The organism is Celeribacter persicus, assembly GCF_003050785.1.
In the GTDB taxonomy this organism is placed as follows: Bacteria; Pseudomonadota; Alphaproteobacteria; order Rhodobacterales; family Rhodobacteraceae; genus Celeribacter; species Celeribacter persicus.
On record NZ_QAOH01000004.1, the window covers coordinates 57672 to 113018 of the forward strand.

General features: G+C 60.0%; 61 protein-coding genes, 2 pseudogenes and 1 riboswitch (2 of these 64 running past the window's edge). Of the genes and pseudogenes, 23 read left to right on the forward strand and 40 right to left on the reverse strand.

Annotated features, from left to right (window positions below; translation table 11 throughout):
- The 4 genes from trpA to C8N42_RS06555 all read left to right on the forward strand — a co-directional run.
- A protein-coding gene (gene trpA, locus C8N42_RS06540) for a tryptophan synthase subunit alpha (protein ID WP_107815750.1) crosses the window boundary here: on the forward strand, positions 1 to 228 show its 3' end. It extends 564 nt beyond the left edge of the window; the window shows 228 of its 792 coding nt (coding positions 565-792); its start codon lies beyond the left edge, outside the window; it ends in the stop codon at positions 226 to 228.
- A gap of 133 nt (positions 229 to 361) precedes the next feature.
- Entirely contained in the window at positions 362 to 1456 is a 1095-nt protein-coding gene (gene nspC / locus C8N42_RS06545) for a carboxynorspermidine decarboxylase (protein ID WP_107815751.1), read from the forward strand.
- Between the two features lie 46 nt (positions 1457 to 1502).
- Positions 1503 to 2747: a saccharopine dehydrogenase family protein gene (locus C8N42_RS06550; RefSeq protein ID WP_107815752.1), complete on the forward strand. Its 1245-nt coding sequence runs from the start codon at positions 1503 to 1505 to the stop codon at positions 2745 to 2747.
- A gap of 107 nt (positions 2748 to 2854) precedes the next feature.
- A complete protein-coding gene (locus C8N42_RS06555; protein ID WP_107815753.1) occupies positions 2855 to 3748 on the forward strand; it encodes a hypothetical protein in 894 nt (297 codons plus the stop codon).
- Between the two features lie 37 nt (positions 3749 to 3785).
- Here the strand turns inward: C8N42_RS06555 and C8N42_RS06560 are convergent, their stop codons facing one another.
- Complete coding sequence (locus C8N42_RS06560; protein ID WP_245889984.1) at positions 3786 to 4559, reverse strand: ZIP family metal transporter; 774 nt, start codon at positions 4557 to 4559, stop codon at positions 3786 to 3788.
- Between the two features lie 145 nt (positions 4560 to 4704).
- Here C8N42_RS06560 and C8N42_RS06565 point away from each other — a divergent pair, with 145 nt between their 5' ends.
- On the forward strand, positions 4705 to 5868 hold the full coding sequence (locus tag C8N42_RS06565) for an alpha-hydroxy acid oxidase (RefSeq protein ID WP_107815754.1): 1164 nt from the start codon (positions 4705 to 4707) through the stop codon (positions 5866 to 5868).
- Between the two features lie 13 nt (positions 5869 to 5881).
- Here C8N42_RS06565 and C8N42_RS06570 read toward each other — a convergent pair whose 3' ends face one another.
- Complete coding sequence (locus C8N42_RS06570) at positions 5882 to 7042, reverse strand: MFS transporter (protein ID WP_107815755.1); 1161 nt, start codon at positions 7040 to 7042, stop codon at positions 5882 to 5884.
- A 391-nt stretch (positions 7043 to 7433) separates the two neighbouring features.
- Between C8N42_RS06570 and C8N42_RS06575 the strand changes: the two genes are divergently transcribed.
- Positions 7434 to 8054 carry a 50S ribosomal protein L25/general stress protein Ctc gene (locus C8N42_RS06575; protein ID WP_107815756.1) on the forward strand — a complete coding sequence of 207 codons (621 nt, stop codon included), beginning with the start codon at positions 7434 to 7436 and terminating at the stop codon, positions 8052 to 8054.
- Positions 8055 to 8182: 128 nt separating this feature from the next.
- On the opposite strand, the gene hmuQ is transcribed toward C8N42_RS06575, so the two are convergent.
- Positions 8183 to 8500: a heme-degrading protein HmuQ gene (gene hmuQ / locus C8N42_RS06580; protein ID WP_107815757.1), complete on the reverse strand. Its 318-nt coding sequence runs from the start codon at positions 8498 to 8500 to the stop codon at positions 8183 to 8185.
- A 121-nt stretch (positions 8501 to 8621) separates the two neighbouring features.
- On the opposite strand from hmuQ, the gene pth reads away from it, so the two are divergent.
- From pth to C8N42_RS06595, 3 genes are read left to right on the forward strand one after another with little or no spacing between them, the layout of a single operon-like run.
- Positions 8622 to 9305 (forward strand): aminoacyl-tRNA hydrolase, encoded by a 684-nt coding sequence (gene pth / locus C8N42_RS06585; protein ID WP_107815758.1) that lies wholly within the window; start codon positions 8622 to 8624, stop codon positions 9303 to 9305.
- On the forward strand, positions 9302 to 10342 hold the full coding sequence (locus tag C8N42_RS06590; RefSeq protein ID WP_107815759.1) for a DUF2332 domain-containing protein: 1041 nt from the start codon (positions 9302 to 9304) through the stop codon (positions 10340 to 10342). Before pth ends, C8N42_RS06590 begins: the two co-directional genes overlap by 4 nt.
- 11 nt (positions 10343 to 10353) lie before the next feature.
- Complete coding sequence (locus tag C8N42_RS06595; RefSeq protein ID WP_107815760.1) at positions 10354 to 10728, forward strand: DUF2237 family protein; 375 nt, start codon at positions 10354 to 10356, stop codon at positions 10726 to 10728.
- A gap of 19 nt (positions 10729 to 10747) precedes the next feature.
- Here C8N42_RS06595 and C8N42_RS06600 read toward each other — a convergent pair whose 3' ends face one another.
- The 26 genes from C8N42_RS06600 to miaB all read right to left on the reverse strand — a co-directional run bounded on the left by C8N42_RS06600 (position 10748) and on the right by miaB (position 33627).
- Positions 10748 to 11263, reverse strand: a complete 516-nt coding sequence (locus tag C8N42_RS06600) for a helix-turn-helix transcriptional regulator (RefSeq protein ID WP_107815761.1) — start codon at positions 11261 to 11263, stop codon at positions 10748 to 10750.
- Between the two features lie 12 nt (positions 11264 to 11275).
- Positions 11276 to 11698 carry a hypothetical protein gene (locus C8N42_RS21565; protein WP_170109232.1) on the reverse strand — a complete coding sequence of 141 codons (423 nt, stop codon included), beginning with the start codon at positions 11696 to 11698 and terminating at the stop codon, positions 11276 to 11278.
- An 88-nt stretch (positions 11699 to 11786) separates the two neighbouring features.
- Positions 11787 to 12245: a PepSY domain-containing protein gene (locus tag C8N42_RS06610; RefSeq protein WP_107815762.1), complete on the reverse strand. Its 459-nt coding sequence runs from the start codon at positions 12243 to 12245 to the stop codon at positions 11787 to 11789.
- A 231-nt stretch (positions 12246 to 12476) separates the two neighbouring features.
- Positions 12477 to 13727 (reverse strand): tryptophan synthase subunit beta, encoded by a 1251-nt coding sequence (gene trpB, locus C8N42_RS06615; RefSeq protein ID WP_107815763.1) that lies wholly within the window; start codon positions 13725 to 13727, stop codon positions 12477 to 12479.
- A gap of 100 nt (positions 13728 to 13827) precedes the next feature.
- Positions 13828 to 14469 (reverse strand): phosphoribosylanthranilate isomerase, encoded by a 642-nt coding sequence (locus C8N42_RS06620; RefSeq protein ID WP_107815764.1) that lies wholly within the window; start codon positions 14467 to 14469, stop codon positions 13828 to 13830.
- Between the two features lie 15 nt (positions 14470 to 14484).
- Positions 14485 to 14832: a LapA family protein gene (locus tag C8N42_RS06625; protein WP_107815765.1), complete on the reverse strand. Its 348-nt coding sequence runs from the start codon at positions 14830 to 14832 to the stop codon at positions 14485 to 14487.
- Between the two features lie 12 nt (positions 14833 to 14844).
- On the reverse strand, positions 14845 to 15126 hold the full coding sequence (ihfB, locus tag C8N42_RS06630; protein ID WP_066706248.1) for an integration host factor subunit beta: 282 nt from the start codon (positions 15124 to 15126) through the stop codon (positions 14845 to 14847).
- Between the two features lie 365 nt (positions 15127 to 15491).
- The gene (gene rpsA / locus C8N42_RS06635) at positions 15492 to 17171 is read right to left on the reverse strand and encodes a 30S ribosomal protein S1 (protein ID WP_081423869.1); all 1680 of its coding nucleotides are present in this window, start codon (positions 17169 to 17171) and stop codon (positions 15492 to 15494) included.
- Positions 17172 to 17402: 231 nt separating this feature from the next.
- Complete coding sequence (locus C8N42_RS06640; RefSeq protein WP_107815766.1) at positions 17403 to 18791, reverse strand: KAP family P-loop NTPase fold protein; 1389 nt, start codon at positions 18789 to 18791, stop codon at positions 17403 to 17405.
- Positions 18792 to 18835: 44 nt separating this feature from the next.
- Positions 18836 to 19333 (reverse strand): BLUF domain-containing protein, encoded by a 498-nt coding sequence (locus C8N42_RS06645; RefSeq protein ID WP_170109233.1) that lies wholly within the window; start codon positions 19331 to 19333, stop codon positions 18836 to 18838.
- 184 nt (positions 19334 to 19517) lie between these two features.
- Positions 19518 to 20150 (reverse strand): NAD(P)H-dependent oxidoreductase, encoded by a 633-nt coding sequence (locus C8N42_RS06650; protein ID WP_107815768.1) that lies wholly within the window; start codon positions 20148 to 20150, stop codon positions 19518 to 19520.
- A 207-nt stretch (positions 20151 to 20357) separates the two neighbouring features.
- Positions 20358 to 21323: a hypothetical protein gene (locus C8N42_RS06655; RefSeq protein WP_107815769.1), complete on the reverse strand. Its 966-nt coding sequence runs from the start codon at positions 21321 to 21323 to the stop codon at positions 20358 to 20360.
- Positions 21320 to 21928, reverse strand: a complete 609-nt coding sequence (locus tag C8N42_RS06660; protein WP_107815770.1) for a (d)CMP kinase — start codon at positions 21926 to 21928, stop codon at positions 21320 to 21322. Before C8N42_RS06660 ends, C8N42_RS06655 begins: the two co-directional genes overlap by 4 nt.
- Before the next feature lie 59 nt (positions 21929 to 21987).
- A complete protein-coding gene (gene aroA, locus C8N42_RS06665) occupies positions 21988 to 23337 on the reverse strand; it encodes a 3-phosphoshikimate 1-carboxyvinyltransferase (RefSeq protein ID WP_107815771.1) in 1350 nt (449 codons plus the stop codon).
- Between the two features lie 85 nt (positions 23338 to 23422).
- Positions 23423 to 24142: a tRNA (guanosine(46)-N7)-methyltransferase TrmB gene (trmB, locus tag C8N42_RS06670; protein ID WP_107815772.1), complete on the reverse strand. Its 720-nt coding sequence runs from the start codon at positions 24140 to 24142 to the stop codon at positions 23423 to 23425.
- Between the two features lie 59 nt (positions 24143 to 24201).
- A complete protein-coding gene (locus C8N42_RS06675; protein WP_107815773.1) occupies positions 24202 to 24648 on the reverse strand; it encodes a DMT family transporter in 447 nt (148 codons plus the stop codon).
- Between the two features lie 36 nt (positions 24649 to 24684).
- On the reverse strand, positions 24685 to 25149 hold the full coding sequence (gene queF, locus C8N42_RS06680; RefSeq protein WP_107815774.1) for a preQ(1) synthase: 465 nt from the start codon (positions 25147 to 25149) through the stop codon (positions 24685 to 24687).
- Between the two features lies 1 nt (position 25150).
- Entirely contained in the window at positions 25151 to 25651 is a 501-nt protein-coding gene (locus C8N42_RS06685) for an O-acetyl-ADP-ribose deacetylase (RefSeq protein ID WP_107815775.1), read from the reverse strand.
- The gene (gene metK, locus C8N42_RS06690) at positions 25651 to 26844 is read right to left on the reverse strand and encodes a methionine adenosyltransferase (protein WP_107815776.1); all 1194 of its coding nucleotides are present in this window, start codon (positions 26842 to 26844) and stop codon (positions 25651 to 25653) included. The genes C8N42_RS06685 and metK overlap by 1 nt, the downstream gene beginning before the upstream one ends.
- Before the next feature lie 8 nt (positions 26845 to 26852).
- A riboswitch (SAM-SAH riboswitch) is annotated at positions 26853 to 26903 on the reverse strand.
- A 36-nt stretch (positions 26904 to 26939) separates the two neighbouring features.
- Positions 26940 to 28442 carry an apolipoprotein N-acyltransferase gene (gene lnt / locus C8N42_RS06695; RefSeq protein ID WP_107815777.1) on the reverse strand — a complete coding sequence of 501 codons (1503 nt, stop codon included), beginning with the start codon at positions 28440 to 28442 and terminating at the stop codon, positions 26940 to 26942.
- A 3-nt stretch (positions 28443 to 28445) separates the two neighbouring features.
- Positions 28446 to 29378 (reverse strand): hemolysin family protein, encoded by a 933-nt coding sequence (locus C8N42_RS06700; protein ID WP_107815778.1) that lies wholly within the window; start codon positions 29376 to 29378, stop codon positions 28446 to 28448.
- A gap of 41 nt (positions 29379 to 29419) precedes the next feature.
- Positions 29420 to 29908 carry an rRNA maturation RNase YbeY gene (gene ybeY / locus C8N42_RS06705; protein WP_107815779.1) on the reverse strand — a complete coding sequence of 163 codons (489 nt, stop codon included), beginning with the start codon at positions 29906 to 29908 and terminating at the stop codon, positions 29420 to 29422.
- Between the two features lie 19 nt (positions 29909 to 29927).
- Entirely contained in the window at positions 29928 to 30938 is a 1011-nt protein-coding gene (locus C8N42_RS06710) for a PhoH family protein (RefSeq protein WP_107815780.1), read from the reverse strand.
- A gap of 198 nt (positions 30939 to 31136) precedes the next feature.
- Positions 31137 to 31451: a hypothetical protein gene (locus C8N42_RS06715; RefSeq protein ID WP_107815781.1), complete on the reverse strand. Its 315-nt coding sequence runs from the start codon at positions 31449 to 31451 to the stop codon at positions 31137 to 31139.
- A gap of 10 nt (positions 31452 to 31461) precedes the next feature.
- Complete coding sequence (locus C8N42_RS06720) at positions 31462 to 32034, reverse strand: OmpA family protein (protein WP_245889985.1); 573 nt, start codon at positions 32032 to 32034, stop codon at positions 31462 to 31464.
- A gap of 255 nt (positions 32035 to 32289) precedes the next feature.
- Complete coding sequence (gene miaB, locus C8N42_RS06725) at positions 32290 to 33627, reverse strand: tRNA (N6-isopentenyl adenosine(37)-C2)-methylthiotransferase MiaB (protein ID WP_107816010.1); 1338 nt, start codon at positions 33625 to 33627, stop codon at positions 32290 to 32292.
- A gap of 201 nt (positions 33628 to 33828) precedes the next feature.
- Between miaB and C8N42_RS06730 the strand changes: the two genes are divergently transcribed.
- From C8N42_RS06730 to C8N42_RS06740, 3 genes are all read left to right on the forward strand, one after another.
- Complete coding sequence (locus C8N42_RS06730) at positions 33829 to 34692, forward strand: hypothetical protein (RefSeq protein WP_107815782.1); 864 nt, start codon at positions 33829 to 33831, stop codon at positions 34690 to 34692.
- Between the two features lie 161 nt (positions 34693 to 34853).
- Positions 34854 to 35282: an FKBP-type peptidyl-prolyl cis-trans isomerase gene (locus tag C8N42_RS06735; protein ID WP_107815783.1), complete on the forward strand. Its 429-nt coding sequence runs from the start codon at positions 34854 to 34856 to the stop codon at positions 35280 to 35282.
- A 70-nt stretch (positions 35283 to 35352) separates the two neighbouring features.
- A complete protein-coding gene (locus C8N42_RS06740) occupies positions 35353 to 35862 on the forward strand; it encodes a hypothetical protein (RefSeq protein ID WP_245889986.1) in 510 nt (169 codons plus the stop codon).
- A 9-nt stretch (positions 35863 to 35871) separates the two neighbouring features.
- On the opposite strand, the gene C8N42_RS06745 is transcribed toward C8N42_RS06740, so the two are convergent.
- From C8N42_RS06745 to irrA, 3 genes are all read right to left on the reverse strand, one after another.
- Entirely contained in the window at positions 35872 to 36543 is a 672-nt protein-coding gene (locus C8N42_RS06745) for an FAD-binding oxidoreductase (RefSeq protein ID WP_107815785.1), read from the reverse strand.
- 71 nt (positions 36544 to 36614) lie between these two features.
- The gene (locus C8N42_RS06750) at positions 36615 to 37220 is read right to left on the reverse strand and encodes a DNA-3-methyladenine glycosylase I (protein WP_107815786.1); all 606 of its coding nucleotides are present in this window, start codon (positions 37218 to 37220) and stop codon (positions 36615 to 36617) included.
- Between the two features lie 69 nt (positions 37221 to 37289).
- Positions 37290 to 37724, reverse strand: a complete 435-nt coding sequence (gene irrA / locus C8N42_RS06755) for an iron response transcriptional regulator IrrA (protein ID WP_211309152.1) — start codon at positions 37722 to 37724, stop codon at positions 37290 to 37292.
- A gap of 206 nt (positions 37725 to 37930) precedes the next feature.
- On the opposite strand from irrA, the gene fabA reads away from it, so the two are divergent.
- The 4 genes from fabA (at position 37931) to C8N42_RS06775 (ending at position 42277) form a co-directional block, all read left to right on the forward strand.
- On the forward strand, positions 37931 to 38440 hold the full coding sequence (gene fabA / locus C8N42_RS06760; protein ID WP_066706315.1) for a bifunctional 3-hydroxydecanoyl-ACP dehydratase/trans-2-decenoyl-ACP isomerase: 510 nt from the start codon (positions 37931 to 37933) through the stop codon (positions 38438 to 38440).
- A 57-nt stretch (positions 38441 to 38497) separates the two neighbouring features.
- Positions 38498 to 39727 carry a beta-ketoacyl-ACP synthase I gene (fabB, locus tag C8N42_RS06765; protein WP_107815787.1) on the forward strand — a complete coding sequence of 410 codons (1230 nt, stop codon included), beginning with the start codon at positions 38498 to 38500 and terminating at the stop codon, positions 39725 to 39727.
- Between the two features lie 20 nt (positions 39728 to 39747).
- Entirely contained in the window at positions 39748 to 40536 is a 789-nt protein-coding gene (locus C8N42_RS06770; RefSeq protein WP_107815788.1) for an enoyl-ACP reductase FabI, read from the forward strand.
- A 151-nt stretch (positions 40537 to 40687) separates the two neighbouring features.
- Positions 40688 to 42277, forward strand: a complete 1590-nt coding sequence (locus tag C8N42_RS06775) for a GMC family oxidoreductase (protein WP_107815789.1) — start codon at positions 40688 to 40690, stop codon at positions 42275 to 42277.
- 13 nt (positions 42278 to 42290) lie between these two features.
- Here the strand turns inward: C8N42_RS06775 and C8N42_RS06780 are convergent, their stop codons facing one another.
- Positions 42291 to 42911 (reverse strand): hypothetical protein, encoded by a 621-nt coding sequence (locus tag C8N42_RS06780; protein WP_107815790.1) that lies wholly within the window; start codon positions 42909 to 42911, stop codon positions 42291 to 42293.
- 297 nt (positions 42912 to 43208) lie between these two features.
- Between C8N42_RS06780 and tnpB the strand changes: the two genes are divergently transcribed.
- The 3 genes and pseudogenes from tnpB to C8N42_RS06795 form a co-directional block, all read left to right on the forward strand.
- A complete protein-coding gene (gene tnpB, locus C8N42_RS06785; protein WP_107816012.1) occupies positions 43209 to 43604 on the forward strand; it encodes an IS66 family insertion sequence element accessory protein TnpB in 396 nt (131 codons plus the stop codon).
- A gap of 71 nt (positions 43605 to 43675) precedes the next feature.
- Positions 43676 to 44095 (forward strand): hypothetical protein, encoded by a 420-nt coding sequence (locus C8N42_RS06790; protein WP_107815791.1) that lies wholly within the window; start codon positions 43676 to 43678, stop codon positions 44093 to 44095.
- A 282-nt stretch (positions 44096 to 44377) separates the two neighbouring features.
- A pseudogene (locus C8N42_RS06795) lies at positions 44378 to 44791 on the forward strand (IS3 family transposase); the annotation flags it as partial.
- Positions 44792 to 44872: 81 nt separating this feature from the next.
- On the opposite strand, the pseudogene C8N42_RS06800 reads toward C8N42_RS06795, so the two are convergent.
- Together C8N42_RS06800 and C8N42_RS06805 are read right to left on the reverse strand one after the other, a co-directional pair.
- A pseudogene (locus tag C8N42_RS06800) lies at positions 44873 to 45874 on the reverse strand (IS630 family transposase).
- A gap of 339 nt (positions 45875 to 46213) precedes the next feature.
- Positions 46214 to 47617: a divergent polysaccharide deacetylase family protein gene (locus C8N42_RS06805; protein ID WP_170109234.1), complete on the reverse strand. Its 1404-nt coding sequence runs from the start codon at positions 47615 to 47617 to the stop codon at positions 46214 to 46216.
- A gap of 217 nt (positions 47618 to 47834) precedes the next feature.
- Here C8N42_RS06805 and C8N42_RS06810 point away from each other — a divergent pair, with 217 nt between their 5' ends.
- Together C8N42_RS06810 and trpD are read left to right on the forward strand one after the other, a co-directional pair.
- A complete protein-coding gene (locus C8N42_RS06810; RefSeq protein WP_107815794.1) occupies positions 47835 to 48422 on the forward strand; it encodes an anthranilate synthase component II in 588 nt (195 codons plus the stop codon).
- Positions 48419 to 49435 (forward strand): anthranilate phosphoribosyltransferase, encoded by a 1017-nt coding sequence (gene trpD, locus C8N42_RS06815; RefSeq protein WP_107815795.1) that lies wholly within the window; start codon positions 48419 to 48421, stop codon positions 49433 to 49435. Before C8N42_RS06810 ends, trpD begins: the two co-directional genes overlap by 4 nt.
- 61 nt (positions 49436 to 49496) lie before the next feature.
- Here the strand turns inward: trpD and C8N42_RS06820 are convergent, their stop codons facing one another.
- The 4 genes from C8N42_RS06820 to C8N42_RS06835 all read right to left on the reverse strand — a co-directional run bounded on the left by C8N42_RS06820 (position 49497) and on the right by C8N42_RS06835 (position 53703).
- Entirely contained in the window at positions 49497 to 50357 is an 861-nt protein-coding gene (locus C8N42_RS06820) for a hypothetical protein (RefSeq protein ID WP_107815796.1), read from the reverse strand.
- 127 nt (positions 50358 to 50484) lie between these two features.
- Positions 50485 to 51879: a TRAP transporter large permease gene (locus C8N42_RS06825; protein ID WP_107815797.1), complete on the reverse strand. Its 1395-nt coding sequence runs from the start codon at positions 51877 to 51879 to the stop codon at positions 50485 to 50487.
- A 5-nt stretch (positions 51880 to 51884) separates the two neighbouring features.
- Positions 51885 to 52574 carry a TRAP transporter small permease gene (locus C8N42_RS06830; protein ID WP_107815798.1) on the reverse strand — a complete coding sequence of 230 codons (690 nt, stop codon included), beginning with the start codon at positions 52572 to 52574 and terminating at the stop codon, positions 51885 to 51887.
- 121 nt (positions 52575 to 52695) lie between these two features.
- Complete coding sequence (locus tag C8N42_RS06835; RefSeq protein ID WP_107815799.1) at positions 52696 to 53703, reverse strand: TRAP transporter substrate-binding protein; 1008 nt, start codon at positions 53701 to 53703, stop codon at positions 52696 to 52698.
- 408 nt (positions 53704 to 54111) lie between these two features.
- On the opposite strand from C8N42_RS06835, the gene C8N42_RS06840 reads away from it, so the two are divergent.
- Complete coding sequence (locus tag C8N42_RS06840) at positions 54112 to 54498, forward strand: hypothetical protein (RefSeq protein WP_107815800.1); 387 nt, start codon at positions 54112 to 54114, stop codon at positions 54496 to 54498.
- Complete coding sequence (locus C8N42_RS06845) at positions 54495 to 54698, forward strand: helix-turn-helix transcriptional regulator (protein WP_107815801.1); 204 nt, start codon at positions 54495 to 54497, stop codon at positions 54696 to 54698. Before C8N42_RS06840 ends, C8N42_RS06845 begins: the two co-directional genes overlap by 4 nt.
- Before the next feature lie 73 nt (positions 54699 to 54771).
- Here C8N42_RS06845 and C8N42_RS06850 read toward each other — a convergent pair whose 3' ends face one another.
- Positions 54772 to 55347, reverse strand: the 3' portion of a protein-coding gene (locus tag C8N42_RS06850; RefSeq protein ID WP_107815802.1) for a DctP family TRAP transporter solute-binding subunit. Its footprint extends 426 nt past the window's final position; the window shows 576 of its 1002 coding nt (coding positions 427-1002); the start codon falls outside the window, past its right edge; its stop codon occupies positions 54772 to 54774.

Sequence of the window (55347 nt, forward strand, 5' to 3'; positions counted from 1 at the left end):
TCCGGCGCGGATGTCGCCCCGGAAGTGGCGCGGATCAAAGCCAAGACCGAACTGCCCGTAATCGTGGGCTTTGGCGTGCGCACGCCCGAGAAAGCCGAAGAGATCGCGGCTGTCGCGGACGGCACCGTGGTCGGCTCCGCCATCGTGGGCGAGATCGCCCAAGGCAAATCGGTCGAAGAGGTCGCTACCTATGTGAAATCTCTGGCCGACGGTGCGCACCGGGCCTGAGCACCGGAAGAAACGTATATACAAAAAGCAGGGGAAACCGTGCTTTTTTCTTGCCCCTTTCCCTGAATCGCCCTAAGTGCAGCCCCCTAACGCCGTTCCTTTTTGACCTTTGGGGGCCCACCGGGGGAATGAGATGATCCAGACGCCTTACTACCTGATCGACAAGGCGCGCCTGCTTCCGAACATGGAGAAAATCGCCCGGCTGCGTGAGGCCTCCGGGGCGAAGGCTTTGCTTGCGCTCAAATGCTTCTCCACATGGCCCGTGTTCGATTTCATGCGCGACTACATGGATGGGACCACCTCGTCCTCGCTCTATGAACTGCGTCTGGGGGCCGAGAAATTCGGCAAGGAAACCCACGCCTATTCCGTGGGCTGGGCCGATCACGAGATCGACGAGGCGGTCTCTTATGCCGACAAGATCATCTTCAACTCTCTGGGCCAGCTTGACCGCTTCGGCGACAAGGCCAAGGGCATCGCCACGGGCCTGCGCCTCAACCCGCGGTTTTCGACCTCCGGGTTTGACCTCGCCGATCCAGCGCGGCCGTTTTCGCGGCTGGGCGAATGGGACATGGCGCGGCTTGAAATGGCCTCTGATCGCATCAATGGCGTCATGATCCACTACAATTGCGAGAATGACGACTTTGTCCTCTTCTCCGAACAATTGAGCCGCATCGAGCGTGATTTTGGTTCGTTTTTGAAAACTCTTAATTGGGTGTCCCTTGGCGGCGGCATCCATTTCACGGGCGAAGGCTACCCGCTCGACAAGTTGGCGGATCGGCTCAAAGCCTTCTCGGACGCAATGGGGGTTCAGGTCTATCTGGAACCCGGCGAAGCCTCGATCACCAAATCCACGTCGCTCGAAGTCTCGGTTCTTGACATTATTGATAACGGGAAAAAAGTCGCCATCGTCGACAGCTCCATCGAAGCGCATATGCTCGATCTCCTGATCTATCGCGAAACAGCCAAACTGCCGCAAAACGGCACGCATGAGTACCAGATCGCGGGCAAGACCTGCCTTGCGGGCGACATTTTCGGCGATGCCAAATTCGACAAGGAACTGAAAATTGGCGACCGCATCTCCATCGACGATGCCGCCGGTTACACAATGGTTAAAAAGAACTGGTTTAACGGGGTGAAAATGCCGGGGATCGCCATTCGCGAGCTCGACGGCACCGTCAAACTGGTGCGTGACTTCGGTTACGAGGATTTCGTCGCGGCGCTTGGATAAGCGCTGCAAAACCCACCCACGGACAACGATTAGGGGGTCCCTACAGTTGAAACAGAACGTACTCATCATCGGCGCCGGTGGCGTCGCTCAGGTCGTCGCGCATAAATGCGCCCAAAACAACGATGTGCTCGGCGACATTCATATCGCCAGCCGGACGCTTTCGAAATGCGAAGCGATCCTTGAGTCGGTCCGTGAGAAGGCCGCGATGAAACGGGAGGGCGTTCTTGAGGCCCATCAGGTCGATGCGATGGACAGCAAGGCCGTCGCCGCCCTGATCGGGAAAACCGGCGCTCAGATCGTGATCAACGTCGGCTCGGCCTTCGTCAACATGACCGTTCTGGACGCCTGTATCGAAACCGGTGCCGCCTATATCGACACGGCGATCCACGAAGACCCAACCAAGATCTGCGAAACCCCGCCGTGGTACGGCAACTACGAGTGGAAGAAACGCGATCTCTGCGCGGAAAAGGGCGTCACCGCCATCCTCGGCGCGGGCTTCGATCCGGGCGTGGTGAACGCCTATGCGCGTTTTGCCATCGACATGATGGATGAGGTGAAATCGATCGACATCGTCGACATCAATGCGGGCTCCCACGGCAAATATTTCGCCACGAATTTCGATCCGGAGATCAACTTCCGCGAATTCACCGGCACCGTCTACTATTGGGAAGACGGCCAGTGGAAAGAGAAGAAGATGTTCGAGAGCGGTCGCGATTGGGACCTGCCGGTCGTGGGCACCTGTCGCGCCTATCAATCCGGCCATGACGAAGTGCATTCGCTTGCGACCAACTACCCTGAGGCCGACGTGCGGTTTTGGATGGGCTTTGGCGAGCATTACATCAATGTCTTCACCGTGCTGCAAAATCTCGGCCTATTGTCCGAGCAGCCGGTGAAAACCGCCGAAGGGCTTGAGGTCGTGCCACTCAAAGTGGTCAAGGCCGTGTTGCCAGACCCCTCCTCTCTTGCGCCGAATTACGAGGGCAAAACCTGCATCGGCGATCTGGTCAAAGGCACCAAGGACGGCAAGGATTTCGAGGTCTTCGTCTACAATGTCGCAGATCACAAAGAGGCCTATGAAGAGGTCGGATCGCAGGGCATTTCCTACACTGCGGGCGTGCCGCCGGTGGCCGCCGCGATGCTCATTGCCTCCGGCGAATGGGACGCGAAGACCATGAAGAACGTCGAGGAAATGGACCCGAAACCGTTCTTTTCCATCCTCGACAGGATCGGCCTTCCGACCCGCGTGCAAATCGGCGGACTTGGCGGTGAAGACAAGGCTTGGGACGCCTGATCCCGAAAATTCGGAAAAGGCCCGCATTTCGCGGGTCTCTTCATTCGGTTTAAGAGAATGGAAAGACGAATCGCCGAACCTGCCCCTGAATCAGATCAGAGGCAGATATGCGCGCTTTGCTCCCATTTTTATTGTCCCTTCTCCTCAGCCTGCCCCTTTTGCCGGGCGCAGGACTGGCCGACAGCGACAGCGCAACCGGTTACGATCGCCAAATTCAGTTGATCGGTCGCCAGAGCAGCCTCGGTCATCGCCTCGTGCGCAGCATGTGCTTCGCACAGGCCGGAATCGACACCCCCCGCAATCTCAGGGTCATCGAAGAAAGTCGGACGGAGATTCAGGCAGCCCTCCAAACGCTGCTCGAAGGCGATCCATCCCAAAACATCACCCCGATCCAGAACAACAATATCCGCACCCAGCTCGGCTCTCTCGAACTGGTCTGGAAGGCACTCGACCAAAAGGCGGTGGCTTTTCTCAACGGCACGGCAATGAGTGACGAAGAGGTCATGAAACTGACCCTCAAGGCGGATTCCCTTGAGAAACTCTGGCGTAATGTCAGCCAGTCCCTCGAACTGAAAACCTCCGTCGACAGCACGCCAGAGAACCTCGCCCGTGCCCGCATCATCGTCACGTCCACCGATCAGAACCGCCTGTTGCAACAGGCGGGCAAGGAAGCCTGCCTGATCCATCTGTCCGGGGGCGGCGTCCAGACCGAGCGCCACGTGCAATCGCTCAACACGGCACTCGCAACCTTCGATCACAACATTTTCGATCTGACTTTCGTACGCTCCGCCGCCGTGGATGCCCCACCGCAACCCGAGGCGATGGAACAGGCGCTCTTCGACACATGGCAGACATGGGTGGGGCTCAAATCCCTGTTTCAGGGCGTGACACATCCCATGGATGCGGTGTCTCTCGACATGTTACTGCCGGAGATTTCCTTCACCATCGAATACCTCGATCAGGACTTGCAGAACACGCTCGACGTTTTCCTGAGCCTGTGACTACGGAACGGCCCGTTTCCGACATCGGCCCGGCGTCTTACCCAAGCGCCACATCGAGCACCATCATCAGGATCAGCCCGGTCAGAAGACCGGCAGTCGCATAGTTCTGATAGCCGTTACGATGGGTTTCCGGAATGATCTCGTGACTGATGATGTAAAGCATCGCTCCCGCCGCAAAGCTCAGCCCCCAAGGCAGCACATGCACAGAGACATGCACCAACCCGACGCCCAGCGCGCCGCCCACCGGCTCGACCAGCCCGGTCAGAAGCGCCAGCGCGAAACTTCTGAGCCGACCGTACCCCTGCCCGCGCAGCGCCACCGCGACCGCCAGCCCTTCGGGCGCGTTCTGCAACCCGATGCCGGTGGCCAATGACATACCATTGGTCACATTGCCGCCACCGAAACCGATGCCGACGGCCATGCCCTCGGGAAAATTGTGAATGGTGATGGCGATAACGAAAAGCCAGATTTTCGACAGGGCACCGGGGTCGGCCCCCTCCGGACCTGTCACGAAATGCTCATGCGGCAGGGTCTCGTTCAGAACCGCCACCAGCCCCGCGCCCAGCGCCACTCCGCCCGCGGCGATGAACGCCGACAGCCATCTGGAGCCATAAAGCGTTTCTGACGCGTCAAGCCCCGGCATCAGGAGCGAAAAGAACGATGCGGAAATCATCACCCCGGCGGCAAAGCCCAGAAGCATGTCATAGGTGCGCTTCGACATAGACTTGTCGAACAGCACCGGAATGGCCCCCGCCCCGGTCATCAGCCCGGCCCCGAGCGAGGCCAGTATTCCGATCCAGATCACACTCATGACACCCTCTCTGTTCGCGCTCACATTGTTCGCTTTCATGACAAGACACCAGTGGGAACCGGATTGCGCCTTGGCTCCGCCCGGAATATGTGCGAATTGGTCCGACAAGCAAACCAATTCTCCACAATGACCCCGGGAGAGCATCATGCCCGTCATCACCAATATCAACGACCTGAAACGGCTGCACAAAAGGCGTACGCCGAAGATTTTCTATGACTATTGCGAAAGCGGCTCCTGGACCGAGCAGACCTTTCGCGAGAACACCTCGGATTTCGATAAGATCCGCCTGCGCCAGCGCGTCGCCGTCGATATGGAGGGCCGCTCCACCGCCACCAAGATGATCGGCCAGGATGTCGCCATGCCGGTCGCACTCGCGCCCGTCGGTCTCACCGGCATGCAGCGCGCCGATGGCGAGATCAAGGCGGCGAAAGCGGCGGAAAAATTCGGCGTGCCCTTCACGCTGTCGACCATGTCGATCTGTTCCATCGAGGACGTCGCCGCGAATACCACGAAACCCTTCTGGTTCCAGCTCTACGTGATGCGCGATCAGGACTTTCTCAAAAACATCATTCAACGCGCCAAGGATGCCGGCGTCTCCGCCCTCGTGCTCACCCTCGATCTGCAAATCCTCGGCCAGCGTCACAAGGACCTGAAAAACGGTCTCTCTGCCCCGCCGAAACTGACCCCCGCCGTGCTTGCCGATCTGGCGACCAAATGGACCTGGGGGCTGGAAATGCTCCAAACCAAACGCCGCGGTTTCGGCAACATCATCGGTCACGCCAAGAACGTGGACGATCCCTCCTCGTTATTCAAATGGACCGCCGAACAATTCGACCCACGCCTCGACTGGGGCAAGATCGAAGCGATCAAGGAGATGTGGGGCGGGCCGCTCATTCTCAAGGGCGTGATGGAACCCGAAGACGCCGTCATAGCCGCGAAAACCGGCTGCGACGCCATCGTCGTATCAAACCACGGCGGGCGGCAGCTCGATGGCGCGCTCTCCTCGATCCGCGCCTTGCCACCGATCCTCGACGCGGTCGGCGACAGCGTCGAGGTGCATCTCGACAGCGGCATCCGCTCCGGTCAGGACGTGCTCAAGGCCATCGCCATGGGCGCCAAAGGCACTTATATCGGCCGCGCTTTCATCCACGGCCTCGGCGCCATGGGAGAGGAAGGTGTGACCAGAGCGCTTGAGGTGATCCACAAGGAAATGGACATCTCCATGGCGCTCTGCGGACGCAAACACATTGAGGATGTGGACCGCGATATCCTCCGCGTGCCGGAAGATTTCGCCGGACGCTGGGCCTGATCCCGCGCTCCGATCAACCGGGCTGCGTCTTGCCGGCAGGCAGACGCAGCACTGCCGGAACGATCAGGGCAATCAGCCCCGCGACGGCAAGAAAAGCCACCCGCAATCCGAACTGTTCGGACAGGAAACCGATTGTCGAGGGACCGGCGAAAAAGCCGACAAACCCCAACATCCAAGCCCGCGAGATCGCCAGATCGCGCTGACCGGGCGACACGAGATGGCCCAGAAGCGAGGTCGCCGTCGGCACGATCACCGACATGCCGACGGCCATGAGTGCGATGCCAATGAGCGCCACAGCCTGTGTCGGAGCCTGCGACAGCACAAGCGCACCCAGCATACCGATCACCCCGGACCAAAGAATGACCCGTCGTTCTCCAAGCGCCTGTGTGGTGAATTGTCCCGCGAGACGGAAGGCCGCCATGGTCAGTCCCAGCATCGCCGGGCCGAACCCGCCATGGCCGGGAGCAGCACCCAGTTCGCGCTCAAGAAACAGCGCCGACCAGCTCTCCACAGTGTTCTCCCCCACGAAGGACACGAACATCATTACCGCAATCAACAGGACTGTCCCCCAAGGCAGGCCCTGCGCCACGACGTTCGCTTCGTCTCCTTCCGGTGTAAACGCCCGACGCTCAAGGGTCACCGCCCCCATCAGAGCCACCACAAATCCCATCAGCGGAAAGATCTGCCCGGGGCCCAGCCCGGTGTGGCGCAACCCGGCAACGACAAGCGAGGCAATCCCGAAACTCAGGGAAAACATCGCATGGTTGAGATTCATGAGATGCAAGCCGTGCCGCGTTTCAAGTGCCGAAATTCTCAGGTTGGCGCTAATATCGAAACTCGCCACGGCCACACCAAGCCCGAGCATGACCGGCAAAATCGCCCCCGGCGTCTGCGCCAGAAGCGGCAGTTGCAAGGCCAGAACCGACAGCGCCGCCAACACCGGCAAGGCAATGCGCCCAAGCCACCGGTTGAACCGTGGCGCCAGATACATCGCCAGCATCCCCCCTGCCGCCGAGCCCAGAAGCCCGGTGCCGAACAGCGCGTCAGAAGCCCCCGACTGTTGCTTGATCACCGGCACCATGGCGGCGAATGTGCCCCAGATCACGCCCGTGCCGCCCAACGCCATGAACGGCGCACGCGACACAGACATGGCACGAAGAAGAGACTCAGCCATGAATGCCTCCGGAATTTAACGAAAAGCCGCTCTGCTCTCAAAAACCAAAGCGCTTTGGAATATTACGCCCGGCACCGTCATGCGTACAAGAGCAAATTACGCAAAGACCTGTGCCCTTGCGCAGGCCCGACTTGCAATTCAGTCGCCCTGAAAGTCAGGGTGTTACGCTAGCGTCCCCGTCCCTCAAGGGGAGCGTCGAACGCTGCGCGGTGCCGCCCTGCATCCACAGATACAACGCGTCAACGCCCGCCAAGCCTGACCTCAAAACCACGCAGCGCAAAGATCCCAGGGAGAAATAGACCTTTCCATTTCGCCGATTCCCGTGTAAGGCCACGGCTTCACGCGGGACTACAGCCTTGGAGGAGTCCCGCCTCAACCTAGGAGAATTAAAATGGCTGGTGAGATTCCTGATCTTATTGCCGTGGAACGTGCGGGGACGGGCAAGGGCGCCGCTCGCAAAGCTCGTCGTGAGGGCTACGTTCCGGGGATCGTGTATGGCGACGACAAAGAGCCGCTGCCGATCAACATCAAGTTCAACGAACTGCTGAAGCGCCTGAAACAGGGCCGTTTCCTGTCCACCCTCTTCAACCTCAAAGTTGAAGGTCAGGACGACGTTCGTGTGATCTGCCGTGGCGTGCAACGCGACGTGGTGAAAGACCTTCCGACCCACGTCGATTTCATGCGCCTGCACCGCAACTCCCGCATCAACCTCTTCATCCCCGTCGAGATCGTCGGTGAAGAAGCGGCTCCGGGCATCAAGCGCGGCGGTGTCGTGACCCACGTCCGTTCCGACGTCGAACTGATCGTGACCGCGTCCGACATTCCGGACCACATCACGCTGGACATCACCGGCGGCAAAATCGGCGATGTGTACCACATCTCCGACGTCAAACTTCCGGAAGGCGTGAAGCCGGTCATCGAACGTGACTTCGTGATCGCCAACATCGCGGCCCCGGCTGGTCTCGGTGGCGGTGCCGACGACGAAGAAGAAGAGGCAGCAGCGGAAGAATAATCCGCCGCCTTTCTACGAACGAATTAAAACGCGGGTTCCTCAGAACCCGCGTTTTTTCATGTCCCACGACGGTCACGATCCCGGTGTTGCGTACCCCACAAAGCCCGGCGTACGACCGACAGGTCAAATCAGTTCTCGATCAGAATCGTCTCGAACCCTTCGAACTGCGGCGGTCCGGCAAAAATCGAACGATCCCGGTTCCCGGTATTCTTATGGCTGTCCCTGAATTGTTCCGAAGTGGTCCAGTTTTCGAAATCCGCCTTGCTCTGCCAAAGCGTAAAGCTCGAATAAAGCGCATGATCATCGCCCACGGGCCCTTTCAGCATCCGGAATTCGACAAACCCCGGCAATTCCTTCAGGCGGCTCTCACGGTTGCGCCAGATGTCCTCGAACTCCGCCTCTCGCCCAAGCGCGATCCGAAAGCGGTTCATTGCGATATAGCTCATGTCAGTCTCCTCATGGATGGTCTGGCGGGCATTTCGCTGGCTGTTCCGGGCAATAGATTGCAAGCGCCTGCCCCCGTCAATATGGTGCCTGTAACATGTCATAACAGAAGGGGAGCTCTCCATGCGGCTCTTCGTCGGTCTCGGCAATCCGGGCGCGAAATATGCGGGAAACCGCCACAACATCGGCTTCATGGTGCTGGACCGGATCGCCTCCGATCACGGGTTTTCGCCTTGGCGCGCAAAATTTCAGGGGCAGACGTGTGAGGGACGTCTGGGGCGTGACAAGGTCATCCTGCTCAAGCCGGAAACCTTCATGAACCTCTCCGGGCAATCGGTTGGCGAAGCCATGCGATTTTACAAGCTCGACCCTGCCGATGTCGTTGTTTTTCATGACGAACTGGACCTCGCCCCCGGCAAGGTCCGGGTCAAGACGGGTGGAGGCCATGCCGGTCACAACGGGCTACGCTCGATCCATCAGCACATCGGCGCCGATTACGACCGGGTACGTCTCGGCATCGGCCACCCCGGCCACAAGGACCGGGTCGCGCCCTATGTCCTCTCCGATTTCGCCAAGGCGGATCAGGACTGGCTCGACGATGTGCTTCGGGGCTGTTCCGACGGGGCGCCAGCGCTTGCCGATGGTGAGGCAGCGAAGTTTTCCAACGCGGTCGCGCTCCGCACCGCCCCGCCGCGCAGTTCGACGGGCACGCAAACACCCAAGGCCAAGGCTTCCACCAAGACCGAGGAACCGCCCGCAGAAGACACCCGCTCCCCGCTCGAAAAGCTACGGGACAAGTTTCTATGAGCTGGCAAACGGCCTTCACGGCGCAGGCCCGGTCCTGCCGCGATCTCGGCTCGCCCTTCACGGCGATGCTGCTCGACAGTTTCGTCGCCTTTGGCCTGCCTGAAGGTCTGATCGGCACCCGCATTGGCACATGGCCCGGCGACATTTCCAGCAACGGCGCTTCCGTGCCGTTGCGCCTTGCAGGCGCGCTGCACGGGATGGTGCTCGAAGGTTTGGATACGGACCTGATGGCGCTCTACCCGCCGCGGGGTACACCCACAGAGGCACAGCTTCACAAAACCGCCTGCGCCGCCATCGCCCGGCACGAAGCCTATGTCGATCAACGCCTGAACGATGCGCCGCAGACCAACGAGGTGGCCCGTGCCAGCGCGCTGATCCTCGCCGCCGATGCGCTTGCCGCTCATACCGGCCTGCCGCTCGTCCTGTCGGAACTGGGCGCGAGCGCGGGGCTCAACCTGAATTTCGACCGGTTCCGGCTTCCCTCTCCCGAAGGCGATTTCGGCCCGTCGAACAGCCCGGTGGTCCTGACACCCGACTGGCGCAGCCCCACGCCCACACCGCACGGCTTCACCGTCACCGAGCGACAAGGCGTCGATCTCAGCCCCCGCGATCCGGTGGCGGAGCGTCTGCGGCTTTTGTCCTTCATCTGGCCCGACCAGATCGCTCGTTTTGAGCGGATCAAAGCCGCGCTCGATCTCGCCACGAACCATCCGCCCAAGGTCGCCAAAGCCGACGCCATCGACTGGCTCGCAGAGCGCCTGTCGCAAAACCATCCGGGCCAGTTGCATCTCGTTTATCACACCGTCGCGTGGCAATATTTTCCGAAAGAGGTACAGGCACGCGGCGAAAGGCTTCTGGCGGAAGCCGGAGCACGGGCGAGTGAGGTGGCGCCTCTTGCACGTCTCGCCATGGAAGCGGACGGCCAAGCGCCCGGTGCGAAGCTCACGCTCACGCTGTGGCCCGACGGAACAGAGCACGATCTCGGACGATTTGATTTTCACGGGCGGTGGATCGACTGGCTCCCGCCGCAGTTCTGACGGAGGACAGGATGGAAAAGGCCCCTTCTCTCAACGTTATGGGCGGTGTGCTCACACCCTGCTCCCACGATCCCCTGACCGGATATTTTCGCGATGGGGCCTGCAATACCTGCGCCGAGGATCACGGCAGCCATACGGTTTGCGCCGTGATGACGGCGGAATTTTTGGCCTATTCGAAATATGTCGGCAACGATCTCTCGACGCCCCGCCCCGAATACGGTTTCGCGGGGCTCAAACCCGGCGACCGGTGGTGCCTCTGTGCCAGTCGTTTTCTTCAGGCGCATGACGAGGGCTGTGCGCCGAAAGTGTCGCTGAGTTCCACCCATCTGAGCGCGCTCGACATTGTACCGCTTGCCGTGCTCAAACAGCACGCGCTCGGTCAGTAAATGTTCGGTCAGTAAGTCCTCAGGCCACTTGTTCCGGCGTCTTCTCCGGAAGGAAGCGATCCTCCATCAGATCGTCGAGGAACAGACTCAAAAGCTGTGAAGCGCCATTGACGCCCGCCTTGCGATAAACCGCGTTGGTTTGCGCCTTGACCGTCCCCTCTGAGGTTTCACGCAGCCGGGCGATTTCCGCGATGGGAAAGCCCTTGATCAGGAAAAGCGCAACTTCGCGCTCGGCCGGTGTCAGACCCCATTCGGAGAACCGCTCCTCCATCACATCGGCAAAGGCCGAAGCAGCACGACGCAGTTTGTTTTCCGCCAGACTGCGCCGGATCATGGAGCGCCGAAGCGCCAGCCCTCCAACGATCACCCCGAGGATCAGGCCAAGGGCCGCACCCAGTTCGATCACTTCGCGAATTTGCCAAGAGATAGGGCGGGCGCGCAGACCGAGGACGGATGCCACGATGTCGAACACGAAGAAAACGGCGCAGAAGCTCTGCACCACAAGGATGATGGCAAGGACGGCACTGTCTTTCACGAAATCCGGGCCTCAATCATCATCGTCATCGTCGCCGCCATCATCCTCGTCATCATCATCGTCGTTGTCATCGTCGTCGCCGCTGTCATTGTCGCGATCATCATCCCGACCGTCGTCACGGCTGGTGCTCCTGCGGTCACGATCTTCGCTGTCAGCATTACGGTCGTCATCACGGTCATCGTCGTCATCGACTTCCCAATAATCCCGGAGGATTTCTCCCGTCGCCGGGTTGATGATGATCTCCCGGCGCATCGTATCGTTCTCGGCCACGATCCGCGTCCGCCCCAGAAGGGTGCGCCCCATGGTAATCCTGCTGTAGCCCTGCGCCTTGAGCTGGGCGATGACCTGATCGACCACGCTCGCGCTCTGCGCGAGGGCGGGGGCCGTGATCAAGAAGCTCACGGCAAGGCCGGTGATGAAGAGCCTGCGCTGCATGATGTCCTTTCCTGTCCTCTCCCCAACTTAACATAACGTCGACCTGCCCCACCATGGGACAGGCCGCTGATGTCATGAAAACAACCGATCAGTCGTCATCATCATCGTCATCATCGTCATGGTCGTCGTCATCATCGTTGTCATCACGATCATCATCATCGTCGTGATCATCATCGTCGTCGTCATCGCGATCGTCATACCGATCATCGTCGCGATCGTCATCGTAACGGTCATCGTCATCGGTTTCGACCTCGACACCGCCGACATTGTTCGTACGGTCGTCGTCATAGGCTTCGTCGCGCCATTCCTTCTGGCTCAAGACACGCTCGCGCTCCCGCACAACCTCGCCACTGGTATTGTCGATCCGCAGATCGACCTCCTTGCCGTCGATATAGACTTCAACCTCGGTATAGCGAAATCCACGGTCGATTTCGATCCGGGTCGCCCCCGGGTACATCGAGACGATTTCTTCCGTCGTCGGTTGTGCCACGGCCACCGTCGCCCCAAGCCCGGTGACGAGTGCTGAAATCATGAGAACCTTATGCATCTGAGTGTCCTTTCCTGTACTGTTGAACAAATTGGATGGTCGGGCCGTCTTGGCCTCGGTCTCGAATTTGCCCGGATTGCAGCAGGTCGGCTATTGGCATGAGGTTTATCGCGGTTTACGCGCTTGTCTCTAAACCTTTGGTATTCGGACATAAACTCAGGTTTAAAGGAGCCGATCAAAAGAAAAGCCGCCCCACAGGACGGCTTTCCCCTTAAATACTGAACTTTTCGTTTATTCTGCGTCGCGGCCTTCGTCCCCGGCGATATCCGCCCCAAGATGACGCGCCACGGTGAAGATATCCTTGTCACCCCGCCCCGACAGATTGACGACGATGATGTGATCTTTTGGCAGATCACCAGCGATCTTCATCACATGGGCAACCGCATGACTCGATTCGAGCGCGGGAATGATTCCTTCGGTCCGGCAACAGAACTGGAAGGCCTCAAGCGCCTCCTTGTCGGTGATCGAAACATATTGCGCCCGGCCCGTATCATGCAGCCAGCTGTGCTCCGGTCCGATCCCCGGATAATCGAGCCCCGCAGAAATCGAATGGCCTTCAAGGATCTGCCCGTCTTCATCTTGCAACAGATAGGTGCGGTTACCGTGCAGCACGCCCGGACGCCCGCCCGTCAAAGATGCGCAATGCTCCATCCGGTCGTCCACCCCGTGACCGCCCGCTTCCACGCCGATGATACCGACGCTTTCGTCATCGAGGAACGGATGGAACAGACCCATCGCGTTGGAGCCACCGCCCACCGCCGCGACCAGCGTATCGGGCAGACGCCCCTCGCCTTCCTGTTCAGCCAATTGCCAGCGCGTTTCCTGACCGATGATGGCCTGAAAATCGCGCACCATTGCCGGATAGGGGTGCGGCCCCGCCACAGTACCGATGCAATAGAACGTGTCGCGCACATTGGTCACCCAATCGCGCAGCGCGTCGTTCATCGCATCCTTGAGCGTCCCGCGGCCGGATTTCACCGGCACGACCTTCGCCCCCAGAAGGTTCATCCGGAACACGTTCGGTTTCTGACGCTCCACATCGGTCGCGCCCATATAAACGATGCACTCCAGCCCGAATTTGGCACAGACCGTCGCCGTCGCCACGCCATGCTGCCCCGCACCGGTCTCGGCGATGATCCGGGTCTTGCCCATGCGCCGCGCCAACAGAATCTGCCCCAGCACGTTGTTGATCTTATGCGCGCCGGTGTGGTTGAGCTCTTCGCGCTTAAGATAAATCTTCGCGCCGCCCAGCTCCTCGGTCATCTTCTCGGCGAAATAGAGCGGGCTCGGACGCCCGACATAATGTTTCCAGAGATCGCGCATCTCGGCCCAAAATTCGGGATCGTCCTTGGCCTTGTTATATTCCTCCTCAAGAGCGAGGATCAGCGGCATCAGCGTCTCGGAGACGAAGCGCCCGCCGTAAATGCCAAAGCGTCCCTTCTCGTCCGGGCCACTCATGAAGCTGTTGTAAAGATCGTTCATCGCGATGCTCCTTTGCGGATCACACATGGATGTAGCGCAGGGGCCGGGTCCGGTAAAGCGCGCCCGTTTCCTTTGCTGCCGAAATACTCGAAAAAGCCCGTCAGGCAGCGCGGATCGCCTCGATGAAGGCGCGGATTTTGGCCGGGTCTTTTACCCCCGGCGCGCTTTCCACGCCCGAGGACACGTCCACCTGCTTCGCGCCGGTCATCTGCACCGCCAGAACCACATTCTCCGGCGTCAGCCCGCCCGCCAGCATCCAAGGCCGGTTCCAGCCACGCTTGGAGATCAGCCGCCAGTCGAAAGCCAGCCCGTTGCCACCCGGAAGCTCCGCCCCTTTCGGGGCTTTTGCATCGACCAGCAATTGATCGCAAACCATACCATAGGCGTCGAGTGCTTGCACATCGGCGGGCTCAGAGACCCCCACGGCCTTCATGACCGGAAGACCGTAGCGCGCCCTGATTTCGCTCACCCGCTCCAGGCTTTCCTTGCCGTGAAGCTGGAGCATATCGAGCGGCACCTCACCGGTGATCCGGTCAAGCTCCTCATTCGTCGCATTCACCACAAGCGCTACCTTGGCCACGCCAACGGGCACTTTGAGCGCCAAATCACGCGCCGCCGGAATCTCCAGATGCCGCGGCGATTTCGGGAAGAAGACAAAGCCCAGATAATGCGCGCCCGCCTCGACAGCCGTCGCCACCGCTTCGGGCGTTTTCAGCCCGCAGATTTTCACGCGTGTGTCCATGAGAGTATCCGGGGTTCAGCGTTCGAGAAGGGCGAGCACTTCGTCGCCCTCCTTCTTGGCCTTATCCACTTTCAGCTTGTCGACCTCGCGGGCAAGCTGTTCCTTCTCGCGCTTGTGCGTCGAAGCGGCGGAGCGGTGTTTATACTCGCGCATCCATTCCCAGACGAAGCCGATCAGAAGGCCCGCAATGATCGCACCAAAGATCACGACGAAAAGCGGCAGTTGAATGGACAGAGAAATGCCGGAGAGCGTCGCCAGCTCTCCCGGCAGCAGATAGAGCGTTACGACATCCCGATTGGCCAGAGCCATGGTTACAAGCACCACGGCCAGCGCGGCGAGGAAAGCGTAACGGATATATCGCATTTGAGGTCGGCCTTATTCTTCGTTCAGACGGTCGCGCAGGAGCTTGCCGGTCTTGAAGAAGGGCACATGCTTTTCCTCGACGGGAACGCTGTCGCCCGTGCGCGGGTTACGCCCCATTCTGGCATCCCGCTTCTTGACAGAAAAGGCCCCAAATCCGCGCAGCTCCACCCTGTCGCCGCGCGCCATTGCCTCGATAATCTCTTCGAAGATCGTGTTCACGATCCGCTCGACATCGCGCTGGTACAAATGCGGATTTTCGTCTGCGATCTTCTGGATCAGCTCGGACCGGATCATGAAGTCTCCCCCTACATGGCGCGTTTCTTGTGACGTTCTCGTATCGCTTTTAGTCCTTGGCCTAGACGCTTTGCGCCACGGCCCGACCACAAATTGACTATAGGACGGGATGTGTATTCGGGGAAGCGTCTCTTCCGCTCTCTCAGGCTGTTTTTTGCCGGTAATACGCTGAGTTCTAGCCCAAAAATCCCTCATAGGGTCGCATTTTGCACATCCCGGAACCAAGTGGGAAGCGCCGCGACGCGGCATTATCAAAGCGATTCGAATCGCGTGGACCCGCGACCGGCACAAAAGGTCAGCCCGTATCCAGGGCAAAAGAAAAGGCCCCCGAAGGGGCCTTTCCGAAATCGGTTCGCAATCTGCGATTACTCGTCGCCGCCTTTGAGCGCTGCGCCGAGGATGTCGCCGAGCGACGCACCGGAGTCCGACGAACCGTACTGTTCCACGGCCTCTTTCTCTTCGGCGATTTCGCGGGCTTTGATGGACAGGCCCAGACGACGGGTTTTCTGATCCACGTTGGTCACGCGCACATCGACGTGATCGCCGACCTGGAAGCGCTCGGGGCGCTGCTCGGCACGGTCACGGGACAGGTCGGAGCGACGGATGAAGGATTTCGCGCCTTCATACTCCACTTCGATGCCGCCGTCTTCGATCGCGGTAACGGTCACGGTGATGATGGAGCCGCGTTTCACGCCTTCAACCGCACCGGAGAAGCTGTCGTCGAGGGCTTTGATCGAGAGGGAGATACGCTCTTTCTCGACGTCAACCTCGGTGACGACGGCCTTGACCATGTCGCCTTTGCGGTAGTTCTGGATGGCATCCTCGCCACGCTCTTCCCAAGACAGGTCGGAGAGGTGAACCATACCGTCGATGTCGCCCGGCAGGCCGACGAACAAACCGAATTCGGTGATGTTCTTGACTTCGCCTTCGACCACGGTGCCTTCCGGATGGGTCTCGGCAAAGAGTTCCCACGGGTTGCGCATGGTTTGCTTGAGGCCGAGGGACACACGACGTTTCGCGCTGTCGATCTCGAGCACCATGACTTCCACTTCCTGCGAGGTGGAGACGATTTTGCCCGGGTGGACGTTTTTCTTGGTCCAGGACATCTCGGAGACGTGAACCAGACCTTCGACGCCCGGCTCCAGTTCCACGAAGGCGCCGTAGTCGGTGATGTTGGTCACGCGGCCGGTGTGCACGGATTCGAGCGGGTATTTCGATTCAACGGAATCCCACGGATCGGCCTGAAGCTGTTTCATGCCGAGCGAGATGCGGTGGGTGTCTTTGTTGATCTTGATCACCTGAACCTTGATCGTCTCGCCGATGGAGAGGATCTCGGACGGGTGGTTCACACGACGCCATGCCATGTCGGTGACGTGCAGCAGGCCGTCGACACCGCCGAGGTCCACGAAGGCACCGTATTCGGTGATGTTCTTGACCACGCCGTCAACGGTCTGACCTTCGGTGAGGTTGCCGATGACTTCCGCGCGCTGTTCCGCACGGGACTCTTCGAGGATCGCGCGACGGGAAACAACGATGTTGCCACGACGACGGTCCATCTTGAGGATCTGGAACGGCTGCTTGAGACCCATGAGCGGGCCAGCATCGCGCACCGGACGGACGTCGACTTGGGAGCCCGGAAGGAAGGCCACTGCACCGCCGAGATCGACGGTGAAACCGCCTTTGACGCGGCCAAAGATAGCGCCTTCGACGCGCTCCTCAGAGGCGTAGGCTTTTTCCAGACGATCCCAGGCTTCTTCGCGACGGGCTTTGTCGCGGGAGATGACGGCTTCGCCACGGGCGTTTTCAACGCGGTCGAGGAACACTTCAACCTCATCGCCAACGGCAACGGAGGGTGCTTCGCCCGGGTTGGAGAATTCTTTCAGATCAACGCGGCCTTCCATTTTGTAGCCGACGTCGATGATGGCCTGACCCGCCTCGATGGCGATCACTTTGCCTTTGACAACAGACCCTTCGGCCGGGGTGTCAATTTCGAAGCTTTCATTCAGGAGGGCTTCGAAATCCTCCATAGATACGTTCTGAGCCATGTGGTCTCTAGATTCCTTTTCAAACGTGTATGCGGGCCATGCGGTTGTCTCCGCCGGTCTTGATTTCAGATTGCCTGTAAAGACCAACGCTCAGTAGACGCAGCGGGAAAAACACAAATCAGGGCCGAAGTTACGCTCCGACCCTGCCCGCATTGCCTTGATGACGTCTGATGGCCTCATAGACTGACGCGCGTTTAGCGCCGAATCCCCTTAAAAGCAAGGGAAATCGGGTTAATCGGCAGGATCGGCCATGAGGGCGTGGGCGGCGTTGAGGACGGCTTCGTGCTCGGGGATGTAGTGGGGGCCGAGGCCGACAAGCACTTTCAACCAATCCGGCAGACTCCGACCCTGATATGCGGCAGGCAATTTGAATGCAGTCTGGCTAACAGAAATCAACTCCTGGCAATAGCTTCTGACGAACTCATTGGCTTCCGATTGACTAAAGCTACTTAGAAAACCATCGTCATCGGACTTTAGCAACTGCTCAACTTTCTGAGGCGTAAGCACAGACCGCTTTAGTGCTTTTGCATTCGGCTTTTTGTTAACGTCACCAATAACTTCTCTGAAAGCCAACCAAACCAACAACGAACAATCCAGCGGAATTTCCGCATAGCACCGCAACGCCACCTCCACCCGATCCAGCACCCGCTTGATCTGCCGAAAAGACAAATCGCTTTCCGAAACAATCTTTTCGACCAATTCCGCCGCGGCCTCGACAGAAAAGGCCGGATCGTCGCCATAGGGCGTCCCGAGCGGCAGGTTCCGCGCAAGCTGCCTTGCCGCCCTCCCCTTCGCCTCCGCCGTCGCCTTCAACACCAGTCGCAGATCGACGAACTTGTCGAGATAGCGTTCCCCCTCGCCATGCGCGCCGAACCGGTGCTGCGCCACTTTCTCAAGGTAATCGGCATTGACCATCAGGCAGAACACATATCCGGGCCGGTCGAACACATGTTTCATCGCCTCCAAAAGCGCGATGGCATATTCCGGGTGACAACGGTCCAATTCGTCGATCAGGATGATCACCCGATCCGTGTCTTTGCCCTTGGTCAGCTCTCCTTTGAGTCCGTCGAGCTGGGCGGGCAGTTCTTTTTGGATCGCTTTCTCGGCCGCCAGTTGCGTGGCGATCATCTGCGCGGCGGTTTTCGACATTTCCTCGCCCACACTATCGGCCATGCTCTGCAAGGCTTCCTGCCCTTCGAAGACCTCGCCAAGATGCCCTGAAATGGCGTCAATTGCCTCATCGGTCCCGGCCTTGAGCACGGCTTTTGCGACGGTTCGCACGGCGACACCGCCATATTTCTTGCTGACGTCTGCGACTTTCCGCGCCTTGCCCTTCTCCTCCGGTGGCAATGCCGCCAGCAAAGCCCCAAGAAAGGTCACCACCGGATCGCCGGAGTGGTCGGAGCGCTGTGCATCCACTTCAACCACAACCTCCTCGGACTGACGCAGATGTTCCGCCCAGGCCTTGCGAAAGAAGGTCTTGCCATGACCGAAGCCCGCCTCGATGGAGATCACCTTGCTGTCGTCCACGGTCTTGATCAGCCGCGTGAAGGTCTCCCCGAGTTTCTCGTATCCAAGAAGATCATCGGTCCAAGGGGAAACAGGTTCAATTTGTGACATGGCAAAGGCTTTTCAAAAACGAAAGGGCCCTCAGTCTATCGCCCTTACGCCAACCCGTCGAGCCGCTCCAGATAGGCCGCGTCCTCTTCGCCCGGCAGGCGCGTATAGGGGAAGGCCGAGCCGTAGGTGTCCACGCTGGTTGCGGTTTTCGCGAGCACGACGATCAGGTCGCGGGCACGCTCCGGTGAAATCTCTGGATAATGACCATCTTCCTGCAATCCGAGATTCTGCTCAAACCCCATCAGGGAATCATAGGCCATAGACCAGTTCCCGAAAGGAGACATATCCACGGTCTCTTCGCGCAGCAGGATTTCCATATGCTGATGCCGGGGATCCGCCTTGATCCGCGCAACAAGCGCGTCGATCTCATCGCCGGGACCATGCAAAGCCTGAAGGAATTGCTCATCCACACGCAGCAGCATCCCCGTGATGCCATGATCGGCGTTGAACCGTACGGCTTCGCGCAGGATATCGAGGTCTGAGGGATGGAAATCCTCATACCGGGCCACGGAGCGATACAGCAATTGAAGACAGCGGGTCATGGACATCTTCCCTCTCGCCAGAACACGAATGCGGCGGCGTTTCTCAGTGGGGTGAAGCTGCGACAGAGTTCGACAACAGGCAAGCTGAAACTGCTGACATTAGGTCGAAAAAAAGCGGCCCGAACAGTCGGGCCGTCTTCGCTCCTCATGTCCCGGCGCGGCCAACGCGCACGCCGTCTGGCGATCAATCCAGATCGGTCACGATCTCATAGGCCGGCTTACGGACCTTTTTCATCGGCGCAAGCCAATCCCCTTCGGTATCGCGGGTGCCAAGCGGCAAGATCACGACGGTTTTCAGACCCTTATCCTTCAGCCCGAGAATTTCGTCGAATTTCTCCGGCTCGAATCCTTCCATAGGTGTGCTGTCGACCTCAAGCTCGGCGGCGGCGGCCAGTGCGAAACCAAGCGCGATATAGGCCTGACGGGCGGCGTGATCGGCATTGGTGCGCGCATCGCGCGGCAGGTACATGGATTTCAGCCGGTCGTAATAGGTTCCCAGAGCCTCTTCCGCCCCCGGACGCTCCGACGCGTGCTGATCGCACACCGCGTCGATCCGCGCATCGTCGTAATTGTCATAGGCCGCAAACACCAGAAGATGCGAGCCATCGGTCAATTGTGACTGACCATAGGCGGCCTCTTTCAGCTTTTCGCGCAGTTCCTTGTTGCGGATCACGAAAATGTGGAAGGGCTGAAGCCCCGAAGAGGTCGGCGCCATACGCGCGGCTTCGACGATCCTGGCGATCTTGTCTTCGGGAACCGGTTTCGAGGGGTCCATTTTCTTGGTGGCATAGCGCCAGTTCAGTTTGTCGAGAAACATGGGAACAATCCTTGGAAGAGTCTGCGTTTGCATCGTGATAGGGGGAAGCACCGCCTTGCGGCAAGTCTCTGCAAACAGGTGGAGTTGGCGCACAACCGCGCAAGATATTGAATTTAATGTCGATTTTAATTCAATCATGCAAGAGCGCTCATCCCCTGCGCATCACTGCGCAGACAGTGTTGAAACCTTTCGCAGCCAGCACCTGTCTCAGGCCTGGTGCGAAACCTTTCCGGAAACGCTCAACCCAAGCCGCTCCGCATCGAAGCCGACCTCGGCAAAACGCGCCAGAACCCTGGCCTCGAAATCAGAATCGTCGAGCCAGAGGCATTGTGAGAAATACCAATAGAGGAATTTCGTGTAATCGCGTGGCTGGTTCACGGCCCGCTCAAGCGCGGCCGGGAACGCCTCCGGCACCTTCACCACCTCGGCGGCCCGATCGAAATCGGCGCGGGCAAAGAGGATCGTCGGCGTGCCATGCAAAAACCCTTCGATCGACGCGGCGGAATTGGCCGAAACCGTCACCGCAGCCTGCCGCAACAGGTCGTGCACATTGGCATTGGTCTTGATCGGCCTGTGGCCCTCTGCTTCGAAGGTGCGAATGACCTTCAGCCCCTCCTCTTTGCGGAGTGGGTGCGGTTTGATGTAAACCGGACGCCCGCCCGCACCATCGAGCACCGCGCGGATCATCTTGTCCCGCCCCATATAGGCATGCCCCCGTCGATAGGGCGGCGGGCCTTGCAGGAAGATCACGATGCCCTCCGGGTCGATCTCTTCCTCCTGTTTCTTCTGGTGATAACGGGAGTGGCGCGGCTCGGAAAACCGGGCGCGCAGATCGGCGACATAGGCCTCCGCCTTCTCCGCATCAACGATGGCAGGATCGAACACCCGATCCGCAATGGAACTGTCGGCCAGAACGCCTTTGGGGTCGAGATGCCAACAGCGGTCGAGATAGGCGAGCGCTGAAATCAACGTATCCGCATGCGGCTGGCGCGCATTGTCTACGATGTGAAGATTGCCGTCCGGCTCGGTCGGCGCGAAACGCGGCGCAATTTCGACAACACCGCCACGCCGTTCAACCATGCGTTTGATCCGCGGGTAAAGTGTCGACATCTTGCCCGCCTCCAAAAGCGCCCGCTCATTATCGGGCAGATGGAGGACGAGCCTGGCCGTCATGCCCGGCGCGCCTCGATCAGGGCAATCACCTTGGCAACCGCCTCGTCAATCGTCATCTCTGTCGTGTCGATCACCGTGGCGTCTTCGGCAGGTTTCAGAGGCGCTGTCGCCCGCGCCGCATCGCGCTCATCGCGCTCGCGCAGATCGGCCAGAACCTCCTCAACGCTGACCGTTTCGCCCTTCCCGGCCAGTTCTTTCTGACGTCGCTCGGCCCGTACCTCGTCGGAGGCGGTGACATAAAGCTTCACCTCCGCATCCGGACAGATCACCGTACCGATATCGCGCCCATCGAGCACCGCACCGCCTTCGCGGCGGGCGAAGGCCTGTTGAAAATCTACGAGTGCGGCGCGCACTTCCGGGATTGCAGCCACGCGAGACGCCGCCTGCCCCGCATCCCCGGAGCGCAGATCGTCGCGCTCAAGATCGTCCGCCGTCAGCGCCATTGCCGCCTCGATGGGTGAGAACCCTTCAAAGGTTTTCGCCCCCACGGCCCGGTACAACAACCCGGTATCGAGATGGGCAAAGTCGAAATGCGCGGCGACGGCTTTGGAAATTGTGCCTTTCCCGGCAGCAGCTGGGCCATCAATGGCGATGCAGAAACTCATGGTCTGTCCTTTCCCAAGGGGTTCCCACGCTGCACCTTTGCGCGAGGAAGGTCAAGAGATCAGTTGCTCCGGATCACATGCGCCCCAAGACCGGTCATGAGTTTTTCGAACACCGGGAAGGAGGTGGCAATCGGCCCGCCATCGTCGACACTCACCGGCTCGTGCGAGGCCATGCCGAGGATCAGGAAAGACATGGCGATACGGTGATCGAGATGGGTCGCACAAGTCGCTCCGCCCCTGACCCCACCCGCACCAAGCCCATGCACGATCAGTGTGTCCTGATCTTCCTCGATCGCCACGCCACAGGCCTCAAGCCCACGCGCCATAGCGTCGATCCGGTCGCTTTCCTTGACCCGCAATTCCTTGACGCCGCGCATGGTCGTCATGCCCTCGGCATAGGCCGCAACAACCGAGAGAATCGGGTATTCGTCGATCATCGAAGCCGCGCGCTCCGGCGGCACCTCGATGCCTTTGAGCTTCGAGTATTTCACCCGCAGATCCGCCACAGGCTCCCCGCCCTCCTCGCGCTCGTTCTCGAAGGCGATGTCCGCACCCATTTCCCTGAGCGTCAGAAAGAGACCGTTGCGCGTCGGGTTCTGGCTCACACCCGGCACAAAGACCTCGGAGCCGGGAACGATCAGCGCGGCGCAGACCGGGAAGGCCGCCGAACTTGGATCGCGCGGCACGGCAACCTCTTGCGGTCTCAATTCGGGACGCCCGGTCAGCGTGATCTTGTTGTAGCCTTCGGGAGTCTTTTCCGTGATCAGTTCGGCACCGAACCCCACAAGCATCCGTTCGGTGTGATCGCGCGTTGCCTCCTTCTCGATGACAACCGTCTTGCCCGGCGCGTTCAGCCCGGCCAGAAGCACGGCGGATTTGACCTGTGCCGACGGCACCGGCGTCTGGTATTCGACCGGCACCGGATCGGAGGCACCCACCAGCGTCAACGGCAAACGACCGCCCGAGCGCCCAACGGATTGCGCCCCGAAGAGCGCCAGCGGCTCGGTCACCCGCGCCATGGGCCGTTTGCGCAGCGACCCGTCGCCGGTGAAGGTCGTGCAGAAATCATAGGTCGCGACACAGCCCATGATGAGCCGCACGCCGGTGCCGGAATTGCCGCAGTCGATCACATCCTCGGGCTCGGTAAAGCCACCAACGCCCACACCATGCACGGTCCATTCCCCCGCGCCCTCGCGCACCACTTCCGCCCCGAGCGCCTGCATCGCCTTCGCGGTGTCGAGCACGTCCTCGCCTTCCAAAAGCCCGGTGATCCGCGTCTCGCCCACGGCCATCGCGCCAAAGATCAGCGCGCGATGCGAAATCGACTTGTCCCCCGGCACAGCAGCCGTGCCTTTCAAAGGACCGTTCTTGCGGGCGGTCATCGGGATCGGGGTGCTGTGGCTGGACATGGGTAGCTCTCCTCACATTCTCGCCGACCTGATACCGCAAGCAGGGCAAGCGGTCTATCGGCTGTCTTCATTGCAGCCGAAATACTCAGACTTTTCTGAAGGTCATGTAATGCGGCGTCCGGCCTTCGCGGATCGCCTTTTGCTCGTAACGCGTCGAAATCCAGTCCGACCAGGGCTTGCGCCAGTCCTCCGGCCCCTCGGCCAGCCACTCGAACCCCGCCTTCGGCACCTCTTCCATTGTCTGACGCACATAATCGGGAATGTCGGTCGCCACGCGGAACTCCGCCCCGTCCTTCAACACGCGGTGAAGCGGTTCGAGATGCTCATCCGTCACGAAACGACGCCGATGATGGCGTTTTTTCGGCCATGGGTCGGGATAGTTCAGGAATGCCTTTTCGATGGAACCATCCGGCAACACGTCGAAGAGATCGCGCGCATCGCCCGCATGGATCGCGATATTATCGAACGGCCCCTCGCGGCGCATCTTGCCGAGGCACATCGCGACGCCGTTCACGAAAGGCTCACAACCGATGATGTAAACATCCGGGTAAGTCCGCGCCATGTGAACAAGGTGCTCGCCGCCACCGAAACCGATTTCCAGCCAGACAGGCTTGCCCGCAAAGCGCTTCGCCATGTCGATTTTGGCGCGCTCCGGGTTTTCCTCCCAGGACACACAACCGGGCGCGAGCCGGGGCAGATCCTCTTCGAGATACTCGACCTGCGCCTTGTTCAGCGTCTTGCCGTGAATACGACCGTAGAAATTGCGCCACGGTGCGCCGGATTTATGTGTCGTTTCCTCGGACATCGAAGGCCCCCTTGGTTTTCAAGCCGGGCTTTTGCCAAGAAATCCGGCGCGGGGCAAGCTCAGGCCCGCTGAATCAGGAAAAGTCCACCCGCCATCATAACCATCCCTGCGGCCCGTATCGCGGAAATCTGCATCCTTGCCGCCCCGAACAGACCGAAATGGTCGATCACGGCAGCCGAAAGAATCTGGCCGAGCAACACGAAAAACACCGCATTGCCGACACCGAAACGCGGCGCAATCGTGGTGATCGACAGGATGTAGAAGGCAAACAGGACGCCAGCGCAGAACAGATACGCCGGCTGATGCAAAAGCGCGGAGAGCGGCACAGCAGGACCGAGCACAGCGCGATAGAGAAAGATCGAACTGAAAGCGACCACCGCGAACACAAGTGCGGCCAGCGCGGGCGAGCCGAGCCGCGCCCCGAGCTGGGCGTTCAGCGCGGCAAAAACCGGGATACCGATCCCGGCCAGAAGCATGACCAAAGGGTCTCTTAACGTGTCCGACATATCTCCCTCCTCCCGGGATAGCGACCGCTTTGAAACTTACCCCCGACCGCGATAGGGTGGCACACCCTGTTCCGGAATCCAGAGGTCTTTCGGCTCCGGCCCGGTGGCCCAGAACACGTCAATGGGAATGCCGCCGCGCGGATACCAATAGGCCCCGATGCGCAGCCATTCCGGGTCGAGCAATTCGGCCAGACGTTTGCCGATATAGACCGAACAATCCTCGTGGAACGCGCCGTGATTGCGGAAGGACCCGAGAAAAAGCTTGAGCGACTTGCTCTCCACCAGCCATTTGCGCGGGATGTAGTCGATCATCAGATAGCCGAAATCCGGCTGGCCGGTCATCGGACAGAGCGAGGTGAATTCGGGCGCGGTGAACCGCGCCACATAACGCTCGCCTTCGTGGGTGTGCGGCACCCGTTCGAGCACCGCCTCTTCCGGACTGTTCGGCAAGGCCATCGTCCCGCCGAGTTGCGTCAGGCCGGAGGTATCCGTCTTAGGCATGTCAGGTCTCCTTGTCCAAAGCCGCCTGCAAAATCGCGGCATCCGGGGCGGAAAAGGCGCAGAGCAACACCTCCATATCCTCCCACATCTTTTCACGCAGCGTCATCACCGCAATCTGCGCGGCAAGGGGCTTCGGAAAGCCGTAAACCCCGGTCGAAATTGCCGGAAAGGCCACGGAACGGATCCTGCGCTCCCGCACGACCCTCAGGCTTTCATGGTAACAGGAGGCAAGCGTCGTATCCTCCCCCCGATCGCCACCGCGCCAGACCGGCCCGACCGTATGGATCACGTAACGCGCCTTGAGATCGTAGCCCCCGGTCAGTTTCGCCTGGCCCGGAAGACAGCCGCCCAAGGTCCGGCATTCCGCCAGAAGACCCGGCCCTGCCGCGCGATGAATGGCCCCGTCGACACCGCCACCGCCCAGAAGCGTGGAATTGGCCGCATTGACCACGGCCTCGACATCCAGATCTGTGATCGAGCCGGTGACGACGCGAAAGGTCATCAAACGGCTTTCGCCAGTGTCGCAGCCAGATCGGTGCGCTCCCAACTGAACCCGCCATCGGCCTCCGGCGCACGCCCGAAATGCCCATAGGCCGCAGTGCGCTGATAGATCGGTTTGTTGAGCTGCAACTGTGTGCGAATGCCGCGCGGCGTCAGGCGGAAGCCCAGCGTGTCGGGATCGGCCAGAACCGCCTCGATGCGGGCGGCATCGACCGTACCCGTGTCATGCAGATCGGCATAGATCGACAGCGGCTCCGCCACACCGATGGCATAGGAAAGCTGGATCGTGCATTTCTCCGCCAGCCCCGCAGCCACAACGTTCTTCGCGAGATAACGGGCGGCATAGGCGGCAGAGCGATCCACCTTGGTCGGGTCCTTGCCGGAGAACGCGCCGCCACCATGGGGGGCCGCGCCACCGTAAGTGTCCACGATGATCTTGCGTCCGGTCAGACCCGCATCGCCATCGGGACCGCCGATCACGAATTTTCCGGTCGGATTGACGTGCCAGACCGTATTCGCAGTGAGCCAGCCCTCGGGCAGCACCTCCTCGATATAGGGGGTCACAATGGCGCGCACGTCGGCGGAACTCAGGTTCTCGTCGAGGTGCTGGGTCGAAAGCACGAGAGAGGTCACCTCGACCGGTTTGCCATCGCGATACCGCACGGAGAGCTGCGCCTTGGCATCGGGACCGAGCGCCGGTTCCATGCCGTTCTTGCGCACTTCGGCCAGACGCCGCAGGATCGCATGCGAATACTGGATCGGCGCGGGCATAAGCGCCTCGGTCTCGTTGGTCGCGAAGCCGAACATGATGCCCTGATCGCCCGCACCCTCGTCCTTGTCCGCGGCCGCATCGACACCCTGTGCGATATGGGCAGACTGTTCGTGCAGGTAGTTCTGCACCTTCAGCGTCTGCCAGTGGAACTTGTCCTGCTCATAACCGATGTCGCGCACGCAGTCGCGCACGATACCGTCCACTTTGTCCATATAGGCGTGCAGCTTGTCCTTGTCCGACAGCCCCACCTCGCCACCGATCACCACGAGATTGGTGGTTGCGAAGGTCTCGCAGGCCACGCGCGCCTCCGGCTCCTCGGCGATAAACGCGTCGAGGACGGCATCGGAAATCCGGTCGCAGACCTTATCGGGGTGGCCCTCGGAAACCGATTCCGAAGTGAAAACGTAATCTTTGCGGGACATGGGGGTCGTGCTCCATTGGGTTATGATACCCGCACGTCAGGAAGCCGTTGTGCGGGCCTTTGATTTAAATGCGATATAACCCGCTCCGGGAAGGGTCAATCGGTTTTTCTGCCGCGCCTCAGGGTTGTGGCGATCCCCCCAGCGAACACCAGAAGGATTAAGAAGACCAAAACAGGCGCTTCCTTGAGCCGCACATAAGGTGTCGCGGCAAGTGCCCCGGGGAGATCGGCGGTGAAAGCTCCGGACGTGCCCAGAGGGATCGCGGCCCGCACCCCGCCGCGTGCGTCGATCAGTGCGGAAATCCCGGTATTGGCAGCACGCACCATCGGCAAGCCGGTCTCGATCGCGCGAAAGCGCGCCTGTGCCAGCGCCTGTTGCGGGCCGGAGAATGTGCCGAACCACGCATCATTGGTCATCTGCAACAACCAGTCGGGGCGGGTTTCGGTACGCAGATCGCGGGGGAAGATTGCCTCGTAACAGATCAGTGGCAGGGCATGGCCGAGCGCGCCCATATCCATCAGATGCGGGCCAGGACCGGCGGAATAGCCATAGCCGTTCTGCGCCGTGAAAGCCCGCAAACCGATACGCTCAAGCAACCAGGGCATTGGCATGTATTCCCCGAAGGGCACGAGATGATGCTTGTCATAGAGATCGACGACCCGGCCCTGCTCATCCAACAGCACCGCCGTGTTGTAGCCGCGCATGCCATCCACCCGATTGAGCCCGACCACAGCCCGTGCAGGCGCGGCAGTGGCCGCGATCTCGGCCAGTTCGGGACCGGCGGCATAAAGCGGCACGGCGACCGAGGTTTCCGGCCAGATCACCAGATCGGCCCCCTCCGGTGGAGTGACGGACAGGGCGCGTTGGTAGAATTGCCCAATATACTCCGGGTGCCATTTCAGATGCTGCGGCGCGTTGGGTTGCACCACGCGAATGGCATGGTCCCGATCCGGTGGCAAGGGCGCGGACTGGCGTTGGAAACCAATAAGAAAAGCCGCTGCGAACAGTACGACGGCGAGCGCACCAATGCGCAGGGAGCGTTTCAGTACGGCATGGGCCAATAGCGCAGCAAAGGCGAAACTCAACGCGGTCAAGCCGTAGGGGCCGATGAAAGCAGAAAGCTGCGCCAGCGGGGTATCGAGCCAGATATAGCCGGGCATCGCCCAAGGAAAGCCGGTGAAGATATGGCCGCGCAGGAGCTCAGCCGCCCCCCAGAATCCGGCAAGTCCCGGCAGCCCGGTCTTGAGTATTTTCGCCAAGAAGAAGGCCAAAGCCCAGAACAGCGCCAGACCGCCCGCCATAAAGAACAGCGCAAAGGGGATCATCCAGCCGTCGCGCATCGGCTCGACGAGGAAGGGGTTCACAATCCAGTTGAACGAAATGAGGAAGGTGGAAAACCCGACCAGCCAGCCGCGCAGAGCGGCCTGCCCGGGCGTGAGCGCCATGCGCCAGGTGACCGCCGCCATCACAAGCCCCGCCAGCGCCATCGGCCAGAAGCCCAAAGGCGCCTGTCCTGCGGCGATCATGAACCCCGCGCTGAGAGCGAAGGCCCGGGGCGGCGTCAGCACGCGCCGAAACCACGACAGGCGGGGTTTCATGGATCAGGCCTCGGCTTTCGGTTTCACGGCAGAGGGCAGACGCACGCGGATGCGCTTGATCCGGCGCGGGTCGGCATCGACGATCTCGAACTCGGCCCCCGACGGATGCGGGATCACCTCACCCCGCGCTGGCACCCGCCCCGAGAGCAGAAAGACGAGACCGCCCAGAGTGTCGATCTCTTCTTCGTCCTCTTCGTCGGTCAGACGCATGCCGATGGCCGCCTCGAACTCGTCGAGCGGGGCCTTGGCCTGTGCGATGAACACGCCGGGCGCGGATTGGGTCCAGAACACATCCTCGTCTATGTCGTGCTCGTCCTCGATCTCGCCGATCACCTGTTCAACGAGATCTTCGAGCGTCACAAGCCCATCCACACCGCCGTATTCGTCGATCACCAGCGCCATATGCATACGCTCCGTCTGCATCTTTTGCAGCAGCACACCGATGGGCATCGAGGGCGGCGCATAAAGCAGCGGGCGCAGCATCTTGCGTAGATTGAACCGCTCCCCCTTGCCGTTGAAGCCATGGGTGAGCGCAAAATCCTTGAGGTGCACAAGGCCTACGGGCGTGTCCAGCGTGCCTTTATAGACCGGCAAACGGGTCATGCCGCTTTCGCGGAACACCTCCACCAGATCGTCTTTCTTGATGTCGGTCGGCACCGCAACGATTTCCGCTTTCGGAATCGCTACGTCATCGACCCGCATCCGGCGCAGGTTGACCATGCCGGGGCGTTGCACGGGCTGAGGCTGAACCATAGAAGGGCTCGCCCCGGCCAAGGCAGATGTATCGGAGGGTTTGGCGGAAAATGCCGCCTTCATTCGGTCGAACCAGCCAGAGGGTTTGCGCCCGTTCCGGCGCGTTCGGCTCTGCGGTCTACTTATAGGGTCGAACGGCGCGCTCTGCGCTGCCGTAGAAGACCCAGGCTCGGTGTCGCCCATGCGTCCTTTCCAATATGAACCGGTCTTGTCCGACCGTTCGCCTAATATGGGTCCTTGAGCCCCATGGTTGCAAGTATCTCGACTTCGGTACCTTCCATAATTTCTGCATCCCTGTCGGTTATGTGATCATAACCCAACAGGTGTAACAGACCATGAACAAGCAAATGGGTGACGTGATCGGCAAAGCTCTTGCCCTGTTCCCCAGCTTCGCGGACACAGGTCTCATAGGCAATCGCGATATCGCCAAGCTCGATCGAACCGTCGAAATCGGGTTCCGGCAGGGGCGGACGCTCGCCGGGCGTCGCGCGTTCCTCTGCGGGCCAGGAGAGCACGTTCGTGGCCTTGTCCTTTTCCCGGAAACCCGCATTCAGAACCTTGATCCGCGCATCGTCGCAGGCCAGAATCGAACCTTCGCACAATTCGGCATCGAGCCCGAGATAGCTGAGCGTTGCAGTCTCGGCGTCGGTCACCAAGGCCTCAAGCCCCGCCACCTCCCAGCGGTCGTCCTCAAAGATCACTTCAACGGCCATCCGGCCCTCCGACTTGCGTTTATTGCGCTTCGTCGGCCTCATACGCCTCGATGATCGCGGCGACAAGCGGGTGACGCACCACGTCTTTCGAGGTGAAGTAGTTGAAGGCGATATTCGGCAGACCGGCCAGAATGCGCTCGGCATCGCGCAAACCCGACTGCACCCCACGCGGCAGGTCCACCTGAGAGCGGTCGCCCGTGATCACCATGCGCGACCCTTCTCCCAAACGGGTCAGGAACATTTTCATCTGCATGGTGGTGGCGTTCTGCGCCTCGTCAAGCACCACGAAAGCGCGCGAAAGCGTCCGGCCCCGCATGAAGGCTAGAGGTGCAATCTCGATGGTCTTTTCCTCCCGCATTTTCTGCACCTGCTTGGCGGGGATGAAATCGTTCAGGGCATCGTAAAGCGGCTGCATATAGGGATCGACTTTTTCATCCTGAGTGCCCGGCAGAAAGCCGAGACGTTCACCCGCCTCGACCGCAGGGCGCGACAGGATGATCCGGTCGACATGGCCGTTGATCAGCATGTTCACCCCCACGGCCACGGCAAGATAGGTCTTGCCCGTCCCCGCCGGGCCGATGCCAAAGGCCAGTTCGTGTTTGAACAGGTTGGTAACATATTCCTTCTGCGCCGCCGTGCGCGGTTCCACGAGTTTCTTGCGGGTCTTGATCTCGACCTCGCCACCGCGGAACATCTCCATCTGATCGCCCGGCAACCCCTTGTCGCTTTCGCTTTCCCCCATCCGGATCATGCCGTCGATGTCGCCCGGCTCGATCTCGCGACCCGCTTCGAGTTTGCCGTAAAGATCCTGCAAAACAGCGGAGGCACGGCCCCGGGCACTCCCGGTCCCCATGACGGACAACATATTGCCCCGTCGGACAATCTGGACTTCGAGCTTGTGTTCGATTTGAGCGAGGTTCCGGTCGAACTCTCCGCACAGGTCTATGAGCAACCTGTTGTCATGGAATTCGAGAAGCGTTTCGTGGACTGCGTCCTGCGATTTCGGGGGGGTCAACGCGCTCAGGCCCAAATATTGTCTCCGACTCTGGAATGGCTCCTGAGTCTGATGGTGCCAAGGGATAGGGCTTCTGGCAAGCAGGGACACAAAATCTTCGCAATTGCCCCGGCAGGAACTTGCCTAAAAAATAGCGCTGCGCTCAATAATTCACCAAAAAGGATGCGACCGCCCCAAGGGACGGCCGCAACATGCAAAGACAGCAGACACAGATCAGATCGGATCGCCGAAGCTCGACCCACCTTTATAAGGTCCGACGGCGGTGTTCGGCGCCGCCGTGCCGGAGCAGACCGGCATACCGTATTTGTCCACACGCGGGGACAGGTATCCCTCGACACCATCGTCGATGATCCAGTGATCGCAGCCCTCCGGGTCGATCCAAATCCCGGCAACCAAGGTCGACAGATGCTTGCTATCGAAACCACGGTCCACAGTTTTGTCTTTCTTGTGGCTTTCGTACATGCCGTTGTCACAAGCCGCCAGAGCAAGAGGGGCAGCCAAAAGAGCGATGAGTTTCACAACCTTCATAGCGGCCTCCTCATTTCACACAGATGATTTCGACGCGGCGGTTCTTCTGCATCCCCGCTGCGGTCGAGTTCGAAGCGATCGGCTGACGCTCGCCATAGCCGCGCACATCGACGACATTGGCCCCGACCGAAGCCGCGATCTTGGCCACCGCATTGGCGCGGTTGTAACTCAGACGCATGTTATATTCGTCAGAGGCCCGGCTGTCGGTATGGCCGACGATGATATAGGCGGTGGCGCGGGCCTGCCGGAAGAAATCGCTCAGGCGCTGACGTCCCGCTGCCGAGATCGCATATTTATCCGTGGCAAAGAGTTGATCGGAATTCATCACGGCACAGCTCTGAACCGGGTGGCAGGTCGGCTTGCCCTGACGATCACGTTTGAGGTCCATATAGCCCTCGACCCCGTCGTCCATCACCCAGTGTTCGCACCCGTCCGGGTCGATCCAGATCGTCGGCTTGTACACTTCGCCGTTCACCGTGCCCGGCACCATTTGCGCGTCGGCCGTTGCCGCCGCGAAAGCAAGAGCGACACCCGCGCACAGGCCCAGGCCCGTCCGCGCTGTCTTCAGAAATTCGATGGTCACGTTCGCCGTCCCCCAACTGTTTGCGTTTTCGGGCCGTTCCAAAACACGCGCCCCTGCAGCCGTGAGACTGCCGCGCCCTACTCACCATAATGATGGTTAAAGGATAGCAAACTTCGGGTCCAAGTGAAGAAAAATAACCAGATATTGTGTCGGATATCTTAACGAAATCTCATAGAAGATGAGATTGTTGCCAGGACACTCCCGCATACCGCGAAAACTTTGCCCGCGACGGTAGAAACCTGCGGCGACAAACGCTCAGCGCAGCAAAACACCGCCCAAGGAATTCGGGCCGCTTTCGGTGATTCTCACCCGCGCGATCTCGCCCACGTCAACGTCATCGGTGATGTGAACCGCATGAAGGTACTCGGATTTTCCGACCATCTGCCCCGGCATCCGCCCCTTGCGCTCGAACAGCACGGAGACCTCGCGCCCGACCATGGCATCCTGAAACGCGTGCTGTTGCGCGGTGATAAGTTCCTGCAAGCGATAAAGCCGCTCAGAGGCCACATCCGGCTCGATCATCTTTGTCTCTTTCTCGGCGGCGGGCGTGCCCGGACGCGGCGAGTATTTGAAGGAGAAGGCAGAGGCGTACTTCACCTCACGCACAAGGCTCATCGTATCCTCGAAATCCTGATCCGTCTCACCGGGAAAGCCGACGATAAAATCGCCGGACATGGCAATATCGGGTCGTGCGGCGCGGATGCGTTCGATCAGACGCAGATACTCTTCCGCCGTATGCTTGCGATTCATCGCCTTGAGAATTTTGTCTGACCCCGATTGCACCGGAAGATGCAGATAGGGCATGAGTTTCCCGCAATCGCCATGGGCGGCAATCAGGTCGTCTTCCATGTCGTTCGGATGCGAGGTGGTAAAGCGGATGCGCTCCAGCCCGTCCACTTTCGCCAGTTCGCGGATGAGCTGCGCAAGCCCCCATGTTCCGCCTTTGGCGGCCCCGTGATAGGCGTTGACGTTCTGCCCCAGCAGCGTGATCTCCCGCACGCCACGCTCCACCAGATCGCGCGCTTCCGCGAGCACGCGCTCCACCGGGCGCGACACTTCGGCCCCGCGGGTATAGGGCACGACGCAGAAGGCACAGAATTTGTCACAGCCCTCCTGTACCGTCAGAAACGCCGCTGGCGCGCGTTTCGCCTTGGGGCGGGCTTTCAGTTTCTCAAACTTGTCCTCTTCCGGGAAATCCGTGTCGAGCGCCTTTTGCCCATGGCCCGCTTTCGCCTCCAGCTCCGGCAGGCGGTGATACGACTGCGGCCCGACCACGAGATCGACCATCGGCTGACGCCGCATGATCTCCTCGCCCTCGGCCTGCGCGACACAGCCCGCCACGCCGATCTTGAGATCGGGATTGGCAAGTTTCAGATCCTTGTAACGGCCAAGCTCCGAATAGACCTTCTCCGCCGCCTTCTCGCGAATATGGCAGGTGTTCAGAAGGATCATATCCGCCTCTTCGGGCGAGGACACTTCGGTATACCCCGATCCGCCCAGCGCCTCGGCCATGCGTTCGCTGTCATAGACGTTCATCTGACAGCCATAGGTCTTGATGTAGAGCTTCTTGGTGTTGCTCGGTGTCTCGGCCATGAGGAAGGGTCCACGCATGCTGGGAATTGAGGCGGTGTCCTATCGCAAGAGCGCCAAGAGGGCAAGCGTCTCGCACGCAGGCCGCCTGAAGGGAGCTTGTGAAAGAGCCGTGCCTCTTTACCTTGCAATCCCCTGCCCTTCATGCATTTTTTAGCCAAAGCGGGACCAATTACAGAAACAGTGCTCCAGGTAGGAATTTTCATGCGGTACGATAGCCTCGACACGTTTCTCACGGATGGCAAGGACGCCCTTCTGAAAGGGCCGATCGCGATGGTGTTTGCCGAGGACCTTGCTGAGGTGGACACAACGCTGCGCCATCACCTGTCACTGGGGTTCAAACAGGTTCTTTTGTTCGCCCCCGACGAGGTGAAACTGCCCGAGGGGCTTGAGACGAAGATCCACCGCATCCGCTACGCCACACGTGCACCCGAGATGCTGACCAAAGCGGTAAACCGGATCATCGCGGCCGCGCCCGGCATCTGGATGTACTACTGCTACAACGCCGAATACCTGTTCTTCCCCTTCTGCGAGACGCGTACCATCACCGATATGCTGACGTTTCACACCGAGGAACGGCGTGACGCGATGCTCTGTTATGTCGTGGACCTCTATGCGGACGATCTGGGCGCGCATCCGAACGCTGTCTCACTCGAAGACGCGCATCTCGACCGCTCCGGCTATTACGCCCTCGGGCGTCCCGATGCAGAAGGCCATCCAAAAGAGCGGCAGCTCGACTTTTTCGGCGGACTCAGGTGGCGGTTCGAGGAACATATGCCGCCGCATCGCCGCCGTATCGACCGGATCGCGATTTTCAAGGCGAAAAAGGGGCTGAAACTCAGCGAAGAACACCTGTTCAATGACGAGGAATACAACACCTACGCCTGCCCTTGGCACCACAACCTGACCGCCGCCATCGTGTCCTTCCGCACCGCCAAGGCGCTCAAGACCAATGCGGGTTCGACCTATGACATCCAGACCTTCCGCTGGCACAACTCGGTCGAATTCGAATGGCACAGCCAGCAATTGCTCGATCTGGGGCTGATGGAACCGGGACAGTGGTTTTAGGCGATTTTTCTCCGAAAACGCGTTCCGGCGCCCTTTCCCGGAATATCTGCCCCCTTCGGGTTGCAAATGCCTGATCAGCCCTTATCCTCCCGCGCAATCGCAACGGGCACCTGCGCAAGGGACGCGGCCCCGAAATTCACCCCGAAAAGTTAGGATATCCCATGACCGAAGTTAAATCGGGCGACAAGGTACGCATTCACTACACCGGCACGCTGGCGGACGGCACCGTTTTCGACAGCTCCGAGGGCCGCGATCCTCTGGAATTCACCGTTGGCTCCGGCCAGATCATTCCGGGCATGGACAAGCACCTGCCGGGCATGACCGTGGGCGAGAAGAAAACCATCGTCGCCGTGGCCGACGAGGCCTATGGCCAGCGTCACCCCGACGCCCAGCAAGCCGTGCCGCGCGCGCAAATCCCGGCGGAGATTCCGCTTGAGGTCGGTCTTCAGCTTCAGATGCAGTCCCCGACCGGGCAGGTGATCCCCGTCACCGTCGTGGAAATCACCGAGGCGGAAGTCACTCTCGACGCCAACCACCGTCTGGCGGGCGAGGACCTGACCTTTGCCATCGAACTGGTGGAAATCGTCTGATCCGGGATTTTCTCGACAAAGGAAACAGGGCGGCGCGCAATGAGCGGGCCGCCTTTTTCATTGATCAGACATGCGTTTGGCGTCAAATGACGGCATGATATCCGAGTTTTCGCCAGATTGTTCGAATTGTGCCGCTCTCTGCTGTCTGGCGCTGGCGTTCGATGCGGGCGAAATGTTCGGCCATGACAAGGCGGCGGGCGTCCCCTGTCACCAACTCAACGGGTTTTCCTGTTCCATACACGCACAGCTTGCCAGCAGGGGCTATGGTGGCTGTGTCGCCTTCGACTGCCTTGGAGCGGGACAGCGGGTGACCGCGCTGTTCGAAAAGACCTGGCGGGAACAGCCGAAGCTCACCGGGCCGATGATGGAGGCATTTCGCCAGATGCGCGAGGTGCAGAACTTGCGTCAGATGCTCGCAACCGCCTCCGCCCTGCCCTTGCCGGAAACGGCGGAGGCAGAGCGGCAGAATTGGCAAAGCCATCTGTCGGAAGTGGCGGAAAACTTGACCCGGCTGGCATCCTTTGATCCCAAGCCCGTGCGGAACTGGCTCAGAGGCCTCGCCACCCATATTTCCCGCTGACAGCGCAGTTCAGTCGAATTGCTCGATCACAATACGGTCTTCTGGGACGTCCATGTCCTTGAGATGACCCACAATATCCTCGATCATTTTATCGGGCCCACAGACATAGACCGGACCAGCGGCCGGATCGAGGTAGTCGTCAAGAAAGGCACGGTCGATCTTGCGGGTTTCGACATCGGCGTTTTCCTGATCGGTCACGGTGAAGACCGTGCGCAATCCCGGCATCGCCTCAAGCTCTTTGCGACAAATGATGTCCTTTTCGGTCTTGTTGGAAAAGATCAGGGTCGAGCCCCCCAACGTGCCGTTGCGTTCAAGTCGCTCGTTCAGAATCGCCAGAAACGGCGTGATGCCCGCACCACCGGCGATAAACGTCCCTGACCCCTGATCATGGATCGCGCCCCAAGGATCGGAGATTTCGACCATCTCGCCCTTGCGCAGGGTCGGGATTTCCTTGGTCACGCCGTCATGTTCGGGATAGCTCTTGATCACGAATTCCAGCGTGTTCCGTCCCGAACTCACAGGAGTAAAGGGACGGGATTTGTCGCGGAACCCTTCGCGCAGAAGCGTCATGTCCACGGCCTGACCGGGAGTGATGTCGAGGTCTTCCGGACAGGAAAAGGTCAGGTGGCGGGTGTCATGGGTGACGGGTTCGTTTTTCTCAAGCGTCAGCAGGGTACTCATGTGCATTCTCCTTTCGTTCATAAGAAGAACGCAGTGCCCCGGTTCCCTGTTCCGCATCGGACAGGCTCCGATCAACGCGGCGGCACGAAACCGGCTCTGAGTGTCACGGCCTTGGCATGATGCGCGCATCCCGGATGGTGGTCGTTGACCATGCCCATAGCTTGCATAAAGGCATAACAGGTGGTCGGCCCGACGAATTTCCAACCCTTTTTCTTGAGCACCTTCGAGAGCCGCTGCGAGGTGGGCGTTTGCGCCACGATCTCCCCGCCGCTCTCGTCCGTCTCCGGCTCGAAGGACCAGAAAAACGCCGCCAGAGAGCCGTGCTCCCGCTCCATCTCGATGGCGCGGGCAGCGTTGTGGATCACCGCTTCGATCTTGCCCCGGTGGCGCACGATACCCTTGTCCTGCACCAGGCGCTCGACATCGTCAGGGCCGAATTCGGCCATTTGGTGATAATCGAAGCCGCCGAAAGCCGCCCGGAAATTCTCGCGCTTTTGCAGAATCGTCCACCACGACAGGCCGGACTGAAACCCTTCGAGACAGATTTTCTCGAAAAGGCGGCGATCGTCATCCACCGGATAGCCCCATTCCTCGTCGTGATAGCGGATATATTCGGGATCGGAAGCACACCAATGACACCGGCTTACCCCATCCTGCGCAACAAACAAACGTTCCATGACCGTCTCCCTCATAACAAAAGCCCCGCCAGAGGGCAGGGCTTCGTCACAACTGTCAAGCAGATCGGTTCAGTGACGCGCTTTCGGACGCAGCCGGATCACCACATCGACGGAGGCGATTTCCATCCCCTCGGGCGGCGCAGGCAGACGCTCGATCTTCAACTCTTCCGACGGTGCATCGGTCAGCTCGCCTTTGTCTTCCCAAAAGAAATGCGGGTGCTCGTCCATGTTGGTGTCGAAATAGCTGCGGGAACCGTCGACCGTGACTTCCTGCATCAACCCGGCCTGACAAAAGGCGCGCAATGTGTTGTAGACAGTCGCAAGCGACACCTTTTCGCCCGCATCGCGCGCGGCATCGAACAGGCTCTCGGCGGTGACATGCCGGTCATGGCCATCGCCTACCAGAAGCGTCGCCAGCGCGATCCTTTGACGCGTCGGTCGCACACCCGCGGTCGCAAGCCAAGCTTCTCCGCGACGGGTTTCGATGTTCTCGATCTGGGTCATGGGCGTCCAATTCCTAGGAATACCGGAGAAATATACAGGATATGTCATCCAAATTTCAATTGGAAATCCTCTAATTCTCATTTCACATTCCTATCATCGTGTCAAAAACGCCGCTTTCTCCCGGCCCTGTTACGCTTGCGTGCGCGGGGGGCGGGGTGATAGAGGAGATGCGACTTTGAAAGATGATGAGGAAGGCAAGGGCGTTCATGGCCGATTACCCCACGAGTTTCACCAAGGAAGACCTGCTCAAATGTGCGGCGGGCGAACTCTTTGGACCGGGCAATGCACAGCTCCCGGCCCCGCCGATGCTGATGATGGACCGGATCACCGAAATCTCCGGTGATGGCGGGCTGCATGGCAAAGGGCATGTGGTGGCGGAATTCGACATCACCCCCGATCTGTGGTTCTTCGAATGCCACTTCCCCGGCAACCCGATCATGCCCGGCTGCCTCGGTCTCGATGGGTTGTGGCAGCTCACCGGCTTCAACCTCGGCTGGCGCGGCTGGCAGGGGCGCGGCTATGCGCTCGGCGTCGGCGAGGTAAAGCTCACCGGCATGGTGCGCCCGGACCGCAAAATGCTGACCTACAAGGTCGATTTCAAGAAAGCCGTGCAGAGCCGCCGCCTCACCATGGGCGTGGCCGACGGGATCGTCGAAGCCGACGGCGAAGTGATCTATCAGGTCACCGATATGAAAGTCGCGCTGAGCGAGAGCTAATCGGCCGAAAACTGATCTTTCGGACAGATCGAAAATAGTTAAGAGAAGGAACAGGCCATGCGTCGCGTCGTCGTCACCGGACTGGGGATCGTCTCCTCCATCGGGAACACTGCCGAAGAGGTGCTTGCCTCGCTCAAAACCGGCAAATCCGGCATCAGTGCTAATGAGGACATGAAGGAATACGGCTTTCGCTCGCAGGTGGCCGGCTCCATCGACATCGACATCAAGGAACATGTCGACAAGCGCGCCCTGCGGTTCATGGGACCGGGGGCAGCCTATGCCTATATCGCCATGAAACAGGCGATTGCCGATTCCGGTCTCGAACAAGACGAGGTTGTGAACCCGCGCACCGGTCTTATCGCGGGCTCCGGGGGTCCTTCCACCTCCGCCATGCTGACCGCGCATCAGTCGGTTCTCAACACCAAATCCACCAAGCGGGTCGGGCCATTCGCGGTGCCGAAATGCATGGGCTCCACCATCTCGGCAAACCTCGCGACCGCCTATCAGATCAAAGGGATCAACTATTCGATCACCTCGGCTTGTTCGACCTCGCTCCATTGTATCGGCAATGCAGCTGAGCAGATCATGATGGGCAAGCAGGACGTGATGTTTGCGGGTGGCGGCGAGGAGCTGGACTGGACCCTGTCCTGCCTGTTCGACGCCATGGGCGCGATGTCGTCCAAATATAACGATACCCCCGAGAAAGCATCGCGCGCCTTTGACGCCAACCGTGACGGTTTCGTCATCTCCGGCGGCGGGGCCATCCTCGTGCTCGAAGAGCTGGAACACGCCAAGGCGCGCGGCGCAAAGATTTATGCCGAGGTGACCGGTTTTGCCGCCACTTCCGACGGGGCCGACATGGTTGCCCCTTCCGGCGAAGGCGGGGAACGCGCGATGCGTCTGGCGCTCTCAACCCTGTCCGAAGACCGCAAGGTCGGCTATATCAACGCGCATGGCACCTCGACGCCCGTCGGCGATGTCGGCGAGGTCGAAGCCGTGCGGCGCGTGTTTGGCGAAGGCTATACGCCACTGATTTCTTCGACGAAATCCATGACCGGCCACTCCCAAGGCGCAACCGGTGCGCAAGAGGCGGTCTATTGCCTGCTGGCGCTGGAACACGACTTCATCATCCCCTCGATCAACGTCGAAACCCTCGACCCGGCGATCCGCGACAGTGAAATCGCCACGAAACTGATCGAGAACGCGGGGCTCGATACGGTGATGACCAACTCGTTTGGCTTCGGCGGCACCAACGGTTCGATGCTGCTTTCCAAATATCTCGGATAACAGGACAGGGTACGGAACCTATGGCTGATCTTCTCAAAGGCAAACGCGGGCTCGTGATGGGCGTCGCCAATGAGCGCTCCATCGCATGGGGTATCGCGAAAGCCTGTGCCGACGAGGGCGCCGAACTGGCCTTCACCTATCAGGGCGAGGCCTTCGGCAAACGTCTGCAACCGCTGGCGGAAAGTGTCGGCTCCGACACGATGGTCGACGTGGACGTGACCAACCCCGAGCAGATGGACGCGGCCTTCGCAAGCCTCAAGGACAAATGGGGCAGCCTCGATTTCGTGGTCCACGCCATTGCCTATTCGGACAAATCCGAACTGACCGGGCGCTTTCGCGACACCACGGTGGAGAATTTCAAGAACTCCATGCATATCTCGTGTTTCAGCTTCATCGACGTCGGCCGCCGCGCCGCCGAACTGATGCCGAACGGAGGCTCGCTGATCACCCTGACCTTCCAAGGCTCGCAGACAGTGATCCCGAATTACAACGTCATGGGGGTGGCGAAAGCCGCGCTTGAGACCTCGGTCAAATATCTCGCCAACGACCTCGGGCCCCAGAAAATCCGTGTCAACGCGATCTCTCCCGGCCCGATGAAAACGCTCGCGGGCTCCGCCATCGGTGGCGCACGCCGGACGTTCAAACATGCGGAAAACAACGCCCCTCTGCGCGAGAACGCCACGCTGGACGCGATCGGCGGCACGGCAGTCTATCTCAATTCCGATGGTGGCGCTTACACCACGGGCGAGATCATCCACGTCGATGGCGGCTATCATATCATCGGCATGCCGCAGTTAGAAAATCTCTGATACCTCGGACATTCGGGACCTCAGATCAGACAAACCCCGCTCCGGCGGGGTTTTCTTTTGAGTATTTGTGGCAGCAAAGCAAACGTCATGACGCCACGTCCCGCGTGCGCAATAGCAAAGCTGATGTAGCCTCACCCTCAGGGAGAGAGCCATGTACGATTATATCATCATCGGTGCGGGCTCGGCGGGGTGCGTTCTTGCGAACCGGCTGTCGGGGGATGCGAAGAAACGGGTCTGTCTGATTGAGGCGGGTGGCGAGGACCGTTCGCCCTTCATCCATATCCCCTTGGGACTGGCGGTTCTGGCGCGGCTCAAGGCGGTGAACTGGAATCACCATACCGCATCTGGAGCCACGTTGAACGGACGTCGGCTGTTCTGGCCCCGCGGGCGGGTGCTGGGCGGATCGTCTTCGATCAATGCGATGATCTACATGCGCGGTCATCCGGAGGATTACCACGGTTGGGCACGCGCGGCGGGAGAGATGTGGGATTGGCCAAGGGCGCTTGAGCTGTTCAGACGGCTGGAAAACAATGCCCAACTTGCGGATGCGTTCCACGGCACAAAAGGCCCTCTGTCCGTTTCCGATCTGCGCAGCCCCAATCCGCTCTCACGCGCCTTTGTGCAGGCCGGGGTGGAGGCCGGTTTCAGTTTGCAGCGCGATTTCAACGGGGCGGATCAGGAGGGTGTCGGCCTCTATCAGGTCACCCAGAAAAACGGCAAGCGCCATTCGACCGCCCGCGCCTTTCTCGATCCGGTGCGGCATCGGGGCAATCTCGACATCCTGACCGGCGCGCAAGGCACCCGCGTGCTGTTCGACGGACGTCAGGCCAGAGGCGTGGCTTTGCGCGATCGCGAGATCGCGCTCAATCCCGGCGGCGAAGTGATCCTGTCGGGCGGTGCGATCAATTCGCCGCAGATTTTGATGCTGTCGGGCATTGGACCCGGCGCAATACTGCGAAAGTATGGAATCGAGGTGTTGCACGATTTGCCGGAGGTCGGGCGCAATCTGGCCGACCATCTCGACATCACGGTGATGAGTGCGGCCTCGGATCGTCAGCCCATCGGCATAGCCCCCTCCTACCTGCCCCGCGCACTCAAAGCCGCATGGCAGTTTGCCCGTCACAGACAGGGCGAACTGACCTCCAATGTCGCCGAGGCGGGAGGGTTCGTGCGCTCGGATACCACACGCGAGCGCCCCAACCTGCAATTCCATTTCATCCCGGCTTACCTCCGCGATCACGGGCGAAAGACCACATTCGGCTATGGCATGACACTGCATGTCTGCGATCTTTTACCGAAATCGCGCGGCACGATTACGTTGGCCTCCCCCGATCCCGTTGCGCATCCAAGGATCGAGGCAAACTATCTCGGCGTGCCCGACGATGTCGACACGCTTCTTGCGGGGCTGAAGATCGCGCGCCGGGTGATGCAATCCCCTGCCCTGTCCCGTCACGTCAAACGCGAGGTATTTCCAGGACCTGCGGTGCAGAGCGACGCGGCGCTGATCGACGACATCCGGGCGCGGGCCGAGACGATCTATCACCCGGTCGGCACCTGCCGCATGGGGTTGGATGCCGGATCGGTTGTGGACCCGGAGGGGCGGGTGCGCGGGGTCAGCGGACTTCGCGTGGTCGATGCGTCAATCATGCCGGAGATCATCGCGGGCAACACCAATGCGCCGACCATGATGATTGCGGAGAATATCACGGACCATATGGGCGCGCCCTCAAGAGATGTCTGACGACGATCTGTGATCAGTGACAGCCGCCCGACCCGCATCCGTCACAGTCCTCACAGGCGCGTGCCCGGCGCTTCATCTCGGAGAATTTCGTGTCCCACGCCTCGCCATCGCCAAATTCGAGGAAATGCTGATACTGATCGTGCCGGTCCGGCAAGGCGCGCGCGTGCTTGATCGGGCACCAGTAATATTCGGTGCGCCCCGCCACTTCGCGCACATAGGCCAGAAGCCCGTTGCAATAGCCGCAATAAACGCAGTTCAGCTTCTGCATGAAGTTGAGATAGGTGAGCTTGTGGCGATCCACGGCGATGTATGCCTTGCGATCGACCTTGGGCAGGCCATAAACCGGGAAACAGATCGCCTGATAAACCGTGACGAACAGATCCATCAGCGCGAAAGGGATGATCAGGCTGTAGATCACCGGCGCCGTCACGATTTCCCAAGGCTTGGCGCGCCGCAGGAAGACCGACCAGCGCACCTTGAGCCGACGTCCGCGACGCCGTGCCTCTTCCTCGAAAACCACACGACCATTGGCCAAATGATACTGGAATTTTTTGCGCGCCTCGACCGCCTCCTGTTCGAGCTGCGTCTGCAATTCGCGCAGGCTCTCCCGCAGTTTTTCCACCGTGCCGTTCATCGAACTCTCCAGTTTCTGTATGCCCCGTTTCGACAAGGTAAGGCGTTTTGCCGAAAAAACGCAAAACAACCTTTGCCGAGCGACCGCTTCCCGAAGATGTGTTGCAGCGCAACGTCGGGCCTGTGGGGTTTCGGGTTGGCGCTATGCGCGGTTCTTGAAGCGCCAGCTTTCTTTCCCGGTTTCGACGATCGGAGCAAGCCGCAGGCGCGGTGCGTAAGCCGGTCGAGCAACGCGGTTGTCATTTTGCGTCACCAAACACGCTGGGCCATTCGCCGAATGGCCTGATTGATTGTGACGATGATTTCTCCTGCTGGCTATTTCAAAATCTATCTCGCCCGCGAGCCGGTCGATTTCCGCAAGGAAATGGACGGGCTGGCCGCCATTGTGATGTCTGAATTCGAACTGGATCCCTTCTCCGGCGCGATATTCGTCTTTCGCTCGAAACGTGCGGATCGTCTCAAGCCCATCGTCTGGGACGGCACTGGTCTGGTGATGGCGTACAAACGCATCGAGGGCCGGGGCTTTGTCTGGCCGAATGTTCGAAATGGTGTTGTCAGCCTCAGCAAAGCGCAATTCGAGGCTCTGTTCGAAGGCATCGACTGGAAACGCGTCACGACACGGCACGACAGGCGCCCTGTGGCCGCCTCTGATGTTTCTGGACCCAAATTGCCCATCGAAGGAGATCGACCATAACAAAGTTCGAAGATGATACGCCGACCGGCGGTAACGCATCTGAGGAACAGAATTCATCACTCGAAGACCGCATGCTGGCAAGAGGGAAAACGGCAGGAACCGAGGCTTCTGGCCATATGACGGAAGCGGAGTTCAAGGCATTTATGGACGAAATCTGGGGGGAAGAGGCTCACGAAAGAGTTCTGGAAATGACTGGTTTTACGGTGCGTAACATCCCACACGAAATTTTACTTAGGCTCGAAATGGTGGCAGAAAACCGGGAAATGACGGTGGAAGAATTCGCGCGCGAGATCATTTGCAATGCGGTCCCAACATCGAAGTCGGCAAAATTCATCGAGATTACCGAGAAGCAATTTCGGGAGAACATCGACGCGCTCATGGCCGCATATGACCAAGAGCCGATTGCTATCATTGATGACAAGGGGCAACGTTTCGTTTTGAACCCCGTGGAGGTATACAGTTTAGCTGAGGTGCCGAAATTCGAGGATTGACCGGATTGCCATCTTCAGTTCAGGCAGACCTGATAGCTCAGGACATAGTTGAAAGTTGATTATGACGCTTGAACGCGGTGTGGAAGGCGTGGTTTCAAAGCGGTAATTGGAAACGCGTTACTATACGGTTCTATAGACGCTCTTTGAGGAAACTGACATTTCAAGGACGACACCGCCCGTCAAAAGGGGAGCAGCATGGCTAAACCTTGAATGACGGACCGATGCCTTATTTTGAGGTGCCCTTAGATTAGTAGACGCCTCCTTCCCTAATTTTGAGGCAAGGAGGCCGAGGTCCGGCGGCTGAAGAAGGAGCTGGCCTGTGTCACCGAGGAGCGTGACATCCCAAAGTCAGGAGGATCAGGGAAGGCCCCTGTGGGGCGTTTCCCCGACGAACGCGGCGGCGTACTTTGCGAAGGATGCAAAGTGAAGTACGCCTTCATCGCAGCCAATCAGGAACAGTTCAAAACAAGGCCGATGTGCCGGATTCTTGGTGTCCAGCCGAGCGATCTCTATGCTTGGATCAAGGCACCGTTTAGCCTGCGTGCGCTCGAAGATGCACGACAGACGGCATTGGTCAAGCGGGCCAGGAACGACAGCGGCAAGGTCTATGGTTATCGCAAGATCCATGACGATCTGATCGAGATGGGGGAGGCCGTTTGCGAGAATCGTGTTGCGGGACTGGCTCCTGTAGCAGGTAGGAAACTAGGAGCACCTCATTCTTCCGGGTCGGCTTGGAAGAGGTCGAGGAAGCTGTGAAACACCTAAAGCGTTTCGGCTTTAACCTGAGACATAGCCGGCAGCCTTGAAGTAGTTGCAGCACTCTATTGGGTCGTAGAGATCGCAGATTGCTCCGATTGCCTCGAAGACCTCAGTGAAGGTTCGGGCTCCGATCCTGCGCAGGTGCGCTTTCAGCTTCGAGAAGGCTTGTTCGATGGGGTTCAGGTCCGGCGAGTACGGCGGCAGGTAGAGGAACCAGCAGCCATGGTCACGCAAGGTCTGTGTTGCCTCCTTGTTGCGGTGGGTCGCCAGGTTATCGAGGATGACGACGGTGCCGGGGGCGATCTCGGGGACCAATACTTCGCGGATGTAGGCAGCAAAGGCCGGGCCGTCCATCGCGCCCTTGATGACCCATGGAGCGATCAGGGCATCTTGTGTCAGGCCCGCGATCAGGGTTTGGGTTCCCCAACTGCCGAACGGCGCATCCATCGTCAGGCGCTCGCCTCGTTTTGCTCTTCCACGCAGGCGGGTCAGATTGGTCTTCACTGCGGTTTCATCAATGAAGACAACGAGATCCGGCAAGGCCGCAATGGCGGGAAGCCGATGTTTGAACCAGTCAGCCCGCTGCTGCCTTACCTTGGCGCGACGGCGCTCGGTGGCAACCAGCCTTCGTCGGGGAAACGCCCCACTGGGGCCTTTCCTGGTCCTCCTCAGTTATTTGTACGTGAACCCCAGCCGGGACAGCAGGTTGGCGATGGAAGAGTGGTGCACCCGTACCCCCTCTGCCTCGGCCAACGCATCGCGCAACTCGAAGAGCGTGATGTCGGGATCTTGTGCGATCAGTTCCTCAAGGAACTCCCGATACGGAGCCAGCTTACCTTTGCCGCGCGGCGGTCCTTGAGGGTCAGGTTTCGCATGGCCTTTGGTTCTCACCTGATGCGCCCAACGCGCGCCTGTCGCTGGCGAGAGCTTCAGGCGCAACGCCGCCGCACGCCCACTTAACCCTTCTTCAATCAATCTCTGAAACCGGCTTCTGAGTGCCAATGGCAAAGGTGCTGACATGATCCATCCTCCCAAACAGGATGAATCACATCTGGACCTTCATGGGAATCCCAAACGATTCAGGTTCAGGCCGAAACGCTCTAAGCCCCGTCCGCCAGCCTTTTCTCAGACCGTGAAGCGCAGGAATGCGCATAAAATCCTCGCCCGCTACAAAAAGGCGTTAAAGGACCTTGCAAGACCATCAGACGAATTGCCCGAAACGATATGATCGTAAACGCTGCTATTAGTGCAACTCACTTCGCCCGCCCAACAACCCCCAGCACACACGGCGCTCAATGACCGATCTGACACGACAATCCCCCGACGCCAAGGCAGGACCGCCGGGCAGATCCAGACCGCTTACAATTGCGAGCGGCTCAACAGATAGGACAGAGGCACAATGGTCACTGTCGCGGCGCGGTTGCCGAGTGACCATTCTGCGAGCGCCTGTAACGTCTCAGCACGCGAGCGGCCCAGAAGCACCACCGTCTTGCCCGTGCCCGCCTGAAACGCCGCTTGGTCCAGAAAGCGTTTGATCGCGGCCACATCCTGCCCCTGCCCGTCGAGGTCACGGAACACCAGGGCAGCGGGAGCTTTCGCGCGTTGCGCCTCCTGCTCCAGCGCGTTCAACCCGCGCGGGAAGGTCACAAGACCACGCCCGCTGTCCTGCGCCGTGGCAACAACCTGGGCTGCGACCTGACGCGAGGTCTGGAAGCTTCCCCAAGGCACATCCAGAAAGCCGATGGAAACCGGGACAAGCGCGGCGGCCTGCGAAAGCGTCACGGCGACATCCTGCGGCGTGGCGCCTTCGGGCAGACCGACCATGGCCATCACCTCAAGCCCCTTGTCACGATAGGCCATGGCACGATCCCCGGCACGGGCAGCAAGCGCATCGACGGCGAAAGTCACCGGGAAGGGCAGGTTTGCAAGTTGCGGATCATCAGGCCCCAACTCGGCGATGTCCATCAGCACCACACTCATCACCGGCCCCGGCGGGGTGGCGGTGTAATTGGCGGAATAGGCCAGAAGCGCGGGAAGGTCCTCGGCCACCACGACCGGCGCTGTCTCATCCGGGGTCGGTGCAGAGATCGACGGCAGACGGGAAGAGATGCGACTGTCTTCGCGGTCGGTGAAACTGCCGGCTTTCTGGCCGGGCATCGCCTCAGCCGAGGGCCCTTCTTCAAGCGTGGCCTCCGGGGCGGCTTCCATGTCTGCGCTGTCGAACGTGATCTCCGGCGTGGAGGCTTCGGGAGCGACCTCCGGCGTTTCCGGCGCGGGAGGTGCAACATCCGCCCCCTCCGGCAACGTGGCAGCTCCCGGCAGCGCCTCTTCGGCTGAAGGCAGACTGTCAGGCGTCGCGGCTTCAGGTGCCATGGCTTGCGGCGGAGCCAGGACCGGGCTGCTCTCGGGCGCAATCACCTCCCCCATTTCCTCAGGTACAGGAGTCTCAAGCCCCTCGGGCTGCACGATCTCCGGGGCCTCTGCGGCCTCTTCGGAAACCTGCGGACTGGCCTCCGCGATATCTGGCGACTGCATCTCCGGCTCAGCCCCGGAGCGATGCGGCTCGGCGGCGGGCGCATCCGGTGTTACTGCAACCCCGACGCTCTCCGGGCCAGCCTCCGGCGCCTGAGGCGTGTCTTCCACGACAGCGGGCGCAGGCACGGGCGTCAGGCTGATCGGGGCGGCAATCTCATTGGCCAGCGTCAGGATGCCGAATCCCACGATCGTGCCCCAGATCAGCCCCGTCAGAACTCCCCGCCCCATTGCGCACTCCTTGCCTGTTGCACGCCGCCTTTGCGGCCCTTTTCCACCGCGCGAAAGCCAAGGCATCCCCTTGACCCTCTGCGGCCCTTGTGAACATGTATAACCCGGCTTAAGGGCGGGATCATCCCCCTTTGAGCGCCTTGCCGGTTCCTGCGCAAATCACCGCGCCGACCGGCCTTATTTTCCAGCGTTTCAAGACGCGTAAAGGACTGCGACCATGCTGCTTCTGATCGATAACTACGACAGTTTCACCTACAATCTCGTACATTACATCGGCGAGATCGGGTGGCAAGCCAAGGTCGTGCGCAACGATGCGCTGAACGTGCAGGAGGCCATGGCGCTGCACCCCACCGGCATCGTTTTGTCCCCCGGCCCTTGTACGCCGAAAGAGGCAGGCATCTGCGTGCCGCTGATCCACGCCGCCGCCGAGGCGAGAATCCCGCTCTTCGGTGTCTGTCTCGGTCATCAGGCCATCGGCGAGGCTTTTGGCGGCGACGTGGTGCGCTGCCACGAGATCGTGCATGGCAAGATGGGCGAAATTTTCCATGAGGGCAAAGGCGTTTTCGCCGGTCTGCCCTCTCCGCTTCAGGGCACCCGCTATCACTCACTGATCGTGGATCGTGCCACCCTGCCCGATTGTCTCGAAGTCACGGCGGAACTGAAAGACGGCACGATCATGGGGCTGCGCCACAAGGAACTGCCCATCGAAGGGGTGCAATTCCACCCCGAGAGCATCCGGTCGGAACACGGCCACGAGATGTTCCGCAATTTCCTGAACCAATTGAAAGAGGACGAACCGGCATGAGCGATGCGATGAAACCCCTGATTTTCGCGGCATCCGAGGGACCTCTGAGCCGGGCACAGGCCGAGGCCGCGTTCGAGCTTCTGTTCAACGGCGAGGCGACACCCGCGCAAATGGGCGGGCTTCTCATGGCGCTGCGGGCACGCGGCGAGGCCGTGTCGGAATATGCCGCCGCCGCCAAGGTCATGCGCGATCACTGTGTCCATGTGTCGGCCCCCGAGGGTGCGATCGACATCGTCGGCACCGGCGGTGACGGGCTTGGCACGCTCAACATCTCCACCGCTGCGGCTTTTGTCGTTGCGGGCGCTGGCGTCCCCGTCGCCAAGCACGGCAACCGCAACCTCAGCTCCAAATCCGGCTCCGCCGACGCCATGTCCGTCAACGGCATCAACGTCATGGTCGGCAAGGATGTGGTCGAAGAGGCGATCAACGAAATCGGCATCGGCTTTATGATGGCCCCTATGCACCACCCGGCGATGAAATACGTGGGGCCGGTACGGGTCGAGCTTGGCTGCAAGACGATCTTCAACATCCTCGGCCCGCTGACCAACCCGGCGGGCGTCAAGCGCCAACTCACCGGCGCCTTCGCCCCCGACCTGATCTGGCCGATGGCGGAAACGCTCCAGATGCTCGGCTCCGAGAAAGCCTGGCTGGTCTACGGCCATGACGGCATGGACGAAGTGTCGATCACCGGTGCAACCTCTGTGGCGGCGCTTGATAACGGCAAGATCAGCTCGATGGAAATCCACCCCGAAGACGCAGGCCTTCCGATCCACCCGCTGCGCGATATCCTTGGCGGCACGCCAGAAGAAAACGGCAAGGCGATGATGGACCTGCTGAACGGCGCGACCGGAGCGTATCGCGACGCGGTTCTGATGAACTCCGCCGCCGCGCTCGTGGTGGCCGACAAGGCCGCAAATCTCAAGGAAGGCGTCGAGATCGCTGTCGAGAGCATCGCCTCCGGCGAAGCGCTCAAACGGCTGCAAGCGCTGGCGGAACTGACCTCCCGGCACTGAAACCTTCGGGTTTTCTGATGGCCCAAATACTCACGGCGCGCCCTCCAAAAACGCGCCGTTTTCAGTTTGCGCGTCGTTCGCAGGTGCGCTCCATGGCTTGTGCCTTGAACGCGACGGCCAATCCATGCGCCGCAATCACATTGTCGAAGAGGTGATGCATCGGCGCCCTGTCATCCCCCTGCAGCGAAGACATCGAAACACGCAGTCTCCCCTGCGACACGCCATTCTCCGTGCAATAGTCAAAGATATATTCCATGACACAGGTGTCTGTCGTACAGGCCACGCGTTTGACGGCGTCCTCAGGGTTTTCAGGCAGGCCCAGAGGCTTCACAATCCCGGCGACGTTCCAGAGATATTCTTTTTCAAGCGACGACTGCCCCATGGCCTGCGACGCCCCTTTGCGAAAGGTCTCCATCTCCCAAAGATTCTGCCCGAGGCCTGTCAAACGGTACACAGGCGGCAAGGGGCCATCCAACAAACCTCCCCCTGTGAGGAGTCCCAGCCCCACAATCGTCTCCGTACGCCAAAGCCCGCCAGAAAAGGCATAAACATCCGGTTGCCCGAGTTGTCGCTGCCAGTTCACCGTCATATCCAACCCATCTACGACGTTTCGACAGGCCTCTATCCCCACCTGACCCGCAGACAAGGCCTCAAGCGGGGCCTCCAGGCAGGGCAATAGGGCGTCAAAGCGGCTTTGCAAATCATCTTGAGAGAGATTGAAAGGCAGCATGGAATTTTCCCGCGCAAAAGATGGCGGCTTTTGCGTAATATCCGTGGCAAAGGGCAACTCCGCTGCCCGATTGTAATCGCGATTGAGATCATAGAGGAGATAAAGGGTCGGCAACTGCCCCCCGAGCACGATCCCAAAACCGATCAACAGAGGGTATTTGGCAAAACGCCATATTTTTGCAAGAAATGTCATTTGGGTCCATCACTGAAGCAGATGACATCTTTCTCGCCCAAGGCAGGTGTGAAAACAAGTTTTCCATCATTTTGAGACGAAAAAGGGGGCCCTGAAGCCCCCCTTCCCTGTTCAAATCGAACATGCCCTATTTCGTGATGATCTCCGGCCCCATCAGTGTCGTGGGCAGGTAGGTCGATATCCATGGCACATAGGTAACGAGGATCAGGAAGACGAAGAGGATCGCGAGGAACGGCAGGGCTGCGCGCACCACGGACATCATCGGCATCCCCGCGACGCCCGAGGTCACGAAGAGGTTGAGACCCACCGGTGGCGTGATCATGCCGATTTCCATGTTCACCACCATGATGATACCGAGATGGATCGGGTCCACGCCCAACTCAATAGCGATCGGGAACACCAGCGGCGCGACAATCACGATGAGGCCCGAGGGTTCCATGAACTGCCCGCCGATCAGCAGGATGATGTTGACCATCACGAGGAACATGATCTTGCCGAAGCCCGCCGAGAGCATGGCCTCTGCGATCTGCTGCGGGATTTGTTCGTCGGTCAGCACATGTTTCAGGATCAGCGCGTTGGCGATGATGAACATGAGCATGATCGTCAGCTTGCCCGCATCGAACAGCGTGTGGCGTGTGTCCTTGTGGAAGAAGGCGGTGATCAGCGCCTGCGGTTTCGCGAACAGGGATTTCGGCCCGGTGCCGTCACGATCCGCCAGCGGCCCCATGTCGCGATAGACGAAGGAGGCGACGAGGAAGGCGTAGATGGAGGCCACGGCGGCAGCCTCGGTCGGCGTAAAGATCGCGCCGGTGATGCCCGGAATGCCGTAGATGCCGACCATGATGATGACGATGAGCATCAGCCCCCAGAAGGCGTCACGGAACGCACTGCCGATCTCGCTCCAGCCGGCCCATTCGCCCTTTGGCAGGTTCTTGATCCGCGCGATGACATAGATCGCCAGCATCAGCATGGTGCCCGCGAGAATACCCGGAATAACGCCAGCAAGGAACATCCGACCGACGGAGACGTCGGTGGCGGAGGCGTAGACCACCATCACAATGGAGGGCGGGATCAGGATACCCAGAGTGCCCGCGTTGGCGATGACACCGGCGGCGAAATCCTTGGTATAACCCATCTGGCGCATCGCCGCGATGACGATGGAGCCGATGGCGACGACGGTCGCCGGGGAAGAACCGGAGAGAGCGGCAAAGATCATGCAGGCAAACACGCCTGCAATCGCCAGACCGCCATGGAAATGGCCCACACAGGCGATGGCGAACCGCACGATGCGCTTGGCCACCCCGCCCGTCGACATGAAGGAGGAGGCGAGAATGAAGAAGGGGATGGCCAGAAGCGTGTAGTGACCGGCCATGGCCTGATAGAGCGACTGCGCCACCGACGCGAGCGAGGTGTCGGAGAACACCAGCAGGAAGATCATGGAAGACAGGCCGAGAGAGACCGCGATCGGCACACCGATCAGCAAAAGGCCCACGACCATGGCGAAAAGAAGCACGACGTCCATTGGTGTTATTCCTCGTATTCGCCGTGCGCCACGCGCTCGACTTCGTCTTCGGCCTCGTGGGACACAATCAGGCTCATCTGTTTGCCCGTCACGATGCGGATCGTCGCCTGCACCACGCGCAGAAGGATCAGCGCCGCCGAGAAGGGGATGATGAAATAGGGGATCACGCGCGGCAGCTTGTCATAGGTGTCGCCATAGTTGATCGCATCTTCGAGCCAACGGAAGATGCCGAGCATCGGCACCTGATCGGTGACGTAGAATGCCCGGTCACGCACGTTCTCGGTAAAGCCTAGCGGGAACCAGCGGCCTTCGGTCGGCTGCAACGCCGCGAAAGGCGCCCAATAGTCCCAGGCACCCTTCATCAACAGCACGGCATAGGCGATACAGGCCAGCGCCGAAAGCACCGCCATGAGCCGCTGCCCCCGCGTTGGCAGCACGTTGATCAGGGCATCCACGCCCAGATGCGAGGTTTTCTTGAACCCGTAGGAAATCCCCAGAAGCACGAGCCAGGCGAAGAGGATCAGAACCACTTCGAGACCCCAGATCAGGGAATGGTTGAAAACGTAACGCAGCACCACGTTGACGAAGGTGATGAGCGTCATCACGCCGAGGATCGCGGCGATGACGTTTTCTTCGAGCGCATCGAAGAATTTGGCCACCGCCGTTCTCGGCAGGTTGTCCTGATATTGTGTCATGGAGATTGACCCCTATTGTCCCTCATTCCGGCCCGCGGTCCGGGTCCGGACACATCCGCACAGCCCGCGGATGCAAGCCGAGCCCCGTCTGTGACGGGGCTCGGATGTTACCAAGCCTGGCTCAGTTCTGTTCGTTGATTTCCTGCGCGAGCGCGATGTTGTCCTTGCCCACGCCGTCCTCGAACTGCGACCAGACCGGAAGCATCGCATCGACCCAGGCCTGACGCTCTTCCGGGGTCAGTTCGCGTACTTCAGAGCCCGCCGCGATGATCGCCGCACGGCTTTCTTCCTCGATCTGCTCGACGGCGGCGTTGCGCTCGACGGTCACCTCATGAAGGATGGTGGCAAGCTGATCGCGAATTTCGGGATCGAGCCCGTCCCACCAGTCCACGGAGGTCACGACGAGATAGTCGAGCACGCCATGGTTGGTTGCGGTGATACCGTCCTGCACCTCGAAGAATTTCTGGCCATAGGTGTTGGACCAGGTGTTTTCCTGACCGTCCACAACGCCGGTTTGCAGCGCGCCGTAGACCTCGGAGAAGGCCATCGGCTGCGGCGAAGCGTCGAGCGCTTTCATCTGGGCGACGAGCACGTCGGAGGGCATCACGCGGAACTTGAGACCCGCAGCGTCTTCCGGCGCCATGAGCGGCTTGTTGGCGGAGAACTGTTTCAGGCCGGAATGCCAGAATTCAAGCCCCTTGAGACCGCGGCGTTCCATGGAGGATTTCATTTCCTGACCGGCGTCGGAGTTCTGGAACGCATCGACGGCGCGCATGTTCTTGAACATGAAGGGCAGATCGAAAATGCCGAAGACCTTGGTGAAGGCTTCGAATTTCGACAGCGAGGGCGCGGCCATCTGCACATCGCCCTGAAGCATGGCTTCAAGCACCTGATCGTCATTGTAGAGCGTGGAGTTCGGATAGACCTCGACGCAGACCTTGCCGTCCATCTCGTTGTTGACGCGATCGGCAAAGAGCTGGGCCGCGATGCCTTTGGGGTGTTTGTCGGCATTGGTGACGTGGCTAAACTTGATCACCATTTCGCCATCGTCACAGCCAGCAGAAGCAAAGGCAGTGGTGGCGGTCACGGAAAGCGCGAGGGCGGTGGCGGCGGTTGCCAGGAATTTCATGTCTGTCCTCCCATCATGAAATCATATGTCGATACGGGTGAGAGGGCGGATTTCGCCTGTCTCACTCTAGGGGAGAGGAAACAAATCCACCCACAGTCCGACAAGCATTCCTGCGCGAAAGATGAAACTTTCTTGAAAGTTGTTCTTTTTCATATGGTTACACGGGATCAAAAACGCATAACGGCCATGCGCCAAACGCATGTGTGCGATTTACCGCACGCAAGAAAATTACGGATGTGCGAAAAACCACACACACCGGTCATTATCGACTCGATCCGTTTACGCTGATGCCCCCACAGCGACAGTTTAAAAGTAAAGCGTACTTGACACCACCTCGCATCAAACCCTATGTAAAACATACTTTACACTTCGTTCCTGACAGCGGCTCCAGTTGAGAAAGGTCAACCCATGCAATCCTTCGTACGGCGCAGATGGTTTCGTTTCCTCCTCGTCGGGTTCGGCCCCTATGCCGTCCTCCTGTATCTTGCCAATATCATCTCCGTGCATCTGCCGCAGGACAGCGGATGGCAAATCGCCCTTATCTCCCTGCCCGTACTCGGACTGCTTTGTGCGCTTTGGGCCATCATGAAACATGTCTCGGACTACGACGAATTCCAACGAAAGCAGACCTCTGACGCCATTATCTTTGCCTTCGCCGCAACCGCACTGACAACGCTCACATGGGGTTTTCTGGAGGATGCCGGATTGCCGGACCTCCCCACCTTCGCGATCTGGCCGATGATGGGGACGTTCTGGATCATGGGGGGCGTCATTGTCTGGTTGCGCGACCGATGAAAAACCACCTGAAAACGCTCCGCGCGGAGATGGGCCTGAGCCAGCAGGCGCTTGCCAGCCGGGCCGATGTGTCCCGCCAGACCATCATCGCGATCGAGAAGGGCAAATACGATCCTTCCCTGCCGCTCGCCTTCAAATTGGCGAGCATCTTCGGCAGGCCAATCGAAGAGATCTTCAGCCCTGAAGACGCCGACACATGACATCGCGCCCAACATTCGAACGATCAAGGGGAGCGTATCCGGGCAAAATGCCCGAATACGCAGAGCGGCGCACTCAATGCCGCGCGTTGATCTCCTGCGCGGCGGCAATGTTCTCCGCCCCGACTTCGTCCTCAAACAGGGTCCAGACCGGCTTCATCGCATCGACCCAGGCCGCGCGCTGTTCCTCGGTCAGTTCGCGCACCACGCCACCGGCGTCGAGGATGCCCTGTTTCGCCTCCATGTTGACCCGCTCGGACTCGCCGTTGCGCGCCTGGGTCACCTCATGCAGGATGGTCGCGAATTGCGTGCGCACATCGTCGGGCAGGCTCTCCCACCAGTCCACAGAGGTTACCACCATATAATCCAGAAGCAGGTGGTTGGTCTCCGTCACCCCGTCCTGTACCTCGAAGAATTTCTGGCCGTAGATGTTGGAATAGGTGTTCTGCTGGCCGTCCACCACACCGGTCTGCAACGCGCCGTACACTTCGGGGAAGGCCATCGGCTGCGGGTTGGCCTTGAGCGCTTTCATCTGTTCGATGATCACCTCGGCGGGCTGCACCCGCATCTTGAGACCCTCAAGGTCGGACGGCCAGAGAACCGGCCGGTCCGCCGTGATCTGTTTCAGCCCGTTGTGCCAGAACTCAAGCCC

Bases quoted from the DNA above. Each gene is read 5' to 3' on its own strand.
- nspC (WP_107815751.1), top strand. From the start codon at position 362: ATGATCCAGACGCCTTACTACCTGATCGACAAGGCGCGCCTGCTTCCG.
- C8N42_RS06555 (WP_107815753.1), top strand. From the start codon at position 2,855: ATGCGCGCTTTGCTCCCATTTTTATTGTCCCTTCTCCTCAGCCTGCCC.
- C8N42_RS06560 (WP_245889984.1), bottom strand. From the start codon at position 4,559: ATGAGTGTGATCTGGATCGGAATACTGGCCTCGCTCGGGGCCGGGCTG.
- C8N42_RS06565 (WP_107815754.1), top strand. From the start codon at position 4,705: ATGCCCGTCATCACCAATATCAACGACCTGAAACGGCTGCACAAAAGG.
- C8N42_RS06570 (WP_107815755.1), bottom strand. From the start codon at position 7,042: ATGGCTGAGTCTCTTCTTCGTGCCATGTCTGTGTCGCGTGCGCCGTTC.
- C8N42_RS06575 (WP_107815756.1), top strand. From the start codon at position 7,434: ATGGCTGGTGAGATTCCTGATCTTATTGCCGTGGAACGTGCGGGGACG.
- hmuQ (WP_107815757.1), bottom strand. From the start codon at position 8,500: ATGAGCTATATCGCAATGAACCGCTTTCGGATCGCGCTTGGGCGAGAG.
- pth (WP_107815758.1), top strand. From the start codon at position 8,622: ATGCGGCTCTTCGTCGGTCTCGGCAATCCGGGCGCGAAATATGCGGGA.
- C8N42_RS06590 (WP_107815759.1), top strand. From the start codon at position 9,302: ATGAGCTGGCAAACGGCCTTCACGGCGCAGGCCCGGTCCTGCCGCGAT.
- C8N42_RS06595 (WP_107815760.1), top strand. From the start codon at position 10,354: ATGGAAAAGGCCCCTTCTCTCAACGTTATGGGCGGTGTGCTCACACCC.
- C8N42_RS21565 (WP_170109232.1), bottom strand. From the start codon at position 11,698: ATGCAGCGCAGGCTCTTCATCACCGGCCTTGCCGTGAGCTTCTTGATC.
- C8N42_RS06610 (WP_107815762.1), bottom strand. From the start codon at position 12,245: ATGCATAAGGTTCTCATGATTTCAGCACTCGTCACCGGGCTTGGGGCG.
- trpB (WP_107815763.1), bottom strand. From the start codon at position 13,727: ATGAACGATCTTTACAACAGCTTCATGAGTGGCCCGGACGAGAAGGGA.
- C8N42_RS06620 (WP_107815764.1), bottom strand. From the start codon at position 14,469: ATGGACACACGCGTGAAAATCTGCGGGCTGAAAACGCCCGAAGCGGTG.
- C8N42_RS06625 (WP_107815765.1), bottom strand. From the start codon at position 14,832: ATGCGATATATCCGTTACGCTTTCCTCGCCGCGCTGGCCGTGGTGCTT.
- ihfB (WP_066706248.1), bottom strand. From the start codon at position 15,126: ATGATCCGGTCCGAGCTGATCCAGAAGATCGCAGACGAAAATCCGCAT.
- rpsA (WP_081423869.1), bottom strand. From the start codon at position 17,171: ATGGCTCAGAACGTATCTATGGAGGATTTCGAAGCCCTCCTGAATGAA.
- C8N42_RS06640 (WP_107815766.1), bottom strand. From the start codon at position 18,791: ATGTCACAAATTGAACCTGTTTCCCCTTGGACCGATGATCTTCTTGGA.
- C8N42_RS06645 (WP_170109233.1), bottom strand. From the start codon at position 19,333: ATGACCCGCTGTCTTCAATTGCTGTATCGCTCCGTGGCCCGGTATGAG.
- C8N42_RS06650 (WP_107815768.1), bottom strand. From the start codon at position 20,150: ATGTTTCTCGACAAACTGAACTGGCGCTATGCCACCAAGAAAATGGAC.
- C8N42_RS06655 (WP_107815769.1), bottom strand. From the start codon at position 21,323: ATGACGGCCAGGCTCGTCCTCCATCTGCCCGATAATGAGCGGGCGCTT.
- C8N42_RS06660 (WP_107815770.1), bottom strand. From the start codon at position 21,928: ATGAGTTTCTGCATCGCCATTGATGGCCCAGCTGCTGCCGGGAAAGGC.
- aroA (WP_107815771.1), bottom strand. From the start codon at position 23,337: ATGTCCAGCCACAGCACCCCGATCCCGATGACCGCCCGCAAGAACGGT.
- trmB (WP_107815772.1), bottom strand. From the start codon at position 24,142: ATGTCCGAGGAAACGACACATAAATCCGGCGCACCGTGGCGCAATTTC.
- C8N42_RS06675 (WP_107815773.1), bottom strand. From the start codon at position 24,648: ATGTCGGACACGTTAAGAGACCCTTTGGTCATGCTTCTGGCCGGGATC.
- queF (WP_107815774.1), bottom strand. From the start codon at position 25,149: ATGCCTAAGACGGATACCTCCGGCCTGACGCAACTCGGCGGGACGATG.
- C8N42_RS06685 (WP_107815775.1), bottom strand. From the start codon at position 25,651: ATGACCTTTCGCGTCGTCACCGGCTCGATCACAGATCTGGATGTCGAG.
- metK (WP_107815776.1), bottom strand. From the start codon at position 26,844: ATGTCCCGCAAAGATTACGTTTTCACTTCGGAATCGGTTTCCGAGGGC.
- lnt (WP_107815777.1), bottom strand. From the start codon at position 28,442: ATGAAACCCCGCCTGTCGTGGTTTCGGCGCGTGCTGACGCCGCCCCGG.
- C8N42_RS06700 (WP_107815778.1), bottom strand. From the start codon at position 29,378: ATGGGCGACACCGAGCCTGGGTCTTCTACGGCAGCGCAGAGCGCGCCG.
- ybeY (WP_107815779.1), bottom strand. From the start codon at position 29,908: ATGGCCGTTGAAGTGATCTTTGAGGACGACCGCTGGGAGGTGGCGGGG.
- C8N42_RS06715 (WP_107815781.1), bottom strand. From the start codon at position 31,451: ATGAAGGTTGTGAAACTCATCGCTCTTTTGGCTGCCCCTCTTGCTCTG.
- miaB (WP_107816010.1), bottom strand. From the start codon at position 33,627: ATGGCCGAGACACCGAGCAACACCAAGAAGCTCTACATCAAGACCTAT.
- C8N42_RS06730 (WP_107815782.1), top strand. From the start codon at position 33,829: ATGCGGTACGATAGCCTCGACACGTTTCTCACGGATGGCAAGGACGCC.
- C8N42_RS06735 (WP_107815783.1), top strand. From the start codon at position 34,854: ATGACCGAAGTTAAATCGGGCGACAAGGTACGCATTCACTACACCGGC.
- C8N42_RS06740 (WP_245889986.1), top strand. From the start codon at position 35,353: ATGCGTTTGGCGTCAAATGACGGCATGATATCCGAGTTTTCGCCAGAT.
- C8N42_RS06745 (WP_107815785.1), bottom strand. From the start codon at position 36,543: ATGAGTACCCTGCTGACGCTTGAGAAAAACGAACCCGTCACCCATGAC.
- C8N42_RS06750 (WP_107815786.1), bottom strand. From the start codon at position 37,220: ATGGAACGTTTGTTTGTTGCGCAGGATGGGGTAAGCCGGTGTCATTGG.
- irrA (WP_211309152.1), bottom strand. From the start codon at position 37,724: ATGACCCAGATCGAGAACATCGAAACCCGTCGCGGAGAAGCTTGGCTT.
- fabA (WP_066706315.1), top strand. From the start codon at position 37,931: ATGGCCGATTACCCCACGAGTTTCACCAAGGAAGACCTGCTCAAATGT.
- fabB (WP_107815787.1), top strand. From the start codon at position 38,498: ATGCGTCGCGTCGTCGTCACCGGACTGGGGATCGTCTCCTCCATCGGG.
- C8N42_RS06770 (WP_107815788.1), top strand. From the start codon at position 39,748: ATGGCTGATCTTCTCAAAGGCAAACGCGGGCTCGTGATGGGCGTCGCC.
- C8N42_RS06775 (WP_107815789.1), top strand. From the start codon at position 40,688: ATGTACGATTATATCATCATCGGTGCGGGCTCGGCGGGGTGCGTTCTT.
- C8N42_RS06780 (WP_107815790.1), bottom strand. From the start codon at position 42,911: ATGAACGGCACGGTGGAAAAACTGCGGGAGAGCCTGCGCGAATTGCAG.
- tnpB (WP_107816012.1), top strand. From the start codon at position 43,209: ATGATTTCTCCTGCTGGCTATTTCAAAATCTATCTCGCCCGCGAGCCG.
- C8N42_RS06790 (WP_107815791.1), top strand. From the start codon at position 43,676: ATGCTGGCAAGAGGGAAAACGGCAGGAACCGAGGCTTCTGGCCATATG.
- C8N42_RS06805 (WP_170109234.1), bottom strand. From the start codon at position 47,617: ATGGGGCGGGGAGTTCTGACGGGGCTGATCTGGGGCACGATCGTGGGA.
- C8N42_RS06810 (WP_107815794.1), top strand. From the start codon at position 47,835: ATGCTGCTTCTGATCGATAACTACGACAGTTTCACCTACAATCTCGTA.
- trpD (WP_107815795.1), top strand. From the start codon at position 48,419: ATGAGCGATGCGATGAAACCCCTGATTTTCGCGGCATCCGAGGGACCT.
- C8N42_RS06820 (WP_107815796.1), bottom strand. From the start codon at position 50,357: ATGACATTTCTTGCAAAAATATGGCGTTTTGCCAAATACCCTCTGTTG.
- C8N42_RS06825 (WP_107815797.1), bottom strand. From the start codon at position 51,879: ATGGACGTCGTGCTTCTTTTCGCCATGGTCGTGGGCCTTTTGCTGATC.
- C8N42_RS06830 (WP_107815798.1), bottom strand. From the start codon at position 52,574: ATGACACAATATCAGGACAACCTGCCGAGAACGGCGGTGGCCAAATTC.
- C8N42_RS06835 (WP_107815799.1), bottom strand. From the start codon at position 53,703: ATGAAATTCCTGGCAACCGCCGCCACCGCCCTCGCGCTTTCCGTGACC.
- C8N42_RS06840 (WP_107815800.1), top strand. From the start codon at position 54,112: ATGCAATCCTTCGTACGGCGCAGATGGTTTCGTTTCCTCCTCGTCGGG.
- C8N42_RS06845 (WP_107815801.1), top strand. From the start codon at position 54,495: ATGAAAAACCACCTGAAAACGCTCCGCGCGGAGATGGGCCTGAGCCAG.